This is a genomic window from Enterobacter cloacae complex sp. ECL72, assembly GCF_019056635.1.
Classification (GTDB): domain Bacteria; phylum Pseudomonadota; class Gammaproteobacteria; order Enterobacterales; family Enterobacteriaceae; genus Enterobacter; species Enterobacter hormaechei_C.
The window spans coordinates 1,829,761-1,886,121 of record NZ_CP077659.1 but is presented as its reverse complement, the minus strand read 5'-3'; the positions used below and the strand labels follow the sequence as shown (position 1 = coordinate 1,886,121).

Here is a 56,361-nt window from a genome sequence, read left to right as displayed (position 1 = left end):
AGTCGATAGCGCCGGTACCTGCTGGCGGTGTCCCCAGGTAGTGGCCCGGAATAACGTGTTCGGGCTTAAGGGCTGCCATGCTATCCAGCGTCTGCTGCCACTGTTTGCGGTTTTCCGGCGTTTGGGTATCTGCCGTCCAGACGTGAATGCCCCATGAGACGCCCGTGCCGCCGAGGATGGTTTTTGCGGATGGGATCCAGACATACGCCGCATAGCTCTCAGGCTCTTCAATATTCACTCTCTCACCGTCAATCATAAAGGTGGTTGAGGCAAGCACTTGCGGCACGTAGAGCTGCGTCGGCGCGCCGTCTTTCATCTGTGGCCCCCAGAAGGCGAGCTTCGCGTCTTTTGTGGCCTTGATATGGTCCACCACCTGTTGCGTGGCGACAACTTTGGCATTAGGGAAGGCTTTCACCAGCGGTTGCAGGCCGAAATAGAAATCCGGATCGCCGGAAGTGATCACGATTTTGTTCAGCGTTTTACCGCTGTGGCGAATTTTTTCTACCAGCGCTTCGCCATCTTTCACGCTGAACTGGGCGTCAAACAGTACCGCCTCTTTCGGGCCAGACACCAGGGTGGAAGAAACGGCAAAAATGCCTTTTTCCTGCGGGTTGTACGTATCAACGGTCAACGGCGCGGCAAAGACGGCCGGAGTGAAAAGGGTTGTCAGCAAAGCAAGGCGGGCGATGGTCATGGTCATGTCTCTGTTCTTCAGGAAAGTCTCTATTGTACGGATCTCTTCATTTGCCAGAATTCCTGAAACAGGAGATGCTTAGTTTCATAAATCGAGCAAATGGAGGTCAAAATGGATCGCGTTATTGCCGCCCAGGTGTACAACCGCATCTGTGAGCTGGGGAGTTTAAGCGCGGCGGCGCGGGCGCTGGGGATCTCCCGTCCGATGGTGAGCCGTTATCTGGAGCAGATGGAGAAGTGGGCCGGGGCGCGGCTGGTGAACCGCTCCACCCGCAAGCTGACGCTGACGGCGGCGGGAGAGAAGGTCCTGCAAAAGACGCGTACGCTCTCGCAAATTTCTCAGGAAATTGAAGATCAGTCAGTGAAGGATTTACCCTCAGGCACGCTTCGCGTCGCCTGCGCGCATTTCACCGCGATGCAGATTATCGCTCCGGTGCTGCCCGATCTGTTGCAGCGTTACCCTCAGCTGCGCATTGAGCTGGATGTTAATAACCATCCGGTAAGCCTGGTGGGCGAGCGAATTGACGTGGCGATCCGCATCACCGATAACCCCGAACCGGGCATGATCGCCCGCCGACTGGGAGAGTGTCGGTCCGTACTTTGCGCTTCGCCGCACTACCTTGCCAGCCGGGGCGTTCCAGAGCAGCTGGAGGATTTAGCCCGGCACAACTGCCTGCATTACAGCTTTTTTGCCGGTCAGTCGTGGCGTTTTTTGACGCCCGAAGGGGAGCCGATCACGACAGCGGTCAGCGGCAATCTCAGCGCCAGCATCTCGTCACTGCTGATGGAGGCGGCGATAAACCACTGTGGTATTGCCATGCTGCCCGAGCGCGAGGCTGACGCGGCGCTACGGCAGGGCAGCCTGGTGCCGGTGCTCAGCGCCTTTACGCCAAAACCAATCGGTATTTTTGGTATTTATCAGTCGCGAGACTATCAGCCTGCGGCGCAGCGTGTGTTCCTCGACGCGCTGGCAAACCACCTTGCCACGCGCTCGGACTAATCTGTCTTCCCTGCAAAATGGATTATGCGTCCTATACTTATCCCTTTGTAAGCCAAAAGGAGAGCAAGAATGACGATTCATAAGCACGGTTCAGCACACTGGTCTGGCGACATCAAACGCGGCAAAGGGACGGTCTCAACAGAAAGTGGCGTCCTTAACCAGCAACCTTACGGCTTTAACACCCGCTTCGAGGGCGAAAAAGGGACCAACCCGGAAGAGCTGATTGGCGCAGCGCACGCGGCCTGTTTCTCTATGGCCCTGTCGCTAATGTTGGGCGAAGCGGGTTATACCGCCGATTCCATCGATACCACGGCGGATGTCTCGCTGGATAAAACCGACAGTGGTTTTGCCATCAGCAAAGTGGCGCTGCAAAGCAAGGTGACGGTCCCGGGTATCGATCCGCAGCAGTTTGACGGCATTATTCAGAAAGCGAAGGCGGGTTGTCCGGTGTCGCAGCTGTTGAAAGCCGAAATCACGCTGGATTACAAACTGAACTGATATCTGGCCGGGCAAATGCCCGGCTAACCTTTCACCGCCGCAGGGAAGACCTCGGCAAGCCACGCAATAAACACTCTCAGGCGATGTGTTAAATGCCGACTCTGTGGATAGACTACGTGAAAAGGATACGCCTTAGGACGCCAGTCGCTCAGGACCTCTACCAGCGCGCCCGTTTCCAGATGCGTTCTCGCAGCATAGCCAAACGTCTGAATAATCCCTAAACCCGCCAGCGCCGCGGCCAGGTGTGCGTTGCTTTCATTGACTCCAAGATGGTGCGGAACGCTGATCTCCAGCGGTTCACCCCGATCGAGGAACCGAAACGGGAATGCGCGTCCGGTAACGGGGGAAAGGTAGCTAATCAGCTTATGGCCGTTGCGCAGCTCCTGCGGATAGGCAGGGATGCCGTGAGTCTTAAGATAGCCCGGCGTCGCGCAGGCTATCATCCGGGCGTCACCGATATGCCGGGCGATAAGCGAAGAGTCATCCAGCGGGCCGCCGCGGATCACGCAGTCTACGTTTCCACTGATTAAGTCTACCGGACGGTCGGCTACCCCCAGGTTGATGCGCAGGTCCGGGTAGCGCTGAAAAAAATCCGGCAGCAGGGGGATCAACACGTCCCGGGCGGTTGACCCCCCCACGTCGATACGCAAATGGCCTTTAGGCGTGCAGCACGATGCGCGAAAGGCGGTATCAATGTCCTCTATATCGATTAATACCCGCAGCGCTTTCTCGTAGTATTCCATGCCTTCTGCCGTCGTGACCACCCGGCGCGTAGTACGATGCAGCAGCCGTGTTTCCAGGTGCGCTTCAAGTGATTTTACCAGCTTACTCAGCGTAGCTATCGGCATGTTCAGGGAGTCTGCCGCTCGGGTAAAGCTTCCGGATTCAACCACCCGCGTAAAGGCGCGCATTGCCATTAGCTGATCCACACAGATCTCCTCTGATTATTTCCTGCTGTGAAAATTCATTTTCATTTTTGCCCGTTTATCACGAATCCCGCAAGATCTAAAGTCTGCCTGACGCGGGCAAACGCTCCTCTTTTACATCACAACAGAAGGTTATGAGTATGAATACAACGCTTGCAGGAAAAATCGCTCTGGTGACCGGCGGCAGCACCGGTATTGGTCTCGCAACGGCACAGGAGCTGGCGGCGCAGGGAGCGAAGGTCTATATCACCGGACGTCGTCAGGCCGAACTGGATGCCGCGCGGGCAGACATTGGCGCGGCGGCGGTAGCTATCCGCGCGGACGTCTCCAGAATGGCCGATCTGGATGCGGTTTACGCGCAGATTGCTAAAGAAGAGGGACGACTCGATATTCTGTTCGCCAACGCCGGGGGCGGCGACATGCTGCCGCTGGGCGCCATCACCGAGGAGCAGTTTGACCGGATTTTTGCCACCAACGTGCGCGGCGTGCTGTTTACCGTCCAGAAAGCGCTGCCGCTGCTCTCCTCTGGTTCATCCATTATCCTCACCGGATCGACGGTTTCAATTAAGGGGACGGCGAATTTTAGCGTCTACAGCGCCAGTAAAGCCGCCGTGCGTAACTTTGCCCGCTCCTGGGCGCTGGACTTACAGGGCCGCGGGATACGCGTCAACGTCGTCAGCCCTGGCCCCGTGAAAACGCCCGGTCTTGGCGATCTGGTTCCCGAAGAACAGCGTCAGGGATTATACGATGCGCTGGCGGCCCAGGTGCCGCTGGGTCGCCTGGGCGCGCCGGGCGAAGTCGGAAAAGCCGTGGCGTTTCTGGCGTCCGATGCCGCCAGCTTTATAAACGCCACGGAGCTGTTTGTCGATGGCGGGATGGCGCAAATCTAGCGGTTACGCCAGCAGCGTACGCTTCGGTCTCCGGCTGCGGGCTGAAGCGGCTGCGGCCGTTCGCATCCTTCAGCTGCCAGCGGGCAGCGGTCGCGGAAGTAGCAGCCATCGGGCAGGCGGCGATTACCGGGGAGATCGGTTTTGCGTAATGCCAGATCTTCGTCCAGCGGTTCTCCGGTACGGGGAACGGAGTCAAGCAGCAGCTGCGTATACGGATGCCGTGGCTTGCCCAGCACCTGGTCCGCCGGACCCAGCTCCACGATCTGCCCCAGATACATTACCGCCACCCGGTCGCTCATGTGACGGACCACCGAGACGTTGTGCGAGATCAGCACGTAGGTCAGATTTCGCTGCTGTTGCAGGGCAACCAGCAAATTGAGGATCTGCGCCTGGACGGAAATATCCAGCGCGCTGGTGGGTTCATCCAGCACGATGATGTCCGGATCCGAAGAGAGCGCCCGGGCAATAGCGATGCGCTGGCGCTGTCCACCCGAAAACGCATGCGGCAGGCGATCAAGATATTCCGCCCGAATGCCCACCTGCTGCGCCAGCGTCTCAGCCAGCTGACGACGCTCCCGTTCGCTGCGGCGTTGCTGTATCCACACCGGCTCGGTAATGATGAGCCAGACGGGTAAACGCGGGTCGAGGGACGAGAGCGGGTCCTGAAATACCATCTGCATACCGCCTGCCGCATTCGCGCGCTGACAGGCACCGGTACTCGGTTTGAGCATGCCCATCAGCAGCTGCGCCAGCGTGCTCTTTCCACAGCCGGATTCCCCTACAACGCCCAGCGTTTCGCCGCGATGGATCCGGAGATCCATGCCGTTGAGGGCGTGTACCTGCTCCGTCACGCGCCCCAGCCAGTTTTTGCGCGCAGGAAAATTCACATGCACGCTATCCAGTTCCAGCAGTACCTCAGACATGGCGTGTCTCCTGTTGTGGGTACCAGCAGGCAGCCTGCTGGCCTTCTGCGCCCGTGGAAATTAAGCGCGGCGTTTCGCTGCATTTCGCTCCGGCAGCAAAACAGCGCTCGCGAAAAGCACATCCGCGCGGGAGGTGGCTGAGGTTAGGCACCGTGCCGGGAATGGCCGGAAGGATCTCGCGCGGTTCACCATTTTCCGGGGCACACCGCAGCAGGCCAATCGAATAGGGGTGTACAGGATGGTGGATCAAAGTCTGCGTGCTGCCGCTTTCGATCACGCTGCCCGCGTACATAACGTACATCCGGTCACAAAGCTGCGATACCACCGCCATATCGTGACTGATAAACAGCACCGACGTCCCGCTGGCGCGCGCTTTGTGTTTCAGCAGACGCAGCACCTGACGCTGAACGGTCACGTCCAGCGCGGTGGTCGGCTCATCGGCAATGATCAGCTCCGGCTCGCAGGAGAAGGCAAGGGCGATCATCACCCGCTGGCGCATGCCGCCAGAAAGCTCAAACGGATAGCGATCCATCACCTGCGCCGCATCCGGGATTTGCATCTCGCCCAGCAGGGCGATCGCCTTCTGCTGCGCGTCGCGACGGGAAAGCGACTGATGCTGGCGGATCACCTCCACCATCTGCCTGCCAATCCGGCGCGTGGGGTTGAGCGCCGTCATCGGCTCCTGAAAAATCATCGCCACCCTGGCGCCGCGCCACTGACGAAGCTGTTTTTCCGACGCATTCAGGACATCTTCCCCGAGCAGCGTGACCCGGCCATGGTGAACATGGTAACTGCCTTCCGGCAGCAGGCGCATCGCCAGCATTGCAGTGACCGATTTTCCCGAGCCAGATTCGCCCACCACGCCGACAATTTCACCCCGGCCAATCTCCAGCGAAACGTGATTGAGCGCGTGGACGTCACCGCGAAAAATGGGGAAGCTCAGGTGCAAATCTTCAATTGATAATACGGAATCACTCATGACTGCTTCCCTCCTGATTTGGGATCCAGCAGGTCGCGAAGACCATCGCCAAACAGATTAAACCCAACTGCCGTGATCAGAATTGCCGCCCCCGGAAACGCGCAGTACCACCACTGGTCAAGCACGTAGTTACGCCCCACGGCCACCATCGCGCCCCATTCGGCGGTGGGTTGCTGCGCGCCTAATCCAATAAAGCCCAGCGTGGCGGCCATCAGAATGGCGCTGCCGATATCCAGCGATGCCTGAACGATCAGCGGCGGCAGGGCGTTACGCAGGATATGCCAGCTGATCAGGTGCCAGCGCGATGCGCCAAAGGTGCGGGCGGCCTGTACGTAGGTGAACTGGCGCACCACCAGCGTTTGCCCGCGTGCCAGCCGCACGTAAAACGGAATGCGTACAATCGCAATCGCCAGCATCGCGTTAAACAGGCTTGGGCCGAGCGCGGCGGCCAGCGCCATCGTCAGCACCAGCGAGGGGATGGAGAGCATAATGTCCATGATACGCATAATGATGGCGTCGCCGCGTCCGCCGAGTACGCCGGACAAACAGCCGAGCAGAGAACCGATGCCGCCCGCAATCACCACCACCGCCAGCCCCGCCGTGATGGACTGCTGGCTGCCCACCAGCACGCGGCTGAACAGATCCCGGCCCACCTCATCGGTGCCAAACCAGTGCTGGGCTGAAGGCGCCTGCAATCGCGCGGTCAGATCCAGCGCGTTCGGATCGTGCGGGACTATCCACGGCGAGACCACCATCATCAGCAGCATCACGATCATAATCACCCCGCCGATCAGCGTGAGCGGGCTTTTGCGTAACATCCAGAACAGCTTTGCCCAGTTGATGCGCTGTTTGGCGGTGCTGACGGGGACGGGCGTTTCCTGAGTTAACATCATTCGGCACCTCCGCGCCCGATTCGCGGGTCGATCCACAGATACAGCAGATCCACCACCAGATTGACGAAGACATAGGCCAGCGATACCACGACCGCGAAGCCCATGACGGCAGGGAAGTCCAGCGCCTGAATGGAGGTCACAACCCAGGCTCCCATTCCCGGCCAGGCAAACACGGTTTCGGTAAGGACTGCCCCGTACAGCAGATCGCCCAGCGCCAGCCCGAGCACGGTAATGGAGGGGATCATGGCGTTGGGTAAGGCGTAGCGCAGCACGATGTACCAGCCCGGCAACCCGCTCGCGCGGGCGGTTCGAATATAATCCTCGCTAAGCTGCTCCAGCATCGCGGAACGCACCTGACGCGCCACAATACCCAGATGCACAAAGGCCAGGGTCAGGGAGGGTAGAATCAGGTGCTGTAGGGCGTTGAAAAACACCTCGCCGTTGCCTTCCAGCAGGGCGTCCAGCAGATAAAAGCCGGTAACGTGGGCAGGCGGATCGAGCCAGTCGTCCAGCCTGCCGCCGCCGGGCAGAATTTGCAGTTGCCCGTAGAACAGAACGATTACCCCCAGTCCCAGCCAGAAGGCAGGCGTCGAGATGCCCGTCATCGCCATCAGTCGCACCAGGTGATCCAGCCAGCGGTTACGGTACACCGCCGATAAAATGCCCAGCGGCACGCCAATCACCAGCGCCAGCAGCAAAGAGCAGAAGGCCAGCTCCAGCGTGGCGGGGAAAAAGGCTTTCAAATCTTCCGCAACGGGGCGACCGGTGCGAATGGACGTGCCCAGATCGCCGTGCGCCAGCGCCTCTACATAGCGGCCAAACTGAATATAGAGCGGTTGATCCAGCCCCAGCTGCTGGCGGATGCCCTGCACGATTTCATCGCTGGCGCGGTCACCGGCCAGCAGGCGGGCCGGATCGCCGGGGATCAGGTGTGAAATAATAAAAGTAATAATACAGACACCGGCCACCACCAGGATTAACCCCCAGCAGCGCTGGCGCACGATGCTCCAGAACGTCATACACTTCCCCCCGGCGTGGGCCGTTACTTACTCATGGTGGCGATGTTAAAGACCTGCTCAAGCATCGGATTAAAGGTGAAGCCTTTGACCTCTTTGTTCATCGCCAGCTGGTAGTTCTTCTGGAACAGATAAACGTAAGCCGCCTCGTCAATCACCACTTTCTGCGCCTGCTGGTAATCTTTGGTGCGTTCCGCCTGATCGGTGGTTTTCAGTGCCGCCTGCAACAATGCATCGACCTCTTTGTTCTCATAGAATGAACGGTTCCCCGGCAGCCCTTTTTTGTCCGATTCGAACCAGTAGTTCATGAACATGTACGGGTCAGCGAAGTCCGGGCTCCAGTTACCAATCGCAATGTCATAATCACCTTTGCCGACGCGGTCGCGCATGGTGGCGTTCGCCAGTTTCTCAAGCTTGACGTTAATCCCCAGCTTGCCCAGGCTCGCCTGCGTGGAGAGGGCGATAGGCTCCCAGTTCGGGTCGTTATCGGAGTAGAGGAACGTCAGGCTGGCCGGTTTATCGTTGACTTTCTCCAGCGCCGCTTTGGCCTTAGCCTCGTCAAAGCTGTACTGCATGGCGTTCGCATCGAAGCCCCACATGCCCTCCGGGATCGGGCCGCGCATCTGCTTGCCGTTCCCGCTGAGAATGCCTGTCACCATCCCCTGATAATCGGTGGCCCAGGAGACCGCGCGGCGCAAATCCACCTGATTCATCGGCGGCTTACTGTTGTTCAGATAGAGGTAGGTCACCCGCAGGGACGGGTATTCCGCCACGGCCACTTTGCCTTCCTGCTTCAGAGCAGCAAGCTGATCTACCGGCAGGGCGTCGGCGATATCCAGATCGCCACGGGAAAGTTGCAGGCGACGCGAGGCGCTTTCACCGATAATCTTCACCGAGACGCGCTTGAAGTGCGGCTTTTCACCCGGCCAGTGTGGGTTAGGCACCATCACCAGCTGCTGACCTTTCCGCCAGCTTTTCAGCATAAACGGTCCGGAACCCGCGGTGTTTTGCGCCAGGAAACCGCGCGCGTCGTCGGCGGCATTGGCTTTCAGCACCGCCGGGTTGACGATCGACGCGCCATCATTGGCCAGCGTGTAGAGGAACGGGGCGAACGGCTGGCTGAGGGTGAATTTCACCGTATGCTCATCCACCACGTCCACTTTCAAATCTTTCGGAAACGCTTCGGAAGGTCCCTGGTTGATTTTCAGCAGACGTTCAAACGACAGCTTAACCGCTTCGGCGGTCACCGGCGTACCGTCAGAGAATTTTGCATTATCTGCCAGGGTGAACGTCCACTCTTTCTGGTCGTCAGACGCCTTCCAGCCCGTCGACAGATCGCCTTCCACCTCCGTGGTGCCAGGCTTGTATTTCACCAGACGCTGGTACGAGGGGTAGGTCACCGTCCAGTCGTTGTTATCGATAGTGACCGCCGGATCCAGCGTTTGCGGATCGGCAGCTTTCCCAATCACCAGCATATCTTTTGGCACCGCCGCCAGCGCGAGAGGGGCGCTCAGGGCGAGCGTAGCGGCAATCAGGGTTGTAAGCAGCTTAGTTTTCATGGCCGGGCTCCAGAATTAGAGTGAGTGTGTGGTCGGATAACAGGCGAACTGGTCATCTAACAGCGGGTAGCTGGCGGCGTTCGGCAGTTCGAAATGCCACCACTCGCTGCTGATGCCCACAAAACCGCCGCCGTACATCACGGCGTTCAGGAGCAGACGATTTCGCTGCGCCTCGGGCGGAACGGAAGGGTGCCAGGCATGAGAACGGTCGTGCATTTCGTCAAACCCGGCGCCCATATCCAGCACGTTGTCGTGTTCATCCATCAGCGTGACGTCAATGGCGGTGCCCCGGCTGTGGTTAGAGCCAATTGCGACATCCACCACGTATTCCGGATTGGGGCAGGCATCCCAGAGTTGCGACTGCGCCTGCTGGGGGCGGTAGGCGTCGTAAACCACCAGCTTCAGACCGGCCAGCGCGGCGATGCTGATCGCTTTCGCCAGCGCGGTGGCGGCATCAGTATGCAACAGGCACGCGGCGTGCTGGTAGATCGGGCGGCCAGTGATGTTATCGGCGGTCGCGTATTTCAGATCGATATGCAGCGTGGGAAAGGTTTTCGCCACATCAATCAGTTGACTCTCTTCAGGCATAGCTCCGCTCCTTTAGCGTTCAAATTGACCAAACTCTTGTTGTAGTTGTCGGTTGATTGCCAGACGTTCCGGCAGCGCATCGCCCAGCGCCTCCACAACGCCCGACAGCAGCAGGTTGAAGAGACAGCTCACCGGCGCCAGCGAATCCCAGAAATGGCCGGTATCGGTCTTCACCTGGAGTAAATCAATCGGATAATCCCGCGCCCACGGGCACCAGATATCGGTGATCAGCGCCATCGCCAGGCCTTTTTCGCTCGCCACGCGGCAGTACTGGCGGGCAATGGCGGAGTAGGCGCGGGTATCCGTCAGCACGATATACGGGTTCGCAAAGCCGGAGTTAAGAGACTCCACCCAGCTACCGGAGAGCCCTTCGGAATAGCTCACACGCGGGCGCAGATACTCCAGATGGCTGAAGAACGCATTGGCGATCCCGCGCGTGGACTGGATCCCCAGCACGAAGACGGCGTCGGCATGGGTAAGTTGCTGGACCACCTGCCTGAACGTTTCGCTTTGCGCCAGCTGGTAGACATGGGCAATGGCGTCCACCTCCAGCGACAGGGAGTGCTGAAGGCGACCCGACAGCGGCTGTTGCTGCTTCCAGGAGTCGAGACGCTCGTTAATGCCCCAGGGCTGGTGGGGATCGCGCAGGCTTTTTTTGGCGTCGTCCAGGTTGCGATAGCCCAGCTTGCGCAGAAAGCGTCCGACGGTGATCCCGCTGGTTGCCGTGGCCAGTGCCACGCTCTCTGCCGTTTCAAAGGGGATCTGCCCGACGTGCGCCAGCATCCAGCTTGCCACCCGCTTTTCGCTCGGGGTGAGCTGGCTAAAGGTCGCTTCGATACGGCTCAACACCTCAGGTTTGGTCGTCATACCGCCTCGCTGTTAACTGGCTGTCAAAGGCCGGGATTCTGTTACCGGATTAACAATGCAGGACGCGTGCCATGTTCACATTGCGGCGAAAACGCGCTGTGCAGCAAAGTTAATGCAATATTTGTTTAACAGATGCTCAACATTTGTGCAGCGTAGTTCACTTTTGGTGCAGTGTCCGGCCTGAGCGGTATCTATTTGGTGAATACGTCAGCCTCTTCACATTTTTTGGTAAGATGAACGCTCTGGGAATAAGAGAGGGAGCCTAACATGGCGAATTTGCCCTGGCGGGTCAGCGTGCGCCTGATGGCTCTCGCAAAAAAAATAGCGATGGTCATCGGGATCATTGTGCTCGTGCTGCTGGCGGTGCGGGTTTATCTTTCGCAGCAGGGGCCGGCTCTGCATCACTGGCACACCTGGCGGGCTGATGAAATGTCCGTGCAGGAGATGGATAACGCGACCTTCGCAGCGTATGTCGCGCGGGAAAACGCCATCTTCACCGCTCTCGACGCTGAGGTGACGGCGAAAGTCACCCCCGCAGAGCGCACGCCGCTGAACCGTTATTACCGTCAAAGCCTGGTATGGCCAGGACACTTTTCCCCGGATGCAAACCGGTCGTTCGTGCTGATGCCTGCCGGAAAGCCACGCGGGGCGGTGGTATTGCTGCACGGTCTGACGGACTCGCCCTACAGCGTCAGGCATCTGGCAGAGAATTATCAAAAGCACGGCTTTGTGGCCGTAGTGCCTCGTTTGCCCGGACACGGCACGGCGCCGGGCGCGCTGACAGACGTTGACTGGGAGGCGTGGCTGGCGGCAACGCGCCTTGCGGTTCGTGAAGCAACACGCCTGACGGGGAACGATCTCCCCCTGCATCTGGTGGGCTACTCCAACGGTGGGGCGCTGGCGATGAAATACGCCCTCGACGCCCTTGATGCGCCTGAACTGCGTAAACCTCAGCAGATCGTGTTGCTCTCCCCGATGATTGGCGTCACGGCGTTTGCGCGCTTTGCCGGATTCGCCGGGCTACCGGCCATGTTACCGGCGTTTGCCAAAGCCGCGTGGCTCAACATTTCGCCGGAATATAATCCTTATAAATATAATTCGTTCCCGGTGAATGCAGCACGTCAGTCCTGGCTGCTTACCCAGGCGCTGCATGAGCAGATAAACCGCGATGTTCATGATCACAAACTGGCGCAGTTTCCGCCGGTACTGGCGTTTCAGTCGGTCATGGATTCAACGGTCAGTACCCGCGCCGTGGTTAGCGGGCTGTTTGACCAGCTTCCGGCAAACGGCAGCGAACTGGTAGTTTTTGATATCAACCAGGCCGGGAGTTTCCGTCCACTGTTCAGGCCATCGTCCTGGACGGCGGTGGCTGACATGCTGCCCAAGGCAAAAAGACGTTACAGCGTCACAATTGTGACCAATGCCAGCCCCGACAGGTTTGATATGGTAACAAAGACGACGCCAGCGGGTAGCACCCGGGAAACGGTGATGCCGCTGTCGGTCGCGTATCCGCAGGAGGTTTATTCCCTGTCGCATGTTGCTATTCCGTTCCCGCCTGATGACGATCTGTATGGCCGCCATCCTGAGGTGAAAAACCACTACGGTATCAGCCTGGGGACGATAGCCCTGTGGGGAGAAACATCGGTTCTGAGCGTTGGCAAAGATGCGCTGATGCGCGTGACGTCGAATCCGTTCTACGATTATATGCAGACGCGGATCGACAGCCGTATCGGGGAGAATTAAGCCCAACGTGGAATAGATTAGGTCACACCGGGGAACTGTGTTAAACAGTACCGTTCAGGCGTATACCCCATACCGGACCCCGTTTCTGTGCTGACAACTCTTATTTATCGAAGCCAGCTGAGCTTAACCTGCACCTCCGCAGCGTTAAGCGCGCTGGTTGAACAGGCCAGGATCCGTAATACGGAGCAGGGCATCTCAGGCATTCTTCTCTCCCGTGGACGTGACGTTCTGCAAATTCTCGAAGGCACGGAACAGAGCGTCGTCGCGCTTTTTAACACCATCCGTGCGGATGACCGGCATACCGGCGTGGTGGAGCTGATGCGCGATTACGGCCCGCGCAGACGTTTCGAAGACGTGGGAATGCTGCTGTTTGACCTGGATGTTCAGACCCCGAAAGCGGTTCTGGCGTCGGTTCTGCATTACAGCAAGCTGGAAAGCTATCTGACTTCTGAGGATCGGGTCTTCAAATTTATTCAGACCTTTATCACCGGCAAAACCGCTATCCCACCCGCTTCGGACTATGAGCCTGATAAATGGACGCTTTCGCGAGAGCGCGCGCCGTTTGGTAAAGGGTTAGGTCTGCTGGCGGGACAGCCCTGCCAGTTTGCGCTGCAACCCATTGTCGAGCCGTCCGAAGGCAAAATCAGTTCTCTCGAAGCGCTTATACGCGGAAACGACGGCGGCAGCCCGGAGCATTTCTTCCGTAGTCTCGATCGTGAACAGATTTACGAAGTCGACCTGCAAACCAAAGCCTGGACCTTTGCGCTGGCGCAAAAGCTCGGCATCGGCAGCCACAAACTGGCGGTGAACCTGCTGCCAATGTCGCTGGTTAACGTGCCGGGCGCGGTAGAGTTCCTGGTAACGCAGATCAAAAAGCACAATCTACAGCCAGAGCAGGTGATCATTGAAGTCACTGAGAGCGAGATGATCTCTGGCTTCAACCAGTTTAACAGCGCCATTAAACAGCTGCGCGCGGAAGGGGTTGGGCTGGCGATAGATGATTTTGGTTCCGGCTATGCTGGTCTTTCACTGCTCACCCGGTTTCAGCCGGATAAGCTCAAAATCGACAGAGAGATCGTCAGCGATATCCACCTGAGCGGGCCCAAGCAGGCGATTGTGAAGTCGATAATCAGCTGCTGCACCGATCTGGAGATTACGCTGGTCGCAGAAGGCATTGAGAAGATAGAAGAGTGGTGCTGGCTTGAATCCGCCGGTATTCGCCGCTTCCAGGGCTTTTTGTTCGCCCGCCCGCAGCTCAATGGCGTAGGTGATATCCACTGGCCCCATCGGGTGGGTTAAGCAAATTTTCCCTCGCCATATTTCCCCGACACCCTGCCTGTGCTTAAATAGCTAAACCGGTTTAACATGATTTAGCTAAGAAGGTGATATGGAGACGATCTGGGTACTTGGCGATGCCGTGGTGGATCTGTTGCCCGACGGAGAGGGCAAACTGCTGCAATGTCCTGGCGGCGCACCGGCCAATGTCGCGGTAGGGGTTGCGCGTCTGGGCGGCAGAAGCGCCTTTATAGGCCGGGTGGGCGACGACCCCTTCGGGCGTTTTATGCAAAAAACGCTTGCGGATGAGCAGGTTAATACAGAATGGCTGCGCCTGGACCCGCAGCATCGCACCTCCACGGTGGTGGTGGATCTCGATAACGACGGTGAACGTTCCTTTACCTTTATGGTTCGACCGAGCGCTGATTTATTCCTCGACTCTGCCGATCTCCCGCCATTCCGCGCCGGGGAGTGGCTGCACGTCTGCTCTATCGCGCTCAGCGCCGAACCCAGCCGTTCCGCGACGTTTCAGGCGATGTCCGCTATCAGACTGGCGGGGGGATTCGTCAGCTTTGACCCCAATATCCGCGCCGATCTCTGGCACGATGAAGTCGTGCTGCGTCAGTGTCTTGAGCGGGCATTAGCCTGTGCAGATGTGGTGAAAATCTCGGTGGAAGAACTGGCGTTCTTAACCGGAAATGCGCAGGTCCATGAGGGGCTGGCGGCGCTGATGCGCACCTGTCCGGCCAGGCTGGTGCTGGTGACGCAGGGAAAAGAGGGCGTCACCGCCTGGCAGAAAGGTGCGTTGACGCACTATCCTGCATCACCCGTGGAATGCATTGATACCACCGGCGCGGGGGATGCTTTCGTCGCCGGGCTGCTGTTCGGTCTGGCTCGTGATGGCCAGGCCCGTCTCTCAGAGGTCATCACGCTGGCGCAGCGCTGTGGGGCGCTGGCGACAACCGCAAAAGGGGCAATGACCGCGCTGCCTTATCATCACGAACTGTAATTCACCTCTCCAGGCCTCCGGTCGGCGGCCTGAATTGTCGCCTCGATCACACTTACTAAAACGGTTTAGCAAAAAACGTTGCCGATTCAAAATTCAACGGTTTAGTATCATCATCCTAAACCGGTTTAGCAATTTAGCACTTTCACCGATAGTTATTAGGGATGCGACAAAATGTATAAAAAACGCAGACTTGCCGTGATGATAGGCATGCTGGCCGGGAGTACCTCTGTTTTTGCCCAGACGGATATGACACGTATCGAAGCGCGCCTGGCAGCGCTGGAGCAGCGTTTGCAGGAGGCGGAAACCCGCGCGCAGGTTGCTGAAAAGCGCGCAACGGCAGCGGAACAGAAAACACAGCAGTTGGTGGCTGCGCAGCAGGAAGCGCAGACCTCCACACAGGCGGTGGCGCAACGTACTACGGTGCTGGAAGAAAAAGCCGACCGGACAGGCGGTTTTGAATTTCACGGTTACGCCCGTTCCGGCCTGCTGATGAACGACGCGGCCTCCAGCAGCAAAAGCGGCCCTTATCTGACGCCCGCCGGGGAAACGGGCGGGGCCATCGGGCGTCTGGGGAACGAAGCTGATACCTACGTTGAGCTGAATGTTGAGCACAAACAGACCCTGGAGAATGGTGCGACGACGCGCTTTAAGGCGATGCTGGCCGACGGTCAGAAAACCTATAACGACTGGTCGGCAGACAGCAGCGACCTGAACATTCGTCAGGCCTTTGCCGAGCTGGGCAATTTGCCGGACTTTACCGGTGCGCTGAAGGGCAGTACCTTCTGGGCGGGTAAGCGTTTTGATCGCGACAACTTCGACATTCACTGGCTGGATTCCGACGTGGTGTTTCTCGCCGGGACCGGCGGCGGCGTCTACGACGTGAAGTGGAACGATACGCTGCGCAGTAACTTCTCCCTTTATGGCCGTAACTTCGGCAGCGAAGAGGAGATCGACAACAACGTTCAGAACTACATCCTCAGCATGAATCACTTCGCCGGGCCGGTGCAGATGATGGTCAGCGGCTTACGGGCAAAAGATAATGACGACCGTAAGGACAGCAACGGCGATCCGATTAAAACCGACGCGGCCAATAACGGGGTACATGCGCTGGTTGGTCTGCATAACGAGAGCTTCTACGGCCTGCGGGAAGGTTCCGCCAAAACGGCGCTGCTTTACGGCCACGGTCTGGGCGCCGAGGTGAAAAGCATTGGTTCAGACGGCGCGCTGCTGTCAGAAGCCGATACCTGGCGTTTTGCAAGTTACGGCGTCACGCCGCTGGGCGGTGGCTGGCACATTGCGCCCGCCGTGCTGGCGCAAAGCAGTAAGGACCGCTACGTGAAGGGCGACAGCTATGAGTGGGTCACGCTCAATACGCGTCTGATCAAAGAGGTGACCCAGAATTTCGCCCTCGCGTTCGAAGGCAGCTATCAGTACATGGATTTAAGCCCGGAAGGCTACAAGGATCGCAATGCGGTTAACGGTAGCTTCTATAAGCTGACCTTCGCCCCGACGTTAAAGGCGGGCAAAATTGGCGATTTCTTCAGCCGTCCGGAGCTGCGCCTGTTCGCCACCTGGATGGACTGGAGCAGCAAGCTGGATAACTACGCCAGCGATGACGCCTTTGGCAGCAGCGGCTTCAACGCGGGCGGGGAATGGAACTTTGGGGTGCAGATGGAAACCTGGTTTTAACCCTTCACGCTCCCGCATCGCGGGGGCGTTTCGAACACCATAAAAAGAGGTCAGGAAGAGGTATCTATGGATTTTAATCATATTGCGCGCGAGCTTATTCCGCTGCTCGGTGGCAAAGAGAACATTGCCAGCGCGGCACATTGCGCCACGCGCCTTCGTCTGGTGCTGGTCGATGATGCGCTTGCCGACCAGCAGGCTATCGGCAAGGTTGAAGGCGTGAAAGGCTGTTTTCGAAACGCCGGGCAGATGCAGGTGATCTTCGGCACCGGGGTGGTGAATAAGGTTTACGCCGCGTTTATTCAGGCGGCAGGGATTAGCGAGTCCAGTAAATCGGAAGCGGCGGATATTGCGGCCCGCAAGCTGAACCCGTTCCAGCGTATCGCGCGTCTGCTCTCCAACATCTTCGTGCCGATTATCCCGGCGATCGTGGCCTCGGGTCTGCTGATGGGCCTGCTGGGGATGGTTAAAACCTACGGCTGGGTTAATCCGGATAACGCGCTCTATATCATGCTGGATATGTGCAGCTCAGCGGCGTTTATTATTCTGCCGATCCTGATTGGCTTCACCGCCGCGCGGGAGTTTGGCGGCAACCCGTATCTGGGGGCAACGCTCGGCGGCATCCTGACTCATCCGGCGCTGACCAACGCCTGGGGCGTAGCATCCGGCTTCCACACCATGAACTTCTTCGGTCTTGAAATCGCCATGATTGGCTATCAGGGAACCGTCTTCCCGGTGCTGCTGGCGGTGTGGTTTATGAGCATTGTGGAAAAACAGCTGCGCCGGGCGATCCCGGATGCGTTAGATCTGATCCTGACGCCGTTCCTGACCGTCATTATCTCCGGCTTCATTGCGCTGTTGATTATTGGCCCGGCGGGACGCGCGCTGGGCGACGGAATCTCCTTCATTCTTAGCACTCTGATTGCCCACGCGGGCTGGCTGGCCGGGCTGCTGTTTGGTGGGCTCTATTCGGTGATTGTCATTACCGGCATTCACCACAGTTTCCACGCCATTGAGGCCGGGCTGCTGGGTAATCCGTCGATTGGCGTTAACTTCCTGCTGCCGATCTGGGCGATGGCGAACGTGGCGCAGGGCGGGGCGTGTCTGGCGGTGTGGTTCAAAACCCGCGATGCCAAAATCAAAGCCATTACCTTACCGTCGGCGTTTTCCGCGATGCTGGGCATCACCGAAGCGGCAATTTTTGGCATCAACCTGCGTTTTGTGAAGCCGTTTATCGCGGCGCTGATCGGTGGTGCGGCGGGCGGTGCCTGGGTGGTGTCGGTGCATGTCTACATGACCGCCGTTGGCCTGACGGCGCTTCCCGGCATGGCGATTGTCCAGGCCAGCTCGCTGCTCAACTATATAATCGGCATGGTGATTGCCTTTGGCGTGGCGTTCACCGTCTCTCTGCTGCTGAAATATAAAACGGACTCTGAATAATGACCTTATCTTCCCGCTGGCCTGCCGTGTTGCAGGCCGTTATGCAAGGCCAGCCGCGTGCGCTGGCGGACAGCCACTATCCGCAGTGGCATCCCGCACCGGTGACAGGGCTGATGAACGATCCGAACGGGTTTATCTGGTTTGCCGGGCGCTACCATCTGTTTTATCAGTGGAACCCGCTGGGCTGCGATCATCGCTACAAGTGTTGGGGGCACTGGAGCTCAGCAGATCTGGTGCACTGGCAGCACGAGCCAATGGCGCTGATGCCTGACGAAGAGTATGACCGCAATGGCTGTTACTCCGGCAGCGCCGTGGATAACAACGGCGTGCTGACCCTGTGCTATACCGGCAACGTTAAGTTTGACGATGGCGGCCGCACCGCCTGGCAGTGTCTGGCGGTGCAAAATGACGATGGCACGTTTGCCAAACTGGGACCGGTGTTGCCCCTGCCGGACGGGTACACCGGGCACGTCCGCGATCCGAAAATATGGTGGCATGACGGGCTGTGGTACATGGTGCTCGGCGCGCAGGATCGACAGCAGCGCGGCAAGGTGCTGCTGTTTACGTCAGCCGATTTACACACCTGGGCGTCCTGCGGCGAAATCGCCGGTCACGGCGTCAACGGACTCACGGACGCGGGCTATATGTGGGAGTGCCCGGATCTGTTTGAGCTTGATGGCACACACGTCTTGATCTGCTGCCCGCAGGGGCTGGCGCGCGAACCGCATCGCTATCTCAACACCTATCCGGCCGTCTGGATGAGTGGGGCATTTGATTATCAAACGCCTGCATTTGCGCACGGCGAGCTGCATGAGCTTGACGCCGGTTTCGAATTTTACGCGCCGCAAACCACGGTGGCAGAAGATGGCCGCCGCATCCTCATCGGCTGGTTGGGCGTGCCGGACGGCGAAGAGATGCTCCAGCCTACGCGGGCTCACGGCTGGATCCACCAGATGACCTGTCCTCGCGAGCTGCGCTACCGCGACGGTAAGCTCTGGCAAACCCCGGTCCGTGAGCTGGAAACGCTGCGCGAGGATGAACATCTCTGGCAGGGACGCGCCAGCGATGCCCCGGTGCTGGCGGGAGCGCGTCTTGAGTTCGAACTGAGCGCATCGAGCGTGAACGTGGATTTTGCCGGCGCGTTGCGGCTGATTGTGGATGATGAGGGGATCCGTCTGGAACGCGCCAGTCTGAAAACCACAGACACGCTGACCCGCTACTGGCAGGGCAATGTTCATCATTTACGCGTGCTGTGCGACTGTTCCAGCGTCGAAATTTTCATCAATCACGGTGAAGGCGTCATGAGCAGCCGCTATTTTCCTGACCATCCGGCCCAGGTACGCTTCGAAGGTGCGTCCGATATCACATTACGCTACTGGTCGCTGCGCAGCTGCATGATAGAATAGAGGTTTTGGCAGCCGGATCTAAGTCGTTGTGAGAAAAACAAAACGCGTCACCATTAAAGATATCGCGGAGCTCGCGGGGGTATCAAAAGCCACCGCCAGCCTGGTTCTGAACGGCCGCAGCAAAGAGCTTCGGGTGGCGGAGGAGACACGCGAGCGTGTGCTGGCGATTGCCAAAGAACATCATTATCAGCCCAGCATTCACGCCCGTTCGCTGCGGGACAACCGCAGCCACACCATTGGTCTGGTGGTGCCGGAAATCACCAACTACGGGTTTGCCGTTTTTTCTCATGAGCTGGAGACCCTCTGCCGCGAGGCGGGTGTTCAGCTGCTGATCTCCTGTAGCGATGAAAATCCGGGCCAGGAGACGGTGGTGGTCAATAACATGGTGGCCCGCCAGGTGGACGGGCTGATTGTCGCCTCCAGCATGCTCAACGACGCGGACTATCAAAAGCTGAGCGAACAGCTGCCCGTTGTGCTTTTTGACCGTCATATGAACGACAGTTCTTTGCCGCTGGTTCTCACCGATTCAATTACCCCAACCGCCACGCTGGTGGCCGACATCGCGCGCCAGCATCCGGATGAGTTCTACTTCCTCGGCGGTCAGCCGCGGCTTTCCCCGACGCGTGACCGTCTTGAAGGGTTTAAGCAGGGGCTGCGTGACGCTGGCGTCGAGTTACGTCCGGAGTGGATCATTCATGGTAATTACCATCCGAGCTCCGGCTACGAAATGTTTGCCGAGCTTTGCGCACGCCTGGGCCGCCCGCCAAAAGCCCTTTTTACCGCCGCCTGCGGTCTGCTGGAAGGGGTGTTGCGCTATATGGGGCAACATAATCTGCTGCAAAGCGATATGCGTCTGGCCAGCTTTGACGATCACTATCTCTATGATTCTCTGACCATTCCTGTCGATACCGTTCGTCAGGATAACCGCCAGCTCGCCTGGCACTGCTTTGATCTGATTGGCAAACTGATTGAAGGGGAAACGCCGGAGCCGATCCAGCGTAAGCTGGATGCCACCCTGCAACGGCGATACAAGTCCGTGGAGTGACAGGGTAACGTCTTAGGGTGACATCAATAACTTTAATTAATTAAAGATTGGATTCAGCCGATAACCAAAGGGAAATTATATCCCTGAGGTGTGTTATGTCGTTGAAAAAATCATCCCTGATTATCCTGTTTTCCCTGCTTTTCTTCTTTGTGGCCAGCACTATCACCAGCGTTGGGCTCATCATTAAAAGTAATACTTCGCTGGATAATGTGAACAAAGAAATTCAGGTGGTTCTGTCCATTATTGATCCCATTAACCACAGCCGAACCCTGCGCGTCAGGGTTATGGAGTATGTGAAAATGGTGGAAGCGGGGGACGCCACCGATCTGTCTGCGAAACTGGCCTCGGTTAAAGAGGCGCTGACCAAAGCCGATAGTGCATTTTCGGCGTTTATGGCCTCGCCGCGTTTGCCGGACGAAGCCCCGCTGGTCACTGCCTACCAGGAGGCGTGGCAAAACTACCGTAACCAGGGACTGGCGCCTCTCATCGCCGCTGCCGCCGCTCACGATGTGTCGCGGTTCAACGCTCTTATTCCCGTGGTGTCTCAACTCGATCGCCAATATGAAATTGTGCTCGATCAGGTTCTCTCCGTTCACCAGAAGTACGCCAAAACGCTGAACGAGGATGCGAGCCATAATTTCGTGTCGGGTCTGGTTATTATCGCCTGCATTGCGGTGCTGTTCGTGGTGGTGATCTTCGCCGTCAGCCTGCTGATGAAACGCGTGGTCTTTGCGCCGGTGAACCTGGCGCGCGAGCACTGTCGCCAGATTGCGGCCGGGAAGCTGGACGTACCGGTACCGATCAAGCGTGATTCCGGGAATGAAATCGATCACCTGATGTCCTCGATGGAGCAGATGCGCCAGGCGCTGCTCTCCACCATTTCTCAGGTGCGCGACGCCAGCCACACCGTGACGCATGCGGCGCAGGAAATTGCCTCCGGCAATATCGACCTGGCCTCCCGTACCGAGCAACAGGCTTCGGCCCTGACCCAGACGGCCGCCAGCATGGAAGAGCTGAGCGCGACGGTGGCGAATAACACCGACAACGTTTTCCAGGCCGGTAAGCTGGTGCAGGATGCCGTGAAAAATGCCCATACCGGTGAAGCGGTAACCCGTGAAGTCATCGAAACGATGAATACTATCGCGTCCAATTCGAAGCGTATTGAAGACATCACCAGCGTCATCAACAGCATTGCTTTCCAGACTAATATTCTGGCGCTAAACGCGGCCGTTGAAGCGGCGCGTGCTGGCGCGCAGGGGCGAGGATTTGCCGTGGTAGCAAGTGAAGTGCGCACCCTGGCACAAAAAAGCGCGGTGGCGGCGAAAGATATTGAAAGCCTTATCGCCCAGTCTGTTTCCAGCGTGAAAAACGGTGCACAACTGGTGAATCGTTCGGGAGAGGTGATTGATTCTATTATCAGCTCTGTGAATAAAGTGCATACGCTGATGGAACAGATTTCGGTTGCCTCAGAAGAGCAGAGCCGCGGGATTGGTCAGGTTGGGCAGGCCGTAACGGAGATGGACGGTGTGACCCAGCAGAACGCAGCGCTGGTGCAGCAATCCGCCGCCGCCGCGGCCTCGCTGGAGGAGCAGGCGCAGCAGCTTTCCCAGAGTATCTCGAGCTTTAGTTTGCCTGCTACGGCGTGATGTTCAGAGAGGCTCCTGGGGGAGCCTTTTTGATGTCTGCATGTAGCCGCTGCACAATCTCCTTCAGCCATTACTGTTATCCGTACAAAGCCGCTATCACATAAATTTTATCTTTCCCCGGCAATATTTCTGTTCCTCATCCGTCTACCTCATCAGAGACCATAATCATTCAACATAAACGAGGTACACATGAGAAATTTTGATATGCACGGAAAAGGTCACGGGCGTGGTTTGGGCCGCCATCGTATGGGTAAGGGCATCGTGATTGGCGCAGTCCTGTTCGTGGTGCTTGGCCTGCTGGTCATGTCCCTGTGGAACGCGTTGCTCCCGGCCATCCTGGGGATTAAAGCCATTGGCTTCTGGCAGGCGCTGGGGATCCTGCTGCTGAGCCGCATTCTTTTCGGTGGGCTGGGTTTCCGTCCTGGTATGTTCGGTGCGCACCGCCGTATGCACGAACAATGGATGAATATGAGCCCCGAACAACGTGAGGCCTTCATTCAGCAGCGTCGGGCGGGATTTGGGCGCCACGGTCATTGCCGGTGGCACGATGGCCGGGATGAAAAGCGAGATGATAACGCTGCGAAAGCGCCGGAAGCCGAGTGAGCAATATGAAAGCCGGTGAGGTGGGGGAATCATTACTGATCTCGGCACTCAATGCCTGCCGCGCGCGGCTAAAAGCCTTCATTCGCGGACGGACTGCGGTTCGTGATGATGTCGATGATATTCTTCAGGAAGTGACCTGGCAGTTGATGAAAGTGGAACAACCGGTCGAGAACGTCGCCGCCTGGCTGTTTCGCGCCGCACGAAATGAGATGATCGACCGGGCGCGAAAAAAGCACGAGGTTTCACTGCCGGGGTACCTGACAGCAGATGACGAAGACTTTCCTGAGCAGGAGATTGCAGAAACGTTATTCGGCGTACCGCAAACGCCGGAGGAGGAGTATCTCAACATGCTGCTATGGGAGGAGTTGGGGCAAGCCCTGTCGGAACTGCCGCCACCTCAGCGCGAGGTGTTTGAAAAAACGGAATTTGAGGGCTACAGCATGAAGATGCTGGCAGAGGAAACAGGCGACAGTGTGCAGGCGTTATTATCCCGCAAACACAAAGCCGTGTGATTTTTGCGTAGTCGCCTCAAGGATATTTATGAAGCGTTGACAGGACAATAAACTTCGACCACTCTGAAAAACAATATCTTAGAGAGATCGTTATGCTTCAACGGTTAGCAAAGAAAAAGGTGCTGTTACTCTCTGCTCTGATGGTTTCAGGGCTGGTCAGGGCAGAGGAGTCGCTTCCGGATGTGGTGAAGCACTTCAGTGAACAGCAGGACATCAAAATCATCAAGAAAATTGACGCTCCCGGCGGCGCGCCAGCGTGGCTGGGGAAATATCAGGACATGGGCGTGACGCTCTTTCTGACCCCTGACGGAAAGCACGTCGTGTCTGGTTATCTTTATGATGAGAAAGGAACCAACCTCAGCGAGGCCTTTTTCCAGAAAGAGATCTACGCCCCGATGGGCCGCGAGATGTGGAAAAAGCTCAATGCGGCGCATCCCCTGAAAGAGGGCGCGGAGAGTGCCCCGCGCAAAGTCTTCGTCTTTGCCGACCCGTTCTGCCCGTACTGCAAGCAGTTCTGGGCTGAAGCGCAGCCGTGGGTGAAGGCTGGCAAGGTTCAGCTCAATACGCTGCTGGTTGCATTTCTTAACCCGAACAGCGGGCGTAACGCCTCCGCGATCCTGAATGCGAAAGATCCGGTGTCGGCCTGGAAAACGTACGAGCTGTCCGGCGGGAAAAAGCTGCCGAAACCTGAAGCTGCGGCTTCCCGGGAAACCGTTGAGATCCTGCAAAATCACCAGACGCTAATGGACAGTCTCGGCGCGAATGCCACACCGGCTATTTATTACCTGAATGAGCAAAACGAACTGCAACAGGTCGTGGGTATGCCAGACGCAAAACAGCTTGAGGCGATGTTCGGACCGAAGCCGTAAAAAAAAGGCAGAAACAGGACGTTTCTGCCTTTCTTCAGTCAACTACCCCAGCGTCCCCGGAGGTAATTTACCGCCTCCTGCGTCTGCGGCTGGTTAAGATAGTCTTCACGGAACAGGATGGTGCCCTTAACGTCTGGCAGTGAATCGTTGAGGTCGAGCTGTTTTTTCAGCTCCGGTACGCCGCCGTTCACCGTCCAGTCCGGTTCGTTTCTGGAAGGCGCGCCCACTTTGTAGAACGCGATCCCGATATACAGACGGGTATGGGTCGGTTTCACCACGTCAGCCCACCATTTTGTCAGCACATCGTAACGTGCCGCGTCGCGGGCGAAGGGCCAGTAGATCTGCGGCGCAATGTAATCCAGTAAACCCTGCTGTACCCATTTGCGCGTGTCAGCGTAGGATTCATCATAGGCTGCGGCACCGCGCGTGTCCGAGCCTGCCGGGTCGAAGGAGCGATTGCGCCAGACCCCCGCCGGGCTAACGCCAAATTCGACCTCAGGTTTAGCCTGCTTGATCGCCCTTGAGACCTGCACAATCAACTGCTGCGTATTGTGTCGACGCCAGTCCGCTTTTGACGCAAATCCTTCGCCATAGCGCCTGAAGGTCCAGGCATCATTCAGGGTGGCCCCCGGCGTCTCGGTGTAAAAATAGTCATCGAACTGAACGCCGTCGACAGGGTAGTGATTTACCACTTCCATCACCACCTGGGTTATCCAGTCCCGCACGTCGGGAATGCCCGGGTCGAGAACAAAACGATCCCCCGAGGTGCGGATCCACTCCGGATGCTGGACGTACACGCTGGAAGGATGAAGCGACGAGGTGCGGTTAAGCGCGGCGATGGTCGACGGCTTCGTGTTGGTGGAAACGCGGTACGGGTTAAACCAGGCATGAACCTTCATCCCGCGCTTGTGCGCTTCATCCAGCATAAACTGAAGCGGATCGTAACCGGGATCTTCCCCGATAGTCCCCGTCAGGGTATCTGACCACGGCAGTATTTTAGAGGCCCACAGCGCCGTACTGTCCGGTTTTACCTGAAAGAAGACGGTGTTGATCCCAAGTTTTTTCAGCTTATCGAGCTTGTCCGTCAGCGCCCGCTGTTGCTGGGCGATACGCTGGTCCGCGCTACGGCCATTCACCGATGACACGGGAGGCCAGTCGAGACGGGAGACGGTCGCCAGCCAGATCCCGCGCATGGGTTCGTTAGTCTGCTGTAGAGGTTTCGCCTGCGGCAGCGGGGTAACGAGTGATTTGGGTAGTTTGGAAGTGCAACTTACCAGTAAAAGCGCGCAGCCAAGCAGCGCGCCAGTCCGTTTTACGTGTCGCATCATTTGCGTGTTAGCTCCTGGGTGTCCGGCTATCCGTCCAGGGATTAAACGCCGGTTCGTCCTGTTCCCCGTTACCGTCATCGTGAAGAGAGTCGAGGTAGAGGGCTTCAACTTCCGCCCGCGCCCATGGGGTGCGGCGCAGGAACTTCAGACTCGATTTAACACTCGGGTCCTTGCGAAAACAGTTGATTTTGATTCGGTTGCCCAGTTCATTCCAGCCATATCGCGCAACCAGCGCGTTAACCTGCATTTCGAGCGTTACGCCATGCAAAGGATCGTTGGAAACATGTGCTGTCATAGGCGTCCGGTAGTCTCATTTTTTATGGGGATGTGATAAACGCTCAAAGGTTACAAGAAAGCAGGGGACGCGGCAATTTCAGCGTGAGGTTCTTCACCCGTGAAGGAGAGGGTTACCCAGTAATTTGAAAGAAAAAGCTATAACGTTGCCTCAGAAAAACTGAGGGCTTTCAGCGATGCCCTAAGTGAACGGAATGACCACCAGCGCCGTATGTTCCCCCTCACCCCAGCCCTCTCCCTCAAGGGAGAGGGGGCCGTCTGTGCAGGCATTATTTTGTGGGAAACCCTCAGCCCGTGAAGGGTGAAGAAGATTATCCGGTTAACGCTATTTTTTAAACAGTTCAGGCGCCCATGGCGTCGGGTCTACCTCCATAAAGGGCGCACGCTCAAAGCGGGACTTAAGCGCCCAGGGCACCGTACAGTCGAAAATCGTTTTGCAGGTGATCCCGTTGCCACGAATGGAGGGGCTGTAGTCCGGGGCCTGAGACGGATCGAGCTGGTGTCCGCGGATCCCCGGCAGATGGGTGATGCTGACATCGCCCTGCATACGGGTGGTCATCGCCCACAGGATGTCGTCGCTGTCGAAAATATCCACATCTTCGTCGACGAGAATAATGTTTTTAAGCTCGGAATAGGTGGCTAACGCGATGAGTGCCGCCTGACCCTGACGCCCTTCGTCAGAGGGCTGGCGTTTTTTCACCTGCAATACGCCAAGAAACTTGCCGCCGCCAGCGGTATGCGCATAGACGTTTTGCAGAAAACCGGGGATGGCTTCTTCCACCGCATTACGGATGCTGGCCTCCGTTGGCAAACCGGCCAGCGTGGTGTGCTCCTCGCCCGGTCCTACCAGGGTTTGCAGGATCGCCTGATGACGCATCGTGACGGCCTTCACTTTGATTACCGGTAAGGAGGGGTTAGCTTCCCCGCAGTAGCCGGGAAATTCCGGCATCGCGTGCCCGGTGTGGGTATGCTGATCTTCTTCTACACGCACGCCCGGCAGCAGTTCGCCTTCGATGATAATTTCCGCACGCGCTATCGCTTTTTCATTTACGGCCACACCCTGCACCAGCTCTACGGGGGTCTGACGTAACGCGCCGGCGACCCCCAACTCGTTGTAGCCGAAGGGCGTGGTAGGGGCTTCGAAACAGGCGCCAATATAGATAGCGGGATCGAGACCCATATTGATCGTGACCGGCAACGGTTTGCCCGCCTCCTCGGCTTTCTTACGGAACACTTCAATATGGCGGCCTGCGGCAAGGAACATGGAGAGCTCATCGCGCTCCTGCACGCAGAGACGGTGAATAGTGACATCGGTCAGTGAGGCATCTTCCGGATCGCTTGCCAGCACCAGCCCCAGACAGAAGAACGGACCGGCATCTATCGGCGTGTTGGTCGGTGCCGGAAGCAATTTACGCAGATCGAAGTCCGGATCGTCGGCATAAAACACCTGTTCCTGACACGGCGCCTGTGCCGCCGGAACCACAACGGGAGCAATCGGGTTTTTCACGGCCTGGCCGACATGTTTTGCCAGTTCAGAGGGCTCGCAGCCCAACAGGAGCGCCGCCCGCTCGCGGCTGGCGTGCATTCCGACCAGAATACGCGAATCGGGATATCCCTTAATAGCGTTAAACATCATCGCCGGGCCAATGCGCGTCGGACGTTTTACCGTGCCGCCAGCACCAATATGCCGGTACACACCCGCCAGCTCCGCGTCAGGATCGACTGGATGGCTGGTTTCAAGGTATTGACCTTCATGGCGTTTGAGCAGTTCGATAGCACTTCTGAGATCGTTGATGTGGTTTTTCATATTTCCCTCCTCGGATGAAGGCTTCCATTCTTAACCGGACGAAGAGGGCTATCAATTGCATCATTTATGCTATTTTAATATGAATTTTATTATCAATAATAAAGGCATGGTATGCAGTTTCGACTGATGCGCAATTTCATCGTGGTGGCGGAAGAGCTTCACATGCATCGGGCGGCGGAGCGCCTTAACATGGCGCAGCCAGCGCTGAGCCAGCAGATAAAAACGCTTGAAGATCGTCTTGGGGTCTTGCTCTTTAGCCGGGCGAATCGTCGCCTGACGCTGACGCCAGCCGGTGAGGCATTTCTCAGTAAAGCCAGAGTCGCGATTTTAATGACCGATCAGGCGATTCTGGATGCCAGACAGACGGCCAGAGGGGAACAGGGCGTGCTGAATCTCGGATGTGTTTCAAGTGCGATATTCGACAGTAAGCTACCCGCCGCGCTGCGGCTTTTACATGAGAAATGGCCCGCCATCAGCCTTTCCATGATGACGGGTAACGTGCAAACCCTTTATACCGGCGTGCAAAGCAACCAGCTGGATGTGGCCATTATTCGTGCCCCGTTACCGCTATTGCCTGACGATCTGCAAAGCCGTCCATTTACAACGGAAAAGGCCGTGCTGGCCTTACCTCGTCAACACAGCCTGGCGGGCTCCGCCGCGCTGACGCTTGCGTCGGTGAAAGAGGAGAAGTGGATCGCCCTGCGCGACCCGGAGGGGATGGGGCTGGAGCAATATTTCTATGATGCCTGCCACAGCGCGGGCATACAGCCTGACGTTGTGCAAAATGCCACCGATGTCCCCACGGTGATAAGTCTCGTCTCGGCAGGGTTTGGCATCGCCATGCTGCCGGCTTCAGCGAAGGCGATATGCGTACAAAACGTCGTCTTTGTGGATATTCTTGACCGACTCCGGGAGAGCGAGCTGACGCTGGTTTGCCACCGGATTATTCGCTCTGAGGTCCTGAAAAAATTGATGAGCATCCTCGATCATACCTGACGTCCGGCGGCCTGAAGAAGCTGTTCTCGCAGCCAGCGGTTAGCCGGATCCTGGCTGTTTTTCGGGTGCCAGTACATACCGATGACGATCGGAGGGAGATCCAGCGGCGGCGGAAAAATATCAAGCGTTTGCGTGAACCGTAGCAACATACGTCTGGGTAGGGTGCAGAGCAAATCGGTACCGGCAACAATCGCAGGCGCCATCGCATAGCTTTGCGTCGACATCACCACGTTACGCTGGTGGCCAAGCCCCGCCAGATGCTGATCGACAAAGCCCGCGAACGGGTCGCCCTCGGATGAAACCACCAGGTGGGAAAGGCTGCAATAGCTTTCCAGATCCATCGGCCCCGTACCGCGCGGATGGCCTTTACGCTGGGCGGTGGCATATTCATCGTCAAACAGCTTGCGTCTGACCCATGCATCGTGCGCCCCCGCGTTAACGCCGACATAAATATCCACATCGCCATTTTCCATCTGCGTTGGCAGCAGCGGGGTTTCCGGGAGCGCAAAACGCAGGCGGATGCCTGGTGCTGCGCTGCTAATCTGATTCTGCAACTCTGCCCCCAGCATCAGCGCCGGGTTCTCGTGCAGGGCAATCACAAAGGTGCGGGTGCTGTTATGCGCGTTGAACGTGGTGGGTTCAAGCATCGCCGATATACCCTGCAAAACCGTCGCGACCTGCGGCCTTAGCGCCTCGGCGCGCGGCGTAGGTAACACCCCACGTCCGTGTGGGGAAGGGATAAACAGCGGCTCATTGAACAGGACGCGCAGGCGCGCAAGGCGGGCAGACATCGCCGGCTGGCTGATGCCCAGCCGCGCGGCGGCATGGGTGATATTCTGATCCCTGAGTAACGCATCCAGCGTCAGGATCAGGTCCATATCCATATCGGAGGAGGGCATCTTATTGTGCGTCATAGCTTGCTGCCGTTGTTCAACAGGGAAGGTTAGCCATTGCCAGAAAAGCAGTCACTGCATTACCTGGCTCCTGCATGCGGCTGATCATGACCAGATTTGCGGTCAACGCCTGAGCATTCAGGTTGCGGTAAATCAGTCCGGGTATTTGCACCTGTTGCAGGGGGGCGGGAACCAGCGCCAGACCGAGCCCGGCTGCGGCAAATGCCAGAACGCTTAGCGTACTGTTTGAACGATGTGCCACGCAAAAACCATCCCCGAGCTGCTGCGCCAGCAGCAAAGTCAGATTTTCATTGGCGTCATGCGCGTCGTACAGGACCAGGGGATGACCGGCGAGCATTTCAACGGAGAGGTGCGGATGGATGGCTAAGGGATGATCGTCACACATTGCGATTATCATCTCCCAGTTTCCGGTTTTCTGCACCCTGATCTGCGGATCGGCTGTCGTACTGTTATCCGGTGTATAACCGACATCAATATGCCCTGCGAGGATCGCAGCTACCTGTTTCTGGGGAGCGATTTCCTGAATGGTGACTTCTGCATCCGGATGGGTTTTACGGAAGCGACGTACATCGGTAATCATTTTGCCACTAAAAATGGCGTTACCGGCAAAACCGACCCGTACACGCCCTGTCTCTCCCCGTATCGCACGCTGGACTGCCAGACGCGTGTGTTCCATCTGTTCCAACATCAGTCTGGCTTCGCTGAGAAGAAGCGATCCGGCCTCAGTAAGTTCCACACGACGGCTGGTGCGGATAAACAGCGGACCGCCTAACTCGGTTTCAAGGGCTTTAATCTGCATGCTGAGCGCAGGCTGAACAATATTGAGTCGCTCAGCCGCGCGTCCAAAATGCTCTTCTTCTGCAACAGCCAAAAAATAGCGTAAGTGCCGGAGTTCCATTGCCACCCTGATTCATCATTAAAAATGATTGTTTAGTAAAATATATATATTTGAGTATAAACCGCTTCACGGCCAAACTGAACGCATCAACTCAAACAGGAACCAAACAATGCAAACTCACCAACTGCAAGACCGTCAGGATCTTAACGACCTCATGAATGGCTGGATGCACCGCGACCTGGGCGAATGGGAGCAGCTGCGTAATCTTTTTCATCCGGACGGCACAATCGAAATTACGTGGTTCGAAGGGCTCGCGAGCGATTTTGTCGAGGGTTCCATGCGTATGGGCGCTTCAGATTTGCGCACAAAACATATGATTGGCTCGCCCGTCGTCACTTTTAACGACCGCGGCGACAAAGCGATTCTTGAAACCAATGCGATGATCATCGCTGAAAATATAAAACTTAATATTGGATGCGAATGCCACAATCGTTTCTACGATCTGGCAGAAAAGAGAGAGGGCGTATGGAAGCTGTTCCATCGTCAGAGCATCTACGACATGGGTATTTTCACCTTTCCGCTGGGCCCGGTTGAGATTGATTCAAAAATTGCTGCCAACTATCCGCGGGAATATGCCGCGCTAGCTTATCTGCTGGAACAAAGCGGTTTTCCCCTCGGCCGCGTATTTGCCACGCGTGACAGTGAACTAGAAGCGAATATGAAAGCGAACGCAAAAAAATGGCTGGCTGTCTGACAGGTTGAGCGCAGGGCCGAACAGATTTCGCCGGCTGGTTAATACCCGGCCGCGGGGCCCTGGGCGTGAGATAGCGGTCCCAGGCTGAAATATTTAGCCTGGGACGCAGAGACTCTCTTATTGGGCGTCCCGGTTGGTATAGGTCACCGGAACCCACGCGTAGCCTTCCCGCTCACCTTTCTTCACATACCCGATCCCGGGGAAAGGCAGATGTGGCGCCGCAATCAGATCTTTGTTTTTCACAAACTCAGCGAACGCTGCGTTGCGTACCCGGGCGGCTCCGTCCTGATCCTCATCGTAAGCAATCGTCACGTTGGGCTGTGGGAACTGAACCGCGGCAACGTGAATGATGTCGCCGACAAAGGTAATTTTTTCACCTTTGCTCTCCAGCGTGTAGAACGCGGACCCTGGGGTGTGGCCCGGGTGAACCGTACCGCTGATGCCCGGCAGAAGCTGTTCCGTCCCGGAGAAAGTCTTCACTTTTCCGGCATCCAGATAGGGCTTTAAGGTCTTGTGCGCGACGTCGAAGTAGTTCTGGTCATAGCCAGATTTTTTCTGGTTCTCGTCGTTAAAGAAGAAATCGATATCCGGTTTGCCGACATACACCTGTGCGCGGGTAAATACGCGCTGACCGTCTTTGACCAGGCCGCCTGCATGATCGGAGTGCGCGTGGGTGATCAGGATATCGGTGATGTCCTGCGGCCTGATACCCTGCGTCGCCAGGCTTTCAATCAGCCGCCCGCCTTTGCCGGGGCCAAAGAGCTGACCGGAGCCGGTGTCCACCAGAATTTTGTGGCCGGGCATAGCGATATAGAACGCGTTAATCGATGCTTCCACCGGATTGGCCTGGAAGTTTTTGGCCAGTAACGCATCGGTATTTTCCGCCGTCGTCCGGCGCAGTAAGGCGTGCAGGTCCTGCGGCACGCTGCCGTCCGTAAAGGCGGTGACAATCGTATCGCCAACCTGAACGCTGTAGCCGCCGGCCTGCTGTTTCACCACATGCTGCGGAACGCTGGCCACCGCGTGGATCGCGGGAAAGAATAAAACCGAACCGGTCAACAGGGTTGATAACGCAAGTTTTTTCACAGTAAACATGATGGGCTCCTCAATAGTAAGTTCATCATAGTTCAACTGAGATTTTTGAGAACAGCAGGGAAGTGAATGTGACCTATCCATGAAATGGATAGGTCTGAGAGGATGCTTTACAGCACGCCGGTACCGCCGTCAGAGCACCATACTTGTCCGGAGGCGTATGAGCAGGTATCTGAGGCAAAAAGCACATACAGCGGTGCGATTTCAACCGGCTGGCCCGGTCGGCCCAGGGGCGTATCTTCCCCGAACTTCTGAACTTTGGACTGCGGCTGACCGCCGCTGGACTGAAGAGGCGTCCAGTATGGACCTGGCGCGACGGCATTCACCCGAATGCCACGCGGCCCCAGCTGCTGAGCCAGAGACTTGGTAAAGGCCACGTTACAGGCTTTGGTCTGCGCATAGTCCACCAGGATCGCGCTCGGTTTAAACGCCTGAACGGAAGTGGTGTTGATGATCACGGCGCCTTCCTGCAAATGGCGCAGCGCAGCTTTAGTGATCCAGAAGGGGGCATAGACGTTGGTTTTAAACGTCGCGTCGAAATCTGCCGTGGTGAGATCGTCGATCGATTCGCAGTACTGCTGGCGTCCAGCGTTGTTCACCAGGATATCCAGGCCACCCAGTTCCGCGACGGCTTTTTCCACCAGCGTATCGCAGAACGACTCCACGCGAATGTCGCCGGGAATGGCGACCGCTTTACGGCCTTCGGCCCGAATCAGCGCAATGACCGATGCCGCATCGGACTCCTCTTCCGGGAGATAGCCAATAGCCACATCTGCACCTTCACGGGCATAGGCGATCGCTACCGCGCGACCAATTCCGGAATCACCGCCGGTAATCAGCGCTTTTTTTCCTGCCAGTTTTCCTGACCCGATATAACTTGTTTCACCATGATCCGGTATTGGCTTCATTTCCGATGCCAGCCCGGGGGCCCTTTGCGATTGTTCAGCAAACGGTGGACGAGGGTAATGCAGCGTGTGATTATTTCCTGTAGACATACCGGCCTCCTTAATAGTGAATTCCAAGATTAGTCGTTAATTAAACGTAAGCGGGAAAAATTGACAAATTCAGACAAATCTATCTTCCGGTAGCGGATATAAAATATTTTCTCAAGCCAGCATGTAATACCAGAAAAGGGCGACCTCATCTTTTTCCGGCAGGGCGTTGTAAAGATAGCGATCGTAACCGCCCAGAATAAATCCATAGTGACGATAGAACTGACAGGCAGAAACATTAACGTTCTGCGTCTCCAGCCGTAAGCCGGGCGCATTGAGGCTTCGCGCCCAGACGTGGGTGGCGGACATCAGCTTGTGCGCCGCGCCCGTACGGCGTTTTGAACGCTCCACGGCAATGTAATCCACCGAAATAAATTTATTCCAGTTGCAGGACGCGGTAATAAAACCGGCGATTTCACCGTCATCCGTTTCGGCGATAAGAAATATTGAATCCGGATTAACGCAATGATTTTCCAGCGTCTGGATATCAAGTTCATAGGTTTTAAGATAAGGTTCGGTCAGCGCCTCGATATGCAAATCACCATTGAGAAATGGCTCTCTGGCAATCTCATCAACCTTGAAAGAAAAATCACAACATTCAAGGCGGGCGAGGTCTGTACTTAATCCTTTTCGAATATGCATAGTATTCCTTAAGTGGGAGTTATAAATAGATAATAGACGAAGCGGCATCCCCTGCTGGCATAACACTCTGTAGATCCTGGTCTAAGCTTGTATTTCGTTCCGCGTAAAAGGTGGTCATTCGAGGACAATGAATGGAATTCAGAACATGTCGCAGGCACTGGGGTGCTGAGTTTATTTCCGATGACGTTGTACGTTTTCGCGTCTGGGCAGAAGGGCAGAAAGATCTCACATTACGTTTAACCGATACCGACATTCCCATGGCGGCGGTGGGCGACGGTTGGTTTCAGATTGACGTGCCCGGCGTCAGGCACGGTACGACCTATCAGTTTGTTTTACAGGATGGAATGGCGGTGCCGGATCCGGCCTCACGCGCGCAGCAGGCTGACGTCAACGGCCCGTCGGTGGTGATCGACCCGCGTCGCAGCCAGCCCACTCAGCGGGAATGGCAAGGACGACCGTGGGAAGAGACGGTGATCTACGAGCTGCATATCGGCACCTTCACCGGGGAAGGAACCTTCAGGGCGGCCATCGACAAACTGCCTTATCTGGCCGGGCTGGGTATTACGCAACTGGAAGTGATGCCCGTGTCCCAGTTCGGGGGCGCGCGCGGATGGGGGTATGACGGCGTACTGCTGTATGCCCCGCACTCGGCTTATGGCACACCGGATGATTTTCATGCCTTCATTGATGCCGCCCACGCGCTCGGGCTTTCCGTGGTGCTGGATATCGTACTCAACCACTTTGGCCCGGAAGGTAATTACCTGCCGTTGCTCTCGCCAGCGTTTTTCCATCGGGATCGTATGACCCCGTGGGGCAACGGTATTGCCTATGAGGTTGAGGCCGTCCGGCAATACATCGCCGAGGCGCCGTTATTCTGGCTCTCGGAGTATCATCTTGACGGTCTGCGCTTCGACGCCATCGACCAGATCCATGACGACGCTGAGACCCATATTCTTCCCGAGATAGCGCAACGGATCCGCGACGCATTTCCGGATCGGCATATCCATCTGACCACCGAAGACAGTCGCAACGTGATTTTCCTGCATCCGCGCGATGAGCATGGTCAGACGCCGCTTTTCACCGCCGAATGGAATGATGATTTTCACAACGCCGCGCATGTCTTCGCGACCGGGGAATCACACGCCTATTATCAGGATTTTGCCTTTGAGCCGGAGAAAAAACTGGCGCGGGCGCTGGCAGAGGGCTTTGTCTACCAGGGGGAAATCTCGCTTCAGACCGGAAAGTCGCGCGGGGTAGAGTGTCGCGAGCAACCTCCGCAGTTTTTTGTCGATTTTATTCAGAATCACGACCAGGTCGGCAACCGTGCCCAGGGGGAGAGACTTATCTCTCTGGCAGGCGCGGATAAAACGCGTGTGCTGTTCGCGGCGCTGCTTATGTCGCCCCATATTCCGCTGCTGTTTATGGGCGAGGAGTATGGCGAAACGCATCCGTTCCTCTTTTTCACCGACTTCCACGGCGACCTGGCGAAAGCCGTGCGGGAAGGGCGCGCGAAAGAGTTCACCGGCCATGCCGGGCACGATGAAACCGTACCGGACCCCAATGACGTAAATACCTTTATGCGGTCGAAGCTTGACTGGAACAAGGCAGACACGGAGGAAGGCAGGGCGTGGCTGCACGCTACGCGCGAACTGATTGCGCTGCGTCAGCGCTTTATCGTCCCGCTACTGAAACAGCGGGGCGCCGTGGAGGGTAACGTCCTGCATACGGCGCTCGGCATGGTTGCCGTGAGCTGGCGTTTCCCGTCCGGTACGCTGTCGCTGGCGCTGAATATCGGCAAAAAGCCGCTCGCCTTACCGAACCTGCCCGGAAAAACGATCTTTAGCTGGCCGGAGGCAGTCGATAACCTGCCGCCAAACAGCATTGTTGTTCGCTTAGCTGATGGAGAAGCAGCGCTATGATCCCTTCCTCTACTTACCGAATTCAGTTTCGCAACGGCATGACCTTCGATCGCGTGGTGGACCTGATTCCGTATATGAAAGACCTTGGAATTAGCCATCTTTACGCGTCGCCTGTTTTCACCGCAACCACGGATTCCACCCACGGCTATGACGTGACCGACCCCAACGAAATCGACCCGGCGATTGGCGGGCGGGAAGGGTTTGACCGCATGGCGGCAGCGCTGAAGCAGGCGGGGATGGGGCTGATTCTGGATATCGTTCCTAACCATATGTCGACCTCGCTGGAAAACCGCTGGTGGCGCGATGTTATAGAACAAGGCAGGCAGAGCCGCTATGCGGCATATTTTGATATCGACTGGTCCCGACCGCTGACGTTGCCGTTTCTTGGCGACACCTTTGAAGCCGAGCTGGAGCGGGGGGCTATCACCTTAAAACGTGACAGTGTCACCAACAGCGCGGCGCTGGTTTACTATGATACCGCCTATCCGCTTAATCCCGGCACGTATGCCGAAGGCAAGAGCATCGCTGAGATCCACGAGGCGCAAAACTGGCGGCTGATGTCCTGGCGGGAAGCGCCGAAACAGCTTTCATGGCGGCGCTTTTTTGAAATCACCGGGCTGGTCGGCGTGCGGGTAGAGGATGAGGCGGTCTTCGCAGACACGCACCGCCTGATCCTTGAGCTTGTTCACGACGGGGTTGTCGATGGCCTGCGCATTGACCATGTGGACGGGCTTGCCGATCCGCTGGGCTATTTGCAGCGCCTGCGTGCGGCGACCGGACCGGATTGCTACATCACGGTAGAGAAGATCCTCGCCAAAGGGGAACAGCTTCCTCCGGAGTGGCCGGTCTCGGGTACAACGGGCTATGAGTTTATTGCCTCTCTGGCGGAAGTGCTGGTGGATGATACCAACCTCTCTCGACTGGAGACGCTCTACGACGAGACGCTGGGTACGACCGTGGACAGGCAGGCGGAACTTCGCAAAGCCAAAGGGCTGATGACCGATCGTAATTTTGAAGGTGAATTTACCACGCTGCTCAAAATAGCCAGCGAGCTGGCCGGGCATAACGGCGCCCAAGTGGAGCATGAGTATATCCGCCATGCCCTGCGCGAGCTGCTTATCGCGTTTCCGGTGTATCGCACCTACGGCACCGGAGAGGGGCTGACGCCACCGGATGTGGCGCTGCTCAGTCGCGTGGTCGCCAGCGTCGACACCTCTGAACCCGCGCTCAGCCTGATCGTGCGTATTCTCACCGGCGATCTGCCGGAGGATGACCACGCGCTGGCCTCGCTTTTCCGCACCCGTTTTCAGCAACTGACCGGGCCGCTGATGGCGAAATCGGTAGAGGATACGCTGTTCTTTCGCCATAACCTGGAGCTGGCCCTGAACGAAGTCGGCGCCGACCCGACGCCGCGCGCGTTTTCACTTTCCCGTTTTCATCAGGAGATGCGTATTCGTCTTGCCCGCCAGCCCGATGCGCTGCTGGGAACCTCCACCCACGACACCAAACGCGGCGAGGATGCGCGAGCGCGACTATACACGCTGACGGAAGCGCCAGATCTGTGGGGGGAAAACCTGGCGCGCTGGCGCCAGATGAACCAGACGCAGGTTCGATTCCTCAACGACGGCACCGCGCCGAACGCCGCCGACACCTGGATGATCTTCCAGGCGCTGGCGGGCGTCTGGCCAGCCACGCTGTCGCCAGACGATCGTGATGGTCTTAAGTCACTGGAAGAGCGTTTCCTCGGCTTTATTGAGAAAGCCCTGCGCGAGGCCAAGCAGCGTACCGACTGGATCGACAGCAACGAAGGGTACGAGAGCGTGGTGCTGGACTACGTGCGCCATCTGCTCTCCCCGGATAACACCCTGTTCCTGCGTGATTTCAGTGCCGCACTCCAGCCGTTTATTCGGGCTGGGTTAATGAACAGCCTGAGCCAGACGGTGATCAAGCTGACTGCGCCAGGCGTACCGGACATCTACCAGGGCAGCGAAGGGCTTAACTTCAGCCTGGTCGACCCGGATAACCGCCGCGAACCGGATTTCACCGCGCTGGCGGAAAACCTCAGCGTAGCGGATGGAACCATTTTTAACGATGCGCAACGCTGGCGAGAGGGCAGCGTGAAGCAGTACGTCACCGCCACGCTGTTACGGCTGCGGCCGCATTACCCCGCGCTTTTCCGCTACGGCGACTGGCTGCCGCTGAAGGTGACCGGCGAGCGGGAAGAGAATCTGATCGTTTATGCCCGCATAAAAGATGACGAGGCGCTGATCGTCGCCGTGCCGCGTCTGGTGTTTGATGTCACCGACAATGCGATGCTGTGGGCCAATACTACGGTGGCCATACCCCAGGAGCTGGCCGGGAAGCACTACCGGGATCTGTTTACCGGTGAGCGCCGCCTTCTGCCAGAGACGCTGGATTTAACGTCTGAAAAGGGATGTTTGTTGGTTCTGCTTACCTGCGACTAATCGAGGAGAACAAAAATGCCAAAGGATACAACGTTTGAAATTCGGGCCGGTCATGGCCAGCAGTTGGGCGCAAATTATGACGGGAAAGGGGTGAACTTCGCTCTGTTTTCCGCCCACGCGGAGCGGGTAGAGCTGTGTCTGTTTGATCCTTCGGGAAAAACAGAAATAGCCCGCCTGGAACTGCCGGAATATACCCATGAGGTCTGGCACGGCTATGTGCCGGATCTGAAACCGGGGGCGCTGTATGGTTACCGTGTGTATGGCCCTTACGATCCGGAGAACGGTCACCGCTTCAATCCCAATAAGCTGCTTATTGACCCCTATGCCCGTGAACTGGTGGGTGACATTGAGTGGAACGATGCCCACTTCGGCTATGAGCTGGGACACGATGAGCTGGATCTCAGCTTTGATACGCGAGACAGCGCGCCGTTTACGCCCAAATGTAAGGTCATCGACCCCAATGCCGTTGACTGGCAAGACTCCCGCCGACCCGATATCCCGTGGCCGCATACCGTGGTCTATGAGAGCCACGTCAAAGGTTTTACCCAGCTTAACCCGGCTATTCCGCCTGAACTGCGCGGTACGTTTGAGGGGATGGGGCATAAAGCGTCGGTGGAGTACATCAAAAGCCTCGGCATTACCTCGGTCGAGCTGCTGCCGGTTCACTGGTTCCCTGACGATCAGCACCTGCTCAATCGCGGCCTGAAAAACTTCTGGGGCTATAACTCGCTCGGTTTCTTTGCGCCAGCGTCCCGCTATTACGGCCCGGCGGGGATCAAGGGTTTCCGCGACATGGTGCGTGCCTATCATGACGCGGGCATCGAGGTGATCCTCGACGTGGTCTATAACCACACGGCGGAGGGCAACGAGCTGGGGCCAACCCTGTCGTTTAAGGGGATTGATAACTTCTGCTATTACCGCACCATGCCGGATCAGCACCGGTATTACATCAACGACACCGGCACCGGAAACACCGTTAATACTTCACACCCGCGCGTATTGCAGATGGTCATGGACTCCCTGCGTTACTGGGCGGAATCGATGCAGATTGACGGTTTCCGCTTTGACCTCGGGACCATTCTCGGACGTGAGCCGGAGGGGTTCGATCCGCGCGGCGGCTTCTTCGATGCCGTGACCCAGGATCCGGTGCTGTCGAAGCTGAAGCTCATCGGTGAGCCGTGGGATATCGGCCCCGGCGGGTATCAGGTGGGAGGCTTCCCGCCTGGCTGGGGTGAGTGGAACGACAAATACCGCGATACGGTACGTGAATACTGGAAGGGGGATAACGTCTCTAACGATTTTGCCGCCCGTCTGTTAGGGTCCGGTGATTTGTACGATCTGCGCGGGCGTCGTCCGTGGGCCAGCGTCAATTTTATTACCGCGCATGACGGCTTCACGCTGAACGACCTGGTGTCGTATAACGAGAAACATAACGCCGATAACGGGGAAGATAATAACGACGGACATAACGATAACCGGTCGTATAACTACGGCGAAGAGGGGCCGACGGAGAATCCGGATATCATCGCCACCCGCGAGCGGCAAAAGCGCAACTTCCTCACCACGCTCTTCTTCTCGCACGGCACGCCGATGCTGCTGGCAGGTGATGAATTTGGCCGGACGCAAAAGGGCAATAATAACGGCTATTGTCAGGACAGCGAGATCTCCTGGGTAAACTGGGAAGGACTCACTGAAAACGACGAGAAGCTGCGCGACTTTACCCGTCAGTTGATTGCCCTGCGCGCGACGCAGCCGCTGCTGCGACGTGAAAACTGGCGCGACGGGCTGGAGATCCGCTGGTTTAACGCCGGCGGCGGACCGCAGCAGTCGGAACAATGGGACGAGGGTTCCACCCTTGGTCTTGCCATCAGCCGTCCCGATCTTGAGCAGGAAGAGGGCGTCTGGCACGACGTGCTGATGCTGTTTAACCCGTTTGAAGGCACGGTTCCATTCCAGATCCCGCAGTTTGGCGAAGGGGGTTGGGTGCTGGAGCTTTCGACGGCGGATGAGGCCCCCACAGGGGAAATCATCACGGAATCCGTCGATTATGAACTGGCCGGGCGGAGTATGACGCTTTTCCGCCGTCCTTAAAGCGAGGCCGCCGCGCGTGCGGCGGTATCATACAGGGAGGAGATCGCGCGGAGTAACTGCGCGGTCTCGCCAATTGATGCTCCCGGAATGCCGCTTTCCGCATGAATGTTGATCAGGCAGGCCTCCCGCACCTCCCGGTACTTCATGCACAGCGCTTTTCCCTCCTCCGTGGTGGAGAAAAAAAGCTCTTTTCCGGCTTTCTCGCTGGTGACATATCCCGCCTTGACCAGCTTTTTCAGCGCATACGTTACCACGTGGGTATCTTCCACGTTCAGCACAAAGCAGATGTCGGCCAGCTTTTTCTTGCGGTTGCGGTGATTCACGTGGTGCAGAAGCGAAACGTCAAAGGCCCCCATATCCGGTTCACCCGCTGCGGTCATGCAGCGCACCATCCATTTGTTAAACGCATTGCTGGTCATGATCAGCGCATATTCCAGCTCTGATAATTCAGCACACCGCTCTGAGACGAGATGACGGGAGGAGACGATTCGCCCGTCCGCAATATCGTCGTGGTTTAACGCTGTCGTCTTTTTCTTTACTGTCATAACGATCCTTCCCCCGAAATGTAAACTCGCCGATAAAATAAGAACATTTTATTGATAAATTGTTTACATGTTTTTGACGTTCAGATATAGCTTTTTAGTGCAGGTTCTGTGGAGCCTGACGCAAAACACAACATCGCGCGCCGTAATGCACCGGCTTCGCTCTGCTGCGAAGTATAAAAAATAGCCGTCGGCGCGCAACGCTCACTTTGGATAGGGTAACGTTTATGGACAGTTCTACACTGTTGCCACTTATCGGGATTCCGGTGGTGGTTATTGGTTTTGCACTGCGTTTCAACCCGCTGCTGGTTGTCGTGGTGGCGGGGCTGGCGACGGGCCTGCTGGTTGGCATGGATTTCGGTATGCTGCTGGAAACCTTTGGCGAAAAGTTTGTGAATAGCCGATCGCTTGCCACCTTCATTCTGATCCTGCCGGTGATTGGCCTGCTGGAGTATTACGGGCTGAAAGAGCGCGCCCAGGCCTGGGTCGCGAAGATCGCCAGCGCCACCTCGGCGCGTATCCTGATGCTCTACTTTGTCGCCCGCGAAGGGACGGCTGCGCTGGGCCTGATGTCCCTTGGCGGCCACGCGCAAACGGTGCGTCCGCTGCTGGCGCCGATGGCGGAAGGGGCGGCCCTGAATGAATACGGCGAACTGCCGCAGACTATCCGCGACAAAATCAAAGCCCATGCCGCCGCGTGTGACAATATCGCGGTTTTCTTTGGGGAAGATATCTTTATCGCCTTTGGCGCGGTACTGCTGATTGATGCGTTCCTGAAAGAGAACGGGATCGAGGGGATCGAACCGCTGCATATCGGCCTGTGGGCCATTCCGACCGCTATTGCGGCACTGATCATCCATATGACGCGTCTGCTGCGCCTCGACGCCAGCATTCGTCGCGACGTGATGGCCTGGAAAGCAGAGCAGGGTACGCAGGAGATCGCACCATGATGACCCTCATCACCATTAACCGCGTGTATTACCTGATCGGCTTCGTCGTGATGCTGCTGGTTGTGATGACCCTTCGCGACCGCGCTAACCCGAAACGCTATACCACGGCGCTGTTCTGGTTTCTGTTCGGCGGGATCTTCCTGTTTGGCGATCTGATGGTGCAGGAGCTGGGTAAGTCGCTGGCGTATCGCATTATTGGCGGCGCCGTTATCGTGATTGCGCTGCTGGCCGGTTTCGGGCTGGTCGGGAAGGGGCACTATAAAATGTCCACCGAGGAGGAGCGTGTTGCCTCGTCGAACCGGCTGAAAAACTGGCTGTTTTTACCGGCACTGATGATCCCCGTGGTAACGGTCATCGGGACGCTGTTTCTGAAAGGCGTGTCGATTGGCGGCGTTTATCTGCTCGACCAGAAACAGCTTACGCTGGCGGCGCTGTGCGTGGCATGCGTGGCGGCTATCCTTACCGGCTGGTGGCTGACAAAAGGTACGCCGCTGCATGCGGTGCGTCAGTCGCGTCGGCTGGTCGATACCATTGGCTGGGCGGTGATCCTGCCGCAGATGCTCGCCATGCTTGGCGGCGTGTTTGTGGTGGCGAATACCGGAGAATCGGTACAAAAGGTGGTCAGCCTGTTTGTTAACCCGGACAGCCGCTTCATGCTGGTGGTCATTTACTGCGTGGGGATGGCGCTGTTTACCATGATCATGGGTAACGCCTTCGCAGCCTTCCCGGTGTTAAGCGCCGGTATCGCTCTGCCATTCCTGATTAACGTCCATCACGGTAACCCGGCGCCGCTGCTGGCTATCGGTATGTACGCTGGCTATTGCGGCACGCTGATGACGCCGATGGCCGCCAACTTCAACATTGTGCCCGCCGCGCTGCTGGAGCTAAAAGACAAATATCAGGTTATCAAGATCCAGATCCCGACCGCGTTAACCCTGCTGGTGGTGAACGTGTTCTTAATGTATTTCCTCGTGTTTCGCTAAGGAGCTGCAATGGAATTAACCCAACATCAGGCTGACGCCTTTGCCAGAATGCCGTTGACCTATTTACGTCAGGAATACCCGAACCACATTATGCATCTGCTCAACGATGACGGCGACGTTTTGCCGCCTCGCGAGCTGCACCCGATCTTTTACGGCTGTTTTGACTGGCACTCTGCGGTGCACGGCTACTGGCTGCTGCTGCGTTGCCTGCGTCTCTGGCCCGAACTGCCGTGCCGGGAAGAGATCGTCACTCTGTTCGAAGAACACCTGACCGACGAGAAGGTGGCGAAGGAGCTGGCCTATTTTACCGCGCCGTTCCGCGCGTCGTTTGAGCGGCCTTATGGCTACGGCTGGCTGCTGGCGCTGGCGCAGGAGCTGAAACAGTCGTCACTGCCACAGGCGGAGCGCTGGTACCAGACGCTGCAACCGTTAACGCGGGATATTCGTCAGCGGCTGGTGGATTACCTCAGCAAGCTCACCTATCCCATCCGCGTCGGAACACATTACAACACGGCGTTTGCGCTCGCGCTGGGGCTGGATTATGCCCGGGCGGTGACGGATGACGGGCTTGAACAGGCGATCCTGGACGCGGCGACGCGCTTTTATCATACGGACACGCAATATCCGGCGCATTATGAGCCGGGCGGCGACGAGTATATCTCCGGGGCGCTGACCGAGGCGTTACTGATGAGTAAGGTGGTAGAGAATTTCCCGGCCTGGTTCGATGCGTTTCTGCCTGAAGTGGGTGCCGTTTCAGCGCTGATGAACCCGGCTGAGGTAAGCGACCGCACCGACCCGAAAATCGCACATCTGGACGGGCTTAACCTCAGCCGCGCGTGGTGTATGAAGCACATTGCCCGCGCTTTGCTGGAAAACCACCCGGCGCAACAGGCGTTACAGGATGCCGTTGCGCGCCATCTCTCGGCAAGCGTGGAGCATGTTGTCGGCAGTCACTACAGCGGCGGCCACTGGCTGGCGAGTTTTGCGCTGCTGGCGCTGGAGTAGCGCTTAGTTATATTTTCGTGCTCATCCTGTTTCCGCAGGATGAGTGATTTTACGCAACCGGCTCGCGCTGACGACGACCGCTACCGCAGAAGCTGCGGCGGCGACCCACAGCGCAACATGAATTGACCTTTCATCTGCGGCCAGCAGAACGGCCACGGCGGCGGCGCCAAGACACTGCCCGAACGTGCGCATAATGGATAAAACACCGGATGCATAGCTCGCATGCTCACGAATAACGTTGGAGAGCATTTCCCGGTTATTGGGACTCTGAAAGCAGCCAAACCCCACTCCGCACACCAGACTCCGCAGGCAGATATCCCACACTGAAGGGCGGTCGGGTAATGTTGCCAGCAGGATCAAACCGACGACAAAAATCATCAGCCCCAGGGTGGATATCGCCGGGGCTGAAATCGTGTCTGCCCACCGGCCTGCATGCGGCGCAATCAGTACGATCCCTAGCGGCCACGGCGTAAACAGCAGGGCAGACAACACCGGGCTGTAGCCGTATTCGCTCTGAAACAGGAAGGGCAGCGCAATAAAGGTGATCCCCTGGCTGACAAAAGCAATCATCGACGTGAAGGCCGCGAGGGTAAAACGTTCATTTTTAAACATCATCGGCGGCAGTAAGGGGTTATCCGCGCGGCGGATCTGCCAGATAAACGCCATGCCGCTCAGCGCAGCGAGCATTGTCCAGCAAAGACTGCCAAGGTGATAAGTCGCGTCATGGAGGCTGTTCGCCGCCATGATCGTCGACCCCAACAGCAGCGCCGACAATATGGCGCCCGGGTTGTCGAAAGGCGCTTGCTTTCGAACCGCATCCCGCGGCAGCGCTTTGACCGCCAGCAGTAAGGCGAGGGTGCCGGGAACAACGTTTATCGCAAACAGCCATTGCCAGCTCAGGGTGTGAAGGATCGTCCCGCCCAATACCGGGCCGATAGCGGAGCTGGAGGCGATGAGCAGGGCGTGCAACCCCAGAATGCGGCCAAGCAATCGCCCGGGAAATACGGACCGCAGGATTGCGGGGGCAATACTCAGCGTCGCCGCGCCGCCGATCCCCTGAAGCACGCGCATACCGATAAGCACTTCGGGTGTATTCGCCAGCGCGCAACCCAGTGATGTCAGGGTAAAGGTCGTCAGACCTGCCAGAAATACGGGGCGATAACCCAGGCGGGCCGCAAGCGCCGCGAATATCGCCAGCGTCATCGCAGCCGCCAGCAGATACCCGTTGGCGAACCAGACGGCAATACTGGCAGGTACCTGCATCTCCTGAGCCATGGAGGGCAGGGCAATGTTGATCATGGTGCCATCAAACACGCCCATTAAGGTGGTGGTCATAATTGCGGCCATCACCCGTGCGCGCGCCGGGCCAGGCAGTCCTTCGTCGCCGGGTTGACTGGAAAAGAGCGTCATCATGTTGTCCTCTGAGAATAGTGTATGGATGACAAAACTATAAAGATGGCTTTTACAGGGCGGAAGGCGCACCATTTGCACTTTATCGTTGCACGAAACGCCTTATCTGAATGAACAGGAATGAGCGCTATGACCGATCCTGATTTTAATTTACTGATTGCACTCGACATATTGCTGAGCGAAGCGAGTGTCGCAGGTGCAGCACGTCGTCTGAACCTCAGCACCTCGGCCATGAGCCGGACATTAAGCAGGTTACGCGACGTTACAGGCGACCCGATCCTGGTGCGCGCCGGGCGTAACATGGTACTAACCCCGTGGGCCGAAGCGACCCGGGATCGCGCCAGACGTGCAGTGCACGAGGCGAGGGCGGTATTGCAGCCCTCAACTGAAACGTTCAGTGCGCAAAGTCTGGCGCGCCTTTTTACCATCAGGGCAAACGATGGTTTTGTGGTGGCGTTTGGGCCTGCGCTTATAGCGGCTGTGGCCGACGCCGCGCCGGACGTCTGTATACGCTTTGCGCCTAAGCCGGAAAAAACGTCGCGCTATCTTCGGGAAGGGCTGGTTGATCTGGAGATTGGCGTCCAGAGCAATATGGGGCCTGAAATACGGCTGCAACGACTGTTTGAGGATCGGTTTGTGGGCGTCGTGCGTAAGGGACACCCGCTGGCTAAGCAGGCAGAAATAGGCGTGAAGGATTATGTCGCCTGGGGCCATGTGGTAGCGTCACCCGAGGGCGCGTTGCACGGTTCCGTTGACGATGCGCTGGCCGAACTGGGGACAAAACGTAAAATCGCCAGCGTCGTACCGGGATTTCCGACGGCACTGTCCGTGGCGCTGGAATCGGATCTTATCACCATGATACCCGCGCTCTATTTACTCAATCAGCAGGTAACGGACCAGGTACATCTGTTCGAGTTGCCGTTCAAAAGCCGTCGTATTACGGTATCGCAGATGTGGCACCCAAGAATGGAACGCGACCCTGGTCACCGCTGGCTGAGAGAGCAAATTCTTGCGATATGCGGTGTGGAGAGGTCAGACATAATTTCGGGCTCTGTATAGCGATTGCTATACACACCGCTTATGCTATTCTTGTAAAGCAATTGCTATACAAGAGGTATACCTATGAAATCAGATGTTCAACTCAATCTCAGAGCCAAAGAATCCCAGCGGGCGCTTATCGATGCCGCCGCAGAGATCCTCCATAAATCACGCACGGACTTCATTCTGGAGATGGCCTGTCAGGCAGCCGAGAATGTGATCCTCGATCGACGTGTATTCAATTTTAACGATGAACAGTACGCAGAGTTCATTGACATGCTCGATGCCCCGGTCGCGGACGATCCTGCCATAGAAAAACTGCTGGCAAGGAAACCGCAGTGGGACGTGTAACAGCACCAGAGCCCTTATCCAGCGTCCATCAACTGGCGGAGTTCGTCAGCGGAGAGGCCGTGCTTGACGAATGGCTAAAACAAAGAGGTCTGAAAAACCAGGCGCTCGGCGCAGCCCGAGCGTTTGTCGTTTGTAAAACGGGCACGAAGCAGGTCGCGGGATTTTACTCTCTGGCTACCGGCAGCGTTAACCATACGCAAGCGACAGGTAATCTGCGGCGTAACATGCCGGATCCCATTCCCGTGATTATACTTGCCCGTCTGGCTGTGGATGTCTCGTTACGCGGAAACGGGTTGGGAGCCGATTTACTCCACGATGCGGTTTTACGCTGTTATCGGGTAGCTGAGAATATCGGGGTGCGAGCGATCATGGTTCATGCACTCACTGAGGAAGCCAAAGCGTTTTATATCCACCATGGTTTCAAAGCATCGCAGACTCAGGAACGGACACTGTTTCTCAGGCTTCCTCAGTAGCGATAGTCGGATTGCCGCACGTAGCGGCGGGATTTTAATGGAATGAATGTTTAGCGCGTCTGGCTGATAAGCTTGCGCCAGACTCTGTTATGCAAAGTAAATAGCAGCATCTTATAGAAAGCGGTAGAGAGGATACAGATACCGCTAAGCCCAAGCATGACAATACTTACCAGCGCCGCGGTCAGACTGACGCCCGAAGAAGAACTACCGCTCAGCGCGGCCAGCAGATAGGCTGCCGTTAATACCAGGCTTAGCACCGCCAGCGTAAGATGTAACCGCACGGCACGCATGCTACCTTTGCCAATCATAAACATCGTCACTCCGTTGATGCCAGCGAAGAGCAGGGCGATCAGCACGACCCACACGAATACGCGCTCTGCTGGCTGGCCGAGTGCGGCGAGTACGCCATACCCCAGCCACAGTTGCGGAATGGCGAAACTGACAATCACCCCGAGCGTACTGACCGCCGCCGGAATACCCATGGTATGTAGTCCCACAGGCTTAACCATATCTTCAGCCAACTGCGTCTTAAGCTGCTGCAACTGTGTCGGGGCGGCATTTTTTATGCTGGCGGACACCTCGTTACAATATTGCAGGCGACGGGTTAAAACTTTAAACATTTATATACTCAGCGTTTAGTTAGGTAAAAATGACTGCAGCACACCAACTACATAACGCCCTGACTGGACGGTATTTTGTGGGTTGCGGATAGTCCCTGTGAGTGAACTCCCCACAAAGGCCGATGCGTTGTTGACCGCACTCATTAACTCGCGCTGCAGTGATTTTAGTAAAGATTCGCTGGGGAAACGAATAGCAGCGTTAACTCAGCGATCAAATCACAAACTCATTATCACAACAGACCCATGGAGGTTATTTAACATAATATACATTATGCGCACTAAAGGTATGGATACTCAATATTAATCTAAAACGTTATCGCTAGAGTCCGGCTCGCTTTAAGAATCGGAGCCCCCCGGAAACGATTAAGAGATCATATTTTTTGTTCTCGCCAGCAGGAATGCCGTAACTGAGGTGGCGTCAGTGATTTTGCCGTCACGTATTAATTGAGCAAAGGCACTAATTTTAAGTTTTTTCACCGTCAGGCCGTATTCTTCCTCCTCCAGTTGCTGGCCGGTAAATGTCAGCTCCGTGGCAAGGTAAATATGATAACCCTGGGCTGAATAACCCTGTGCGAGCTTTTGATAACCGACGTACTCCATTTTCCCGGCGTTTAACCCGGTTTCTTCTTTAAGCTCGCCTCTGGCAACGTCTTCAGGTGCAGCGTCGCGAGAACATTCCCAACTTCCTTGAGGGAGTTCTGTGGTTCTCTGGCCCAGAGGGTATCGGTATTGTTCAACCAGATAGATTTCATCATTCTCAACCGGAATGATGACCACGAAATCATCTTTTTCAATGACGGAATAAAGCCCCTCGCTCCCATTGGCTCTCAGAATCCGGTCTTCCTTTAGCGACATCCAGCGGTTACGATAAATCTGTCTCGATTCCAGTGTTTTTATCTCTTTCTTCACGGTAAGCCCCTGATTTCTTTGCTTGTAGCTCTCTAACAGTAACGTTAACGCCTTCACCGTGCAATACATCAACGCTCATAACTGTCGTTACGGTCTTGCGTGTTCTCCACGGCAGTCACCTGCACATCCTTAAAGCGCAACCCATCCACACCGGAAATTTTCCCGAACTCTGACGCGTCAATCAAAATTCCGTCCAGCGTTAACCCGGTCACAGGACGCTCCGGATACCCCTCAATGAAAAATGCCCGCGAGAAATATTTGTTGTCTGAGCGACGCGCCGTCATATTTTTAATCGTCAGTCCGCTGACCGCAGTAAGACCGGCTTCGCCCTCAACACCTTCAGCCAGCTTGCGCCAGTGTTCTGGTTTATCAGATAAATTTCCCCGGTCGCCATAGCTGTACTGCGGAAACCAGTTCAGCTGGATCAGCACCGGAAAACGCACGTCCGTAAGATGTAAATTTTGGACGGTGATATCACGGATAAATCCGCCCCGGTTGCGGGCCGACTTAATGCGAAACCCGACGCCCGTACCGTTAAACGCATTATCTTCTATCAGGACGCGTTCAATGCCGCCTGAGGTTTCGCTCCCCAGCGTGATCCCGGACCCCTTATTCAGCGTACAACCGCGAACCACTATATCCCTAGCGGTACGTGCTTTTTGCGCCGCTTCGCGTCCTCGTCCTGATTTTATGCAGATATTGTCGTCATTACAGGAAACAATGCAGCGTTCAACCCGCACCTGTTCACAGGAATCGATATCGATCCCGTCGGTGCTCGGCCCCGCAGAATTGCTGATTTGCACGCCCTCAACCGTGATATGGCGCGAATAACAAAGATGCATGTTCCAGAATCCGGACTCCCGACTGGTAAAATCACGCAGCAGAATGCTCTGGCTTTCAAAGACCAGAATATTGCGCGGGCGCTGACAGTCGTAATCAACCACCCAGCGCAATCCTCTGGCGCTGTAATCGCCGACCATGCCGCTGCGCTCGTCATCGCCCCAGAAGCGTTGCCACCAGATAACACCCTGCCCGTCTATTGTGCCTGTACCGGTAATACTGACGTTTTCACAATCGATGATATTAATAATGCCTGCCGGCCAGCGCATATCAATGCCGGCCACCCGGGTGTTTATCAATGGATAATCAGCCAGATCCTGGCTTCCAACGAGCTGTGCGCCAGCGTCCAGGCGAAGCGAAACACCGCTTTTCAGGAACAGTGCTCCGGTCAGAAAACGGCCTTGCGGAATAACAATGACATCGTTCTGTTGAGCGGTATTTATGGCCTGCTGAATGGCAGACGTTGACAGGCGTTGCGCGGTTGGGTCCGCGCCGCACGTCAGAATGGAGACCGCTTTCATGGCTTGTCCTTAAACAGATGAAAGCCTTAGTCTAGAAATCCGCGTGAAGGATAACCTTTGTCTGTTTGACAGCCACGCGGTCAGGCTGGCAAAAAAGCAGATATTTACTGGCTTGCGATCACCGCAACGCCCTTTTCTTTCAGAGCGCTCACCCAGCGTTCATCCGTTGTGTTTTCAACAACCAGCGTATTCACCAGCGACAGGTCGCCAATCACAAACGCCGAGGCCGTGTTGATCTTTTCCGGTGAGGCCAATACCACCGTTTCCGCCGCTCTACCGGAAAATGCACGTTTGATGCACGCTTCTTCGTAATCTCCGGTGGTCAGCCCGGCCTCAGGATGGACGCCGGTGACCCCCATGAAGAACAGATCCGCATGAATATTATTGATGCCTTCAATAGCGGCCGCGCCGACCGTGACGATGGAGTGTTTATACAAACGACCACCAATCAGGATCACCTCTATGCATGGATGGTCGACCAGCCCCAAAGCGATACCCGGGCTGTGCGTCACCACGGTTATCCGTAAATCGGGTGGTAAGAACGTAATAAGTTCGGAGGTGGTCGTCCCGCCATCAATGATCACCACCTGCCCCGGTGAAATGAGCTGCGCGCCTCGCCGTGCCACGCGTTTTTTTGCATCCATTTTAACGGACTGACGCTCGGCAAAAGGCGCAATCGCTGACGATGCTGGCAGTGCGCCGCCGTGAACACGCTGCAAACGCCCTTCTGCCGCCAGTTCACGTAAATCCCGGCGGATAGTGTCCTCAGACACCGAGAAAAAGAGGCTGAGCGCAGTAGACTGGACCTGACCTTCCGCCTCCAGTTTTTCCAGAATCAACTGTTTACGCTGGCTTGTGAGCATGAATTATTCCTGTTGTTGCACGATATGTCTTGTATTTGCACGATAGTGCTGTTTATGATGCTTACTCTACGAAAGGAGAGCCAAACGTGCAATCAAAACGTGCAGATATACGCATTATCAACAGCGAAACGTTGTCCGACAACTGGTATAACCTGAAAAAATATACTTTTGACCTCCAGCGCAGCGATGGCGACTGGCAGCGACAAGAGCGTGAAGTGTATGACCGGGGGAATGGCGCGACGATCCTGCTCTATAATCGCGACAGCAAAACCGTCATTCTGACGCGTCAGTTCCGTTTCCCGGTGTTTATAAATGGTCACGAAGAGGATCTCATTGAGGCGGCCGCCGGGTTGCTCGATAACCTTGACCCGGAAAGCCGGATTAAGGCCGAAGCGGAAGAAGAAACCGGGTATAAGGTGACGCGCGTAGAGAAAATTTTTGAGGCCTATATGAGCCCGGGCTCGGTTACCGAGAAACTCTACTTCTATCTGGCGGAATATCACCCGCAGGATCGGACCAGCGCGGGCGGAGGCGTTAAAGCAGAGGGAGAAGATATCGACGTACTGGAAATGACGCTGGACGACGCGCTTCGGGGCATTGAAAATGGGCAGATTGTCGACGGAAAAACCATCATGCTGCTCTATCACCTGGCCCTCAAAGGCATTTTATAATCTCACCATTAGCCAGATACCTGCCCCGGCGCAGGTATTTACCTGTGCTATTCTTGCTGAACACCTCAACATGGAGATGCGAAAATGGCCGACTGGGATCCCTCTCTTTATCTACAGTACAGCGCAGAACGCACACGTCCCGCCGCTGAGTTACTCGCCCGGGTGCCGCTTGCTGACATAACCTCTGGCGTGGATTTGGGCTGCGGGCCAGGCAACAGCACCGCGCTGCTGAAACAGCGCTGGCCTTCTGCGCAGATCGCCGGCGTGGATAACTCCCCGGCCATGCTGGAGGAAGCCCGACAGGCCCTGCCAGACTGCCACTTTGTTGAGGCGGATATCCGGCACTACAAACCTGACCAGCCGCTCAGCCTGATCTACGCCAACGCCTCACTGCAATGGATCCCGGACCATTACCACCTTCTGCCACACCTGGTTTCACTGCTCCAGTTAAACGGCGTGCTGGCGGTGCAAATGCCTGACAACTGGCTTGAGCCGACGCACGCCCTTATGCGTGAAGTTGCCTGGGAACAGGGCTACCCCGATCGTGGCCGCGAGCCATTGCCGGGTATCCATGCCTACTACGATATTCTGACGGAAGCGGGATGCGACGTGGATATCTGGCGCACCACCTACTTCCATCAGATGAGCTCTCATCAGGCGATTATTGACTGGGTCAGCGCGACGGGGTTACGGCCGTGGTTACAGGAACTCAACGAAAGCGAGCAGAAAAACTATCTGAAACGCTACCTTGAGCTGCTGGAAGAGCAGTATCCGCTCCAGGAGAACGGGCAGATACTGCTGGCTTTTCCGCGCCTGTTTATGGTCGCTCAGCGGGTTCCGTAAGCCGGATCAGGAACGCGCTTCCTTGAGCAACTGCTGAATTACGGCCTCCTGCTTGTCGTAGTTCCCCTCGCCAAACGCGGTGTAACGCAGTTGCCCTTTCGCATCGAAATAGTAATGTGCTGGCCAGTACTGATTTCCGAACGCGCTCCAGATTTTGTAGTTATTATCCGTCACTACGCGGTACGGCAGCTGCCATTTGTTGACCGCGTTTTTCACCGATGATAACGGCTTTTCCCAGGGGTATTCCGGGGTGTGGACGCCAATCACTACCAGACCTTCAGACTGATATTTCTTCGCCCAGTCACGCACGTGCGGAAGCGTATGCTGGCAGTTGATACAGTCCCAGGTCCAGAAATCGATAAGCACAACTTTCCCCCGCAAGGCCTCAGACGTGACAGGGTCACCGTTTACCCAACCCGTACCGCCGCTTAATGACGGTAGCTGGCTGCCCGGCGTCGCGTCAGCGACCGGTTGCAGTTTCACCTGCGTGGAGGTGGGTTGCGCAAGGCTCAACAGGGCATTTTCCAGCTGGTCGGCAATACCGTTGGCGCCTTTCAGGGCTGAGGTCATCCCGCTGGCGTTGAACGCAACGGCGGCTAACATCATCACTCCCGCTCCCTGACGCAAACGCGCCATCAATGCGGATTTGGCTCTCAGAGGGGTTATCAACTTACGGCCCCCCGCGACAAGCAGCCCCAGCATCAACGCGCACCCGCTGCCGTAAGCGGCTAACAGCGCTCCGGTTGCGATAGCCGAGTGGCCCGCAATATTAATGCTGAAGATCGCCCCGAGAATCGGTCCGGCACAGGGGGACCACAGCAGCCCGACGGCCAGCCCTGCCAGAAAAGCCGAAACCAGGCCGCGTCGCTGCATGCTGTGGGTGTTGAGAACGTTTCCCGCGCTGACCGCCGGGCGGGCAATGCGCTGAGCGAACTGCGGAAAGATCAGGGCCAGGGCGGCAATGCTCAGTACCAGCAGCGCAATCCAGCGACCGATAATGGTGGCGTCAGCGATCCACTCGCTGGCAACCGTTACTACCATCGCCACCAACGTGAACATCACAATCATTCCCGCCAGAAGCGCCAGAATGTGTTTGCGCTGCCCCTGAAAGCCAGCGAACAGCAGAGGAATGACGGGAAGCGTGCACGGACTGAGCAGGCTAATCATGCCGCCTAAAAAAGCGATTATCAGAAACATAACGACCTCACGATACGGTTGCTGCGAAGGTGCAGTGAGGTTATTTCACCGTACGAATGTGTTCAGACCGTGTGCGAAAAGCTGAATTTTGTCTGCCGGCGTATCGGCGCGGCGTGCAGATACACAGGCGTACAATTAACCGCGCGGAAGGGTCACGCTTACGGCCAGCCCTCCCTCTGCCCGGTTTGCAAGATGCAATTTCCCGTCAAGCTGGGCGGTGAGCTGCGCGGCAATGGCGAGGCCTAACCCGGTGCCGCCCGTTTCCCGGTTGCGCGAGGTTTCAACCCGGTAGAACGGCTGTAACACCGCCTCCAGTTCTGCCTCCGGGATGCCAGGGCCGTTATCCATAATGCGGATCGCTACCTGCCTTTCATTTTCATCAATCTCTATTACCGCGCTATCGCCAAACTTCAGCGCATTATCGAGCAGATTGGTCATTACCCTGCGCAATGCCTGGGGACGAGTGACGATCGGCAGACGCGCATTGCGTGCATGAAACTGCACGTTTTTACCAATGTCCTGATAATCACTGGCGATGCTGTTAACCCACGCGTTCAGTTCCAGCTTCAGCGTGGTCTCTTCCAGGGATTCTGATGACCGGGCATAGGCAATCCCTTCCCGTACAAGGCGCGACATATTATCCAGGTCGCTCAGCAGCTTATCGCGGAGTTCGGGCTGATCCGCCATTTCGATCCGCAGCTTCATGCGCGTGATGGGCGTCTGGAGATCGTGAGAAATGGACGCCAGAATCTGCGCGCGTTCACGCAGATAGGTCTGTATCCGCGACTGCATCTCATTAAAAGCGTGCGCTGCCTGGCGCACCTCAACCGGACCTTGTTCAGTCATCGGAGAATGGGCCGCAGGATCGAGGGAATCAACCGCGCGCGTGAATTGCAGGAAGGGCCGGACAACCTGGCGCACGGCAATCCAGGAGCAGAGCGCGACAAGTAACAGCTGAAGAACCAGCACCACGGGCAACCAGCTGGCGACAGGCGGCATGCGCGGGATCAGATCGATGGTGAGCGGTGCGCCGTCGCGGAGCGTCAGATGGGCCTGAATATGGGAAATCGGCCCTGGCACAGCCGTAAACTGAAGCGGATATTGGGCTGAAAGCGTCTCTTTCAGGGTGCGAATCGCATCCCGCGAGCGCTTGTCAGTTGGCGCGGCGCCTGCCTCGCCGGGGCCAAGGATATAGCGATAATTACCGCGACTGAGCCGTTCCAGCCACTCTGGCCGCTCTTTGGCCGGAAGCCGGTCGAGAATAGCCACGCTGGTCGCCACGTCGTTCTCAAGATTGCCCAGCATAACCGTACGCGCGCTGCGCATTCGCTCAACCATGACCAGCGTCAGGCTGAGCGCGTTAGCCAGCAAGAGTCCAAGCAGCACAATGATCAGCAGCCGGGCCAGTAAGGTGCGGGGCCACAGCGTCATTCATTGGCCTCGACGATGGTCACCGGCATGGTAAAGACGTAGCCCTCGCTGCGAACGGTTTTAATGTAGGCGGGCGTGCGAGCATCTTCATTCAGGCGCTGTCGCACGCGGCTCACCAGGAGATCAATCGAACGTTCAAACAGCTCGGCATCACGTCCCTGCGTCAGGTTCAGCAGCTGATCGCGGGTCAGCACCCGTTGAGGATGATCGAGGAATACGCGCAAAAGGCGATATTCCGCCCCGCTGAGCGCCACAACCATCCCCTCGTTATCAATCAGATGACGCGCCACGGTATCCAGCTGCCATTCCCCGAACACCACCAGGCGCCCTGCCTCGGTCACCTGAAGATTAGGCGGCATAGTACGAAAACGACGCAGGATAGCTTTGATACGCGCCAGCAGTTCGCGGGCCACAAACGGTTTGACCACGTAATCGTCGGCGCCCATCTCCAGCCCCAGGATCCGGTCCGAGTCCTCGTTGCGCGCGGTGAGCATCAGGATCGGCAGATCTTTATGCCTGCTGCTGCGCAGCTGCCGACACAGCGTCAGGCCATCATCGCCGGGCATCATCACGTCCAGCACCACCAGGTCGATATGCTGTTTGTCGAGCACTGCGCGCATCTCTTTCCCGTTCGCCGCGCCAGAGGCGTGGTAGCCGGATTTCACGAGGTAATCGACAATCAGTTCACGAATATCCCTGTCGTCATCGACGACAAGGATGTGATCAATATGCTCCACCGCAGGCTCCTGATTAAGAGGTAACGGATTGAAAATAGCACATATCAGAGCTTATCCGCGTCGACAACGGCGTTAACAAAGTCCTGCGGATCTTCCTGCGGCGGGTTGTGGCCAACCGTTGCGCCGAAAGTACGGTGCTCATATTTTCCGGTGAATTTCCCCGCATACGCGGCGGGTGCAGGATGTGGTGCTCCGTTGTTACCGCCCTCGATGGTGATGGTCGGCACCGTAATGTTCGGCAGCGTAGCCAGCTTTTGTTCGTAGGCGTCATATTTCTGCTCACCCTTCTCCAGCCCCAGACGCCAGCGGTAATTACTGAGCGTGACGGCAACGTGGTCCGGATTATCGAGGGATTTGGCGCTCGCATTGAAGGTGGCATCGCTGAATTTCCAGTCAGGCGAAGCCTGGGACCAAATCAACCGGGCAAAATCGTGCGTATTTTTAGCATAGCCTTCCGCACCGCGCGGCGTGGCGAAATAGAACTGATACCACCACTGAACCTCTGCCTTCGGCGGTAAAGGCTGTTTGCCAATCGCCTGGCTGCTGATCAGGTAGCCACTCACCGAGACCAGCGATTTCACGCGTTCCGGCCAGAGCGCCGCAACGATATCCGCCGTACGCGCCCCCCAGTCATAACCGGCAAACACCGCCTGTCTGATATTCAGGGCGTCCATCAGGTTGACGATGTCTTTTGCCATCGCCGCAGGCTGGCCGTTTCGCGGCGTTTTTTCAGAAATAAAGCGCGTGGTGCCGTACCCGCGCAGGGACGGCACAATGAC

Annotated in this window: 54 protein-coding genes (2 of these 54 cut by a window edge); 27 read left to right on the top strand and 27 right to left on the bottom strand. The window is 56.8% G+C overall.

Going from position 1 to position 56,361, the window contains the following annotated elements:
• Positions 1-694, bottom strand: the 5' portion of a protein-coding gene (locus tag KTH07_RS09075) for a Vmh family MBL fold metallo-hydrolase (protein ID WP_023303769.1). It extends 158 nt beyond the left edge of the window; 694 of the gene's 852 nt are visible here — the first part of the coding sequence; its start codon is at positions 692-694; its stop codon lies beyond the left edge, outside the window.
• 111 nt (positions 695-805) lie between these two features.
• On the opposite strand from KTH07_RS09075, the gene KTH07_RS09070 reads away from it, so the two are divergent.
• Entirely contained in the window at positions 806-1,693 is an 888-nt protein-coding gene (locus KTH07_RS09070) for a LysR family transcriptional regulator (protein WP_023303768.1), read from the top strand.
• Positions 1,694-1,762: 69 nt separating this feature from the next.
• Complete coding sequence (locus KTH07_RS09065; protein ID WP_003857069.1) at positions 1,763-2,191, top strand: OsmC family protein; 429 nt, start codon at positions 1,763-1,765, stop codon at positions 2,189-2,191.
• 23 nt (positions 2,192-2,214) lie between these two features.
• On the opposite strand, the gene KTH07_RS09060 is transcribed toward KTH07_RS09065, so the two are convergent.
• A complete protein-coding gene (locus tag KTH07_RS09060) occupies positions 2,215-3,120 on the bottom strand; it encodes a LysR family transcriptional regulator (RefSeq protein ID WP_023296658.1) in 906 nt (301 codons plus the stop codon).
• Positions 3,121-3,257: 137 nt separating this feature from the next.
• Between KTH07_RS09060 and KTH07_RS09055 the strand changes: the two genes are divergently transcribed.
• On the top strand, positions 3,258-4,007 hold the full coding sequence (locus KTH07_RS09055; RefSeq protein WP_003857073.1) for an SDR family oxidoreductase: 750 nt from the start codon (positions 3,258-3,260) through the stop codon (positions 4,005-4,007).
• Here the strand turns inward: KTH07_RS09055 and KTH07_RS09050 are convergent.
• The 7 genes from KTH07_RS09050 to KTH07_RS09020 are packed head-to-tail and all read right to left on the bottom strand — an operon-like array spanning position 4,004 to position 10,832.
• On the bottom strand, positions 4,004-4,930 hold the full coding sequence (locus tag KTH07_RS09050) for an ABC transporter ATP-binding protein (RefSeq protein ID WP_017693393.1): 927 nt from the start codon (positions 4,928-4,930) through the stop codon (positions 4,004-4,006). The genes KTH07_RS09055 and KTH07_RS09050 overlap by 4 nt on opposite strands.
• Positions 4,923-5,909, bottom strand: a complete 987-nt coding sequence (locus tag KTH07_RS09045; protein ID WP_017693394.1) for an ABC transporter ATP-binding protein — start codon at positions 5,907-5,909, stop codon at positions 4,923-4,925. The genes KTH07_RS09050 and KTH07_RS09045 overlap by 8 nt, the downstream gene beginning before the upstream one ends.
• Entirely contained in the window at positions 5,906-6,802 is an 897-nt protein-coding gene (gene ddpC, locus KTH07_RS09040) for a D,D-dipeptide ABC transporter permease (protein WP_006810694.1), read from the bottom strand. Before ddpC ends, KTH07_RS09045 begins: the two co-directional genes overlap by 4 nt.
• A complete protein-coding gene (locus tag KTH07_RS09035; RefSeq protein WP_003857077.1) occupies positions 6,799-7,821 on the bottom strand; it encodes an ABC transporter permease in 1,023 nt (340 codons plus the stop codon). Before KTH07_RS09035 ends, ddpC begins: the two co-directional genes overlap by 4 nt.
• Before the next feature lie 23 nt (positions 7,822-7,844).
• Complete coding sequence (locus KTH07_RS09030; protein ID WP_023303765.1) at positions 7,845-9,377, bottom strand: ABC transporter substrate-binding protein; 1,533 nt, start codon at positions 9,375-9,377, stop codon at positions 7,845-7,847.
• Positions 9,378-9,392: 15 nt separating this feature from the next.
• Complete coding sequence (gene ddpX, locus KTH07_RS09025; RefSeq protein WP_017382319.1) at positions 9,393-9,965, bottom strand: D-alanyl-D-alanine dipeptidase; 573 nt, start codon at positions 9,963-9,965, stop codon at positions 9,393-9,395.
• A gap of 12 nt (positions 9,966-9,977) precedes the next feature.
• The gene (locus KTH07_RS09020) at positions 9,978-10,832 is read right to left on the bottom strand and encodes a MurR/RpiR family transcriptional regulator (RefSeq protein WP_023303764.1); all 855 of its coding nucleotides are present in this window, start codon (positions 10,830-10,832) and stop codon (positions 9,978-9,980) included.
• 267 nt (positions 10,833-11,099) lie between these two features.
• Here KTH07_RS09020 and KTH07_RS09015 point away from each other — a divergent pair, with 267 nt between their 5' ends.
• The 11 genes from KTH07_RS09015 to dsbG all read left to right on the top strand — a co-directional run bounded on the left by KTH07_RS09015 (position 11,100) and on the right by dsbG (position 24,066).
• Positions 11,100-12,575 carry a carboxylesterase gene (locus KTH07_RS09015; protein ID WP_023303763.1) on the top strand — a complete coding sequence of 492 codons (1,476 nt, stop codon included), beginning with the start codon at positions 11,100-11,102 and terminating at the stop codon, positions 12,573-12,575.
• Positions 12,576-12,662: 87 nt separating this feature from the next.
• The gene (locus tag KTH07_RS09010) at positions 12,663-13,874 is read left to right on the top strand and encodes a diguanylate phosphodiesterase (RefSeq protein ID WP_023303762.1); all 1,212 of its coding nucleotides are present in this window, start codon (positions 12,663-12,665) and stop codon (positions 13,872-13,874) included.
• A gap of 88 nt (positions 13,875-13,962) precedes the next feature.
• Positions 13,963-14,859: an aminoimidazole riboside kinase gene (locus tag KTH07_RS09005; protein WP_023303761.1), complete on the top strand. Its 897-nt coding sequence runs from the start codon at positions 13,963-13,965 to the stop codon at positions 14,857-14,859.
• Between the two features lie 171 nt (positions 14,860-15,030).
• Positions 15,031-16,548 carry a carbohydrate porin gene (locus KTH07_RS09000; RefSeq protein WP_023303760.1) on the top strand — a complete coding sequence of 506 codons (1,518 nt, stop codon included), beginning with the start codon at positions 15,031-15,033 and terminating at the stop codon, positions 16,546-16,548.
• Positions 16,549-16,614: 66 nt separating this feature from the next.
• Complete coding sequence (locus KTH07_RS08995) at positions 16,615-17,985, top strand: sucrose-specific PTS transporter subunit IIBC (RefSeq protein ID WP_003857085.1); 1,371 nt, start codon at positions 16,615-16,617, stop codon at positions 17,983-17,985.
• Positions 17,985-19,391 (top strand): sucrose-6-phosphate hydrolase, encoded by a 1,407-nt coding sequence (locus KTH07_RS08990; protein WP_032619640.1) that lies wholly within the window; start codon positions 17,985-17,987, stop codon positions 19,389-19,391. Before KTH07_RS08995 ends, KTH07_RS08990 begins: the two co-directional genes overlap by 1 nt.
• Before the next feature lie 28 nt (positions 19,392-19,419).
• A complete protein-coding gene (locus KTH07_RS08985; RefSeq protein ID WP_023303758.1) occupies positions 19,420-20,436 on the top strand; it encodes a LacI family DNA-binding transcriptional regulator in 1,017 nt (338 codons plus the stop codon).
• Between the two features lie 95 nt (positions 20,437-20,531).
• Positions 20,532-22,082, top strand: coding sequence for a methyl-accepting chemotaxis protein (locus tag KTH07_RS08980; protein ID WP_023303757.1), 1,551 nt, complete (start codon positions 20,532-20,534; stop codon positions 22,080-22,082).
• A 189-nt stretch (positions 22,083-22,271) separates the two neighbouring features.
• Complete coding sequence (locus KTH07_RS08975) at positions 22,272-22,685, top strand: hypothetical protein (protein WP_023303756.1); 414 nt, start codon at positions 22,272-22,274, stop codon at positions 22,683-22,685.
• A 5-nt stretch (positions 22,686-22,690) separates the two neighbouring features.
• Positions 22,691-23,197: an RNA polymerase sigma factor gene (locus tag KTH07_RS08970; protein ID WP_023303755.1), complete on the top strand. Its 507-nt coding sequence runs from the start codon at positions 22,691-22,693 to the stop codon at positions 23,195-23,197.
• A 92-nt stretch (positions 23,198-23,289) separates the two neighbouring features.
• Positions 23,290-24,066 (top strand): thiol:disulfide interchange protein DsbG, encoded by a 777-nt coding sequence (gene dsbG / locus KTH07_RS08965; RefSeq protein ID WP_015570501.1) that lies wholly within the window; start codon positions 23,290-23,292, stop codon positions 24,064-24,066.
• A gap of 38 nt (positions 24,067-24,104) precedes the next feature.
• On the opposite strand, the gene KTH07_RS08960 is transcribed toward dsbG, so the two are convergent.
• From KTH07_RS08960 to KTH07_RS08950, 3 genes are all read right to left on the bottom strand, one after another.
• Positions 24,105-25,394: a glycoside hydrolase family 10 protein gene (locus KTH07_RS08960; RefSeq protein WP_063161901.1), complete on the bottom strand. Its 1,290-nt coding sequence runs from the start codon at positions 25,392-25,394 to the stop codon at positions 24,105-24,107.
• A 7-nt stretch (positions 25,395-25,401) separates the two neighbouring features.
• Positions 25,402-25,689, bottom strand: coding sequence for a VF530 family DNA-binding protein (locus tag KTH07_RS08955; protein ID WP_003857097.1), 288 nt, complete (start codon positions 25,687-25,689; stop codon positions 25,402-25,404).
• Between the two features lie 324 nt (positions 25,690-26,013).
• Entirely contained in the window at positions 26,014-27,495 is a 1,482-nt protein-coding gene (locus KTH07_RS08950) for a UbiD family decarboxylase (RefSeq protein ID WP_017382330.1), read from the bottom strand.
• A gap of 111 nt (positions 27,496-27,606) precedes the next feature.
• On the opposite strand from KTH07_RS08950, the gene KTH07_RS08945 reads away from it, so the two are divergent.
• Positions 27,607-28,491, top strand: a complete 885-nt coding sequence (locus tag KTH07_RS08945) for a LysR substrate-binding domain-containing protein (RefSeq protein ID WP_017382331.1) — start codon at positions 27,607-27,609, stop codon at positions 28,489-28,491.
• Here KTH07_RS08945 and KTH07_RS08940 read toward each other — a convergent pair.
• Together KTH07_RS08940 and KTH07_RS08935 are read right to left on the bottom strand one after the other, a co-directional pair.
• A complete protein-coding gene (locus tag KTH07_RS08940) occupies positions 28,482-29,405 on the bottom strand; it encodes a LysR family transcriptional regulator (protein ID WP_032619645.1) in 924 nt (307 codons plus the stop codon). The genes KTH07_RS08945 and KTH07_RS08940 overlap by 10 nt on opposite strands.
• Positions 29,406-29,421: 16 nt before the next feature.
• Positions 29,422-30,303: a LysR substrate-binding domain-containing protein gene (locus KTH07_RS08935; protein ID WP_023303752.1), complete on the bottom strand. Its 882-nt coding sequence runs from the start codon at positions 30,301-30,303 to the stop codon at positions 29,422-29,424.
• Positions 30,304-30,412: 109 nt separating this feature from the next.
• Here KTH07_RS08935 and KTH07_RS08930 point away from each other — a divergent pair, with 109 nt between their 5' ends.
• Positions 30,413-30,997, top strand: a complete 585-nt coding sequence (locus KTH07_RS08930; RefSeq protein WP_015570507.1) for a nuclear transport factor 2 family protein — start codon at positions 30,413-30,415, stop codon at positions 30,995-30,997.
• Positions 30,998-31,114: 117 nt separating this feature from the next.
• On the opposite strand, the gene KTH07_RS08925 is transcribed toward KTH07_RS08930, so the two are convergent.
• From KTH07_RS08925 to KTH07_RS08915, 3 genes are all read right to left on the bottom strand, one after another.
• On the bottom strand, positions 31,115-32,092 hold the full coding sequence (locus tag KTH07_RS08925) for an MBL fold metallo-hydrolase (protein ID WP_017382334.1): 978 nt from the start codon (positions 32,090-32,092) through the stop codon (positions 31,115-31,117).
• Between the two features lie 107 nt (positions 32,093-32,199).
• On the bottom strand, positions 32,200-33,084 hold the full coding sequence (locus KTH07_RS08920; protein ID WP_032619648.1) for an SDR family oxidoreductase: 885 nt from the start codon (positions 33,082-33,084) through the stop codon (positions 32,200-32,202).
• Positions 33,085-33,195: 111 nt separating this feature from the next.
• Complete coding sequence (locus KTH07_RS08915; protein WP_023303750.1) at positions 33,196-33,723, bottom strand: GNAT family N-acetyltransferase; 528 nt, start codon at positions 33,721-33,723, stop codon at positions 33,196-33,198.
• A gap of 131 nt (positions 33,724-33,854) precedes the next feature.
• Here KTH07_RS08915 and treZ point away from each other — a divergent pair, with 131 nt between their 5' ends.
• From treZ to glgX, 3 genes are read left to right on the top strand one after another with little or no spacing between them, the layout of a single operon-like run.
• Entirely contained in the window at positions 33,855-35,642 is a 1,788-nt protein-coding gene (treZ, locus tag KTH07_RS08910; RefSeq protein WP_040117661.1) for a malto-oligosyltrehalose trehalohydrolase, read from the top strand.
• Complete coding sequence (gene treY / locus KTH07_RS08905; protein WP_023303748.1) at positions 35,639-38,107, top strand: malto-oligosyltrehalose synthase; 2,469 nt, start codon at positions 35,639-35,641, stop codon at positions 38,105-38,107. The genes treZ and treY overlap by 4 nt, the downstream gene beginning before the upstream one ends.
• 15 nt (positions 38,108-38,122) lie before the next feature.
• The gene (glgX, locus tag KTH07_RS08900; protein ID WP_023303747.1) at positions 38,123-40,198 is read left to right on the top strand and encodes a glycogen debranching protein GlgX; all 2,076 of its coding nucleotides are present in this window, start codon (positions 38,123-38,125) and stop codon (positions 40,196-40,198) included.
• Here the strand turns inward: glgX and KTH07_RS08895 are convergent.
• Positions 40,195-40,743 (bottom strand): winged helix DNA-binding protein, encoded by a 549-nt coding sequence (locus KTH07_RS08895; RefSeq protein WP_003857118.1) that lies wholly within the window; start codon positions 40,741-40,743, stop codon positions 40,195-40,197. The two genes, glgX and KTH07_RS08895, sit on opposite strands and share 4 nt — an antisense overlap.
• Before the next feature lie 224 nt (positions 40,744-40,967).
• Here KTH07_RS08895 and KTH07_RS08890 point away from each other — a divergent pair, with 224 nt between their 5' ends.
• From KTH07_RS08890 to KTH07_RS08880, 3 genes are read left to right on the top strand one after another with little or no spacing between them, the layout of a single operon-like run.
• Positions 40,968-41,690: a DUF969 domain-containing protein gene (locus KTH07_RS08890; protein ID WP_003857121.1), complete on the top strand. Its 723-nt coding sequence runs from the start codon at positions 40,968-40,970 to the stop codon at positions 41,688-41,690.
• Positions 41,687-42,673: a DUF979 domain-containing protein gene (locus tag KTH07_RS08885; protein WP_017382341.1), complete on the top strand. Its 987-nt coding sequence runs from the start codon at positions 41,687-41,689 to the stop codon at positions 42,671-42,673. The genes KTH07_RS08890 and KTH07_RS08885 overlap by 4 nt, the downstream gene beginning before the upstream one ends.
• Positions 42,674-42,682: 9 nt before the next feature.
• Entirely contained in the window at positions 42,683-43,678 is a 996-nt protein-coding gene (locus tag KTH07_RS08880; RefSeq protein WP_023303746.1) for a DUF2891 domain-containing protein, read from the top strand.
• 21 nt (positions 43,679-43,699) lie between these two features.
• Here KTH07_RS08880 and KTH07_RS08875 read toward each other — a convergent pair whose 3' ends face one another.
• Positions 43,700-45,088: an MFS transporter gene (locus KTH07_RS08875; RefSeq protein WP_032619651.1), complete on the bottom strand. Its 1,389-nt coding sequence runs from the start codon at positions 45,086-45,088 to the stop codon at positions 43,700-43,702.
• Between the two features lie 129 nt (positions 45,089-45,217).
• Between KTH07_RS08875 and KTH07_RS08870 the strand changes: the two genes are divergently transcribed.
• The 3 genes from KTH07_RS08870 (at position 45,218) to KTH07_RS08860 (ending at position 46,950) form a co-directional block, all read left to right on the top strand.
• Positions 45,218-46,147, top strand: a complete 930-nt coding sequence (locus tag KTH07_RS08870; RefSeq protein WP_023303744.1) for a LysR family transcriptional regulator — start codon at positions 45,218-45,220, stop codon at positions 46,145-46,147.
• A 63-nt stretch (positions 46,148-46,210) separates the two neighbouring features.
• The gene (locus KTH07_RS08865) at positions 46,211-46,477 is read left to right on the top strand and encodes a DUF1778 domain-containing protein (protein ID WP_003857131.1); all 267 of its coding nucleotides are present in this window, start codon (positions 46,211-46,213) and stop codon (positions 46,475-46,477) included.
• Entirely contained in the window at positions 46,465-46,950 is a 486-nt protein-coding gene (locus KTH07_RS08860; RefSeq protein ID WP_017382345.1) for a GNAT family N-acetyltransferase, read from the top strand. Before KTH07_RS08865 ends, KTH07_RS08860 begins: the two co-directional genes overlap by 13 nt.
• Before the next feature lie 50 nt (positions 46,951-47,000).
• Here the strand turns inward: KTH07_RS08860 and KTH07_RS08855 are convergent, their stop codons facing one another.
• From KTH07_RS08855 to KTH07_RS08840, 4 genes are all read right to left on the bottom strand, one after another.
• Complete coding sequence (locus KTH07_RS08855) at positions 47,001-47,570, bottom strand: hypothetical protein (RefSeq protein WP_017382346.1); 570 nt, start codon at positions 47,568-47,570, stop codon at positions 47,001-47,003.
• Positions 47,571-47,933: 363 nt separating this feature from the next.
• Positions 47,934-48,548, bottom strand: coding sequence for an NUDIX hydrolase (locus tag KTH07_RS08850; RefSeq protein ID WP_023303743.1), 615 nt, complete (start codon positions 48,546-48,548; stop codon positions 47,934-47,936).
• Complete coding sequence (locus KTH07_RS08845; protein ID WP_023303742.1) at positions 48,548-49,840, bottom strand: glycoside hydrolase family 28 protein; 1,293 nt, start codon at positions 49,838-49,840, stop codon at positions 48,548-48,550. Before KTH07_RS08845 ends, KTH07_RS08850 begins: the two co-directional genes overlap by 1 nt.
• Positions 49,841-49,944: 104 nt before the next feature.
• Positions 49,945-50,703: a DeoR/GlpR family DNA-binding transcription regulator gene (locus KTH07_RS08840; RefSeq protein ID WP_015570520.1), complete on the bottom strand. Its 759-nt coding sequence runs from the start codon at positions 50,701-50,703 to the stop codon at positions 49,945-49,947.
• An 86-nt stretch (positions 50,704-50,789) separates the two neighbouring features.
• Here KTH07_RS08840 and KTH07_RS08835 point away from each other — a divergent pair, with 86 nt between their 5' ends.
• Both KTH07_RS08835 and tam read left to right on the top strand, forming a co-directional pair.
• Complete coding sequence (locus KTH07_RS08835; RefSeq protein WP_017382349.1) at positions 50,790-51,374, top strand: NUDIX domain-containing protein; 585 nt, start codon at positions 50,790-50,792, stop codon at positions 51,372-51,374.
• An 84-nt stretch (positions 51,375-51,458) separates the two neighbouring features.
• A complete protein-coding gene (tam, locus tag KTH07_RS08830; RefSeq protein ID WP_023296628.1) occupies positions 51,459-52,217 on the top strand; it encodes a trans-aconitate 2-methyltransferase in 759 nt (252 codons plus the stop codon).
• Positions 52,218-52,223: 6 nt separating this feature from the next.
• Here the strand turns inward: tam and KTH07_RS08825 are convergent, their stop codons facing one another.
• From KTH07_RS08825 to KTH07_RS08810, 4 genes are all read right to left on the bottom strand, one after another.
• Complete coding sequence (locus KTH07_RS08825) at positions 52,224-53,414, bottom strand: cytochrome c biogenesis protein/redoxin (protein WP_017382351.1); 1,191 nt, start codon at positions 53,412-53,414, stop codon at positions 52,224-52,226.
• 135 nt (positions 53,415-53,549) lie between these two features.
• Positions 53,550-54,845, bottom strand: coding sequence for an ATP-binding protein (locus tag KTH07_RS08820; RefSeq protein ID WP_017693422.1), 1,296 nt, complete (start codon positions 54,843-54,845; stop codon positions 53,550-53,552).
• The gene (locus KTH07_RS08815; RefSeq protein WP_032619659.1) at positions 54,842-55,582 is read right to left on the bottom strand and encodes a response regulator; all 741 of its coding nucleotides are present in this window, start codon (positions 55,580-55,582) and stop codon (positions 54,842-54,844) included. Before KTH07_RS08815 ends, KTH07_RS08820 begins: the two co-directional genes overlap by 4 nt.
• Positions 55,583-55,626: 44 nt before the next feature.
• A protein-coding gene (locus KTH07_RS08810; protein WP_032634395.1) for an alpha/beta fold hydrolase crosses the window boundary here: on the bottom strand, positions 55,627-56,361 show its 3' portion. The gene runs 261 nt beyond the window's last position; the window shows 735 of its 996 coding nt (coding positions 262-996); the start codon falls outside the window, past its right edge — the gene reads right to left on this strand; it ends in the stop codon at positions 55,627-55,629.

Bases quoted from the DNA above. Each gene is read 5' to 3' on its own strand.
- KTH07_RS09070 (WP_023303768.1), top strand. From the start codon at position 806: ATGGATCGCGTTATTGCCGCCCAGGTGTACAACCGCATCTGTGAGCTG.
- KTH07_RS09065 (WP_003857069.1), top strand. From the start codon at position 1,763: ATGACGATTCATAAGCACGGTTCAGCACACTGGTCTGGCGACATCAAA.
- KTH07_RS09055 (WP_003857073.1), top strand. From the start codon at position 3,258: ATGAATACAACGCTTGCAGGAAAAATCGCTCTGGTGACCGGCGGCAGC.
- KTH07_RS09050 (WP_017693393.1), bottom strand. From the start codon at position 4,930: ATGTCTGAGGTACTGCTGGAACTGGATAGCGTGCATGTGAATTTTCCT.
- KTH07_RS09045 (WP_017693394.1), bottom strand. From the start codon at position 5,909: ATGAGTGATTCCGTATTATCAATTGAAGATTTGCACCTGAGCTTCCCC.
- ddpC (WP_006810694.1), bottom strand. From the start codon at position 6,802: ATGATGTTAACTCAGGAAACGCCCGTCCCCGTCAGCACCGCCAAACAG.
- KTH07_RS09035 (WP_003857077.1), bottom strand. From the start codon at position 7,821: ATGACGTTCTGGAGCATCGTGCGCCAGCGCTGCTGGGGGTTAATCCTG.
- KTH07_RS09030 (WP_023303765.1), bottom strand. From the start codon at position 9,377: ATGAAAACTAAGCTGCTTACAACCCTGATTGCCGCTACGCTCGCCCTG.
- ddpX (WP_017382319.1), bottom strand. From the start codon at position 9,965: ATGCCTGAAGAGAGTCAACTGATTGATGTGGCGAAAACCTTTCCCACG.
- KTH07_RS09020 (WP_023303764.1), bottom strand. From the start codon at position 10,832: ATGACGACCAAACCTGAGGTGTTGAGCCGTATCGAAGCGACCTTTAGC.
- KTH07_RS09015 (WP_023303763.1), top strand. From the start codon at position 11,100: ATGGCGAATTTGCCCTGGCGGGTCAGCGTGCGCCTGATGGCTCTCGCA.
- KTH07_RS09005 (WP_023303761.1), top strand. From the start codon at position 13,963: ATGGAGACGATCTGGGTACTTGGCGATGCCGTGGTGGATCTGTTGCCC.
- KTH07_RS09000 (WP_023303760.1), top strand. From the start codon at position 15,031: ATGTATAAAAAACGCAGACTTGCCGTGATGATAGGCATGCTGGCCGGG.
- KTH07_RS08995 (WP_003857085.1), top strand. From the start codon at position 16,615: ATGGATTTTAATCATATTGCGCGCGAGCTTATTCCGCTGCTCGGTGGC.
- KTH07_RS08990 (WP_032619640.1), top strand. From the start codon at position 17,985: ATGACCTTATCTTCCCGCTGGCCTGCCGTGTTGCAGGCCGTTATGCAA.
- KTH07_RS08980 (WP_023303757.1), top strand. From the start codon at position 20,532: ATGTCGTTGAAAAAATCATCCCTGATTATCCTGTTTTCCCTGCTTTTC.
- KTH07_RS08975 (WP_023303756.1), top strand. From the start codon at position 22,272: ATGAGAAATTTTGATATGCACGGAAAAGGTCACGGGCGTGGTTTGGGC.
- KTH07_RS08970 (WP_023303755.1), top strand. From the start codon at position 22,691: ATGAAAGCCGGTGAGGTGGGGGAATCATTACTGATCTCGGCACTCAAT.
- dsbG (WP_015570501.1), top strand. From the start codon at position 23,290: ATGCTTCAACGGTTAGCAAAGAAAAAGGTGCTGTTACTCTCTGCTCTG.
- KTH07_RS08960 (WP_063161901.1), bottom strand. From the start codon at position 25,394: ATGATGCGACACGTAAAACGGACTGGCGCGCTGCTTGGCTGCGCGCTT.
- KTH07_RS08955 (WP_003857097.1), bottom strand. From the start codon at position 25,689: ATGACAGCACATGTTTCCAACGATCCTTTGCATGGCGTAACGCTCGAA.
- KTH07_RS08950 (WP_017382330.1), bottom strand. From the start codon at position 27,495: ATGAAAAACCACATCAACGATCTCAGAAGTGCTATCGAACTGCTCAAA.
- KTH07_RS08945 (WP_017382331.1), top strand. From the start codon at position 27,607: ATGCAGTTTCGACTGATGCGCAATTTCATCGTGGTGGCGGAAGAGCTT.
- KTH07_RS08940 (WP_032619645.1), bottom strand. From the start codon at position 29,405: ATGACGCACAATAAGATGCCCTCCTCCGATATGGATATGGACCTGATC.
- KTH07_RS08935 (WP_023303752.1), bottom strand. From the start codon at position 30,303: ATGGAACTCCGGCACTTACGCTATTTTTTGGCTGTTGCAGAAGAAGAG.
- KTH07_RS08930 (WP_015570507.1), top strand. From the start codon at position 30,413: ATGCAAACTCACCAACTGCAAGACCGTCAGGATCTTAACGACCTCATG.
- KTH07_RS08925 (WP_017382334.1), bottom strand. From the start codon at position 32,092: ATGTTTACTGTGAAAAAACTTGCGTTATCAACCCTGTTGACCGGTTCG.
- KTH07_RS08920 (WP_032619648.1), bottom strand. From the start codon at position 33,084: ATGTCTACAGGAAATAATCACACGCTGCATTACCCTCGTCCACCGTTT.
- KTH07_RS08915 (WP_023303750.1), bottom strand. From the start codon at position 33,723: ATGCATATTCGAAAAGGATTAAGTACAGACCTCGCCCGCCTTGAATGT.
- treZ (WP_040117661.1), top strand. From the start codon at position 33,855: ATGGAATTCAGAACATGTCGCAGGCACTGGGGTGCTGAGTTTATTTCC.
- treY (WP_023303748.1), top strand. From the start codon at position 35,639: ATGATCCCTTCCTCTACTTACCGAATTCAGTTTCGCAACGGCATGACC.
- glgX (WP_023303747.1), top strand. From the start codon at position 38,123: ATGCCAAAGGATACAACGTTTGAAATTCGGGCCGGTCATGGCCAGCAG.
- KTH07_RS08895 (WP_003857118.1), bottom strand. From the start codon at position 40,743: ATGACAGTAAAGAAAAAGACGACAGCGTTAAACCACGACGATATTGCG.
- KTH07_RS08890 (WP_003857121.1), top strand. From the start codon at position 40,968: ATGGACAGTTCTACACTGTTGCCACTTATCGGGATTCCGGTGGTGGTT.
- KTH07_RS08885 (WP_017382341.1), top strand. From the start codon at position 41,687: ATGATGACCCTCATCACCATTAACCGCGTGTATTACCTGATCGGCTTC.
- KTH07_RS08880 (WP_023303746.1), top strand. From the start codon at position 42,683: ATGGAATTAACCCAACATCAGGCTGACGCCTTTGCCAGAATGCCGTTG.
- KTH07_RS08875 (WP_032619651.1), bottom strand. From the start codon at position 45,088: ATGACGCTCTTTTCCAGTCAACCCGGCGACGAAGGACTGCCTGGCCCG.
- KTH07_RS08870 (WP_023303744.1), top strand. From the start codon at position 45,218: ATGACCGATCCTGATTTTAATTTACTGATTGCACTCGACATATTGCTG.
- KTH07_RS08865 (WP_003857131.1), top strand. From the start codon at position 46,211: ATGAAATCAGATGTTCAACTCAATCTCAGAGCCAAAGAATCCCAGCGG.
- KTH07_RS08855 (WP_017382346.1), bottom strand. From the start codon at position 47,570: ATGTTTAAAGTTTTAACCCGTCGCCTGCAATATTGTAACGAGGTGTCC.
- KTH07_RS08850 (WP_023303743.1), bottom strand. From the start codon at position 48,548: ATGTATTGCACGGTGAAGGCGTTAACGTTACTGTTAGAGAGCTACAAG.
- KTH07_RS08845 (WP_023303742.1), bottom strand. From the start codon at position 49,840: ATGAAAGCGGTCTCCATTCTGACGTGCGGCGCGGACCCAACCGCGCAA.
- KTH07_RS08840 (WP_015570520.1), bottom strand. From the start codon at position 50,703: ATGCTCACAAGCCAGCGTAAACAGTTGATTCTGGAAAAACTGGAGGCG.
- tam (WP_023296628.1), top strand. From the start codon at position 51,459: ATGGCCGACTGGGATCCCTCTCTTTATCTACAGTACAGCGCAGAACGC.
- KTH07_RS08825 (WP_017382351.1), bottom strand. From the start codon at position 53,414: ATGTTTCTGATAATCGCTTTTTTAGGCGGCATGATTAGCCTGCTCAGT.
- KTH07_RS08820 (WP_017693422.1), bottom strand. From the start codon at position 54,845: ATGACGCTGTGGCCCCGCACCTTACTGGCCCGGCTGCTGATCATTGTG.